This is a genomic window from Aeromonas sp. NJAU223 (assembly GCF_051125555.1).
Lineage (GTDB): Bacteria > Pseudomonadota > Gammaproteobacteria > Enterobacterales > Aeromonadaceae > Aeromonas > Aeromonas veronii_G.
Genome location: NZ_CP144204.1, coordinates 1,752,875 through 1,810,545 on the forward strand (window position 1 = coordinate 1,752,875; position 57,671 = coordinate 1,810,545).

Below are 57,671 nucleotides of genomic sequence, written 5' to 3' on the forward strand. Positions count from 1 at the left end.
TACTGGCTGGAACTGGCGGCGAGCCATGGTTCCCACGAGGCGGAATATCAGCTGAGTCTGAGACAGAGCGATCCGGCGGCGCGAGAGCACTGGTTGACCCTGGCCGCCAAAGGCGGGGTGAGCCAGGCACAACTCGAGTTGGCACAATTGCAGCAGGGGCGGGGTGAGTTGGTGGCGGCCCGCCTGAGTTTCGCCTCGGCGGCGCGGCAGGGCAATGTCGAGGCCCATTATGCCTATGGCGAGATGCTGCGGCTGGGGCTGGGCGGGGAGGCGGATTACGTCCAGGCGCTCAAGCAGTACCGGCTGGCGGCCAATGCGAATCACCGGCAGGCGCAATACCGCATGGGCACCATGCGTGAGCGTGGCTGGGGGGCGCCACGCAACCGCTTGCATGCTTATGCATGGTATCTGCTCGCCGCGACTGATGGGAACAAGGATGCGACGGATGCGGGCAATGAATTGGAAAAAGGGATGACAAAACAGGAGAAAGCCGCTGGTCAAAAATTGGCCCAACACTGGTTTGTCAAACTCGAAGAAAGTACCCCCTTGCCGATATAAAGGATAAAACCTAGAACTAAATCAGATGGTGGATATAGGTAATATTCATACTCAATGACACCATATGTACAATATTCTCAACGCGTAACAGCGTGGACAATCAAGCTTCACCTTATAAGACATCTCACATGACAATTATCGACTGACTAGTCAATGTCATGGTTCGCGCACTATGAGCCTACATCAGAGGCCGCCATTTTTTATGTCATTGTTGACAAATGGCTTATCTTAATCGTCGGTTCAAACGTGAATATTATACCGCTGCATTCAACTTGAGATATTTCCTACGCAGTGAATGGTTTCATGTAAGCTATTGATTTTGATGATTTTTATCTGTTTGTTTGAATTTTGCTGTCTATCTTTTGGATATTTTTTGTTGACTGAAAAAGAGTCATAAATATACCATCTGTCACAAATGGCTCTTAAGCCAACAAGACCTCTAACAAAGAGTAGAGGCGAATCGGGTTGTATTAAGTAACAAGATGCATATTGCGTTTTTGATTATTTCGCCTTGGCGGGATTCATATCGAAAATGCCTCGTCGGCTGGCGTTTTTCTACCGAGTTCACCCCTGAACTCGTCAACTGTCATTTTTTACAGTTGTCTGTAGAAGCGTTGGCTATAAGCTTTAGGGTCTTCATGGATCCTTAACTTGGTATTTAGAGCATGGGAAAAGGAATTGATGGCGCCACCGTTGCGCCTAAAGAGCGTATTAATATCAAATATGTGCCAGCAACCGGTGGTCAACAGGCGGAAATAGAACTTCCCCTGACCATGATGGTTATCGGCAACATGAAAGGACGTACGGAAGAGACCCCCATCGAGGAGCGCCAGACCGTCTCCATCGACAAGAATAATTTTTCCTCTGTCATGAAAGAATCTGCACTGGAACTGAAGTTCTCCGTTCCCAACCGCCTGGAAGAGAACAGCCAGGACGAGTTGCCGGTGTCGATCAAGATCCAGTCCCTGGAAGACTTCACCCCCGACAGCGTTGCCCAGCAGGTTCCCGAGCTGCGCAAGCTGCTGGAACTGCGTGAAGCTCTGGTTGCCCTGAAAGGACCGCTCGGAAATATCCCGTCCTTCCGCAATCGTTTGCAGGATCTGCTGTCCAGTGACGAGGCTCGCGAGCAACTGCTCAAGGAGCTGGATCTGATCAAGCCTGCCGAGTGATCTGCAGATTAATTGACTGATTGATAAGGAAAAAACATGTCTCAGGTCGAAGAACAGGTTCAAGCGGGGGCGAGTGCTGCCTCCTCGTCCTTGCTGGACGAAATCATGGCGCAGGCACGCATTACCCCGGTAGACGAGGGTTACAGCGTCGCCAAGCAGGGAGTTGCTGCCCTCATCGCAAACATTCTGGACAGTGGCACCACCACTGACCCGGTCAACAAGGCCCTGGTGGACAGCATGATTGTCGAGCTCGACAAGAAGCTGAGCAAGCAGATGGATGTCATCTTGCATGCCAAGGAAGTGCAGGAGCTGGAGTCCTCCTGGCGTTCCCTCAAGCTCCTGGTGGATCGCACCGATTTTCGCGAGAACATCAAGATCCAGGTGCTGCATGCGACCAAGGAGGAACTGCTGGAAGATTTCGAGTTCTCACCAGAGATCACCCAGTCAGGCCTCTACAAGCATGTCTATTCCACTGGTTATGGTCAATTTGGTGGTCAACCCATCGGTGCCGTGATCGGTGATTACGCCTTTACCCAAAGCTCTCCCGACATCAAGCTGATGCAGTATGTCAGCGCGGTGGGCGCCATGGCCCATGCTCCCTTCATCTCCTCCGTCGCACCGACGTTCTTCGGTGTGGACAGCTTCACCGATCTGCCGTCCATCAAGGATCTCAAGTCGGTATTCGAAGGCCCGGCCTACACCAAGTGGCGCTCTCTGCGCGAGTCGGAAGATGCCCGCTACCTGGGGCTGACGGCACCGCGCTTCCTGGCGCGCCTGCCCTACGATCCGACCGAAAACCCCATCAAGGGCTTCAACTACCAGGAAGACATCAGTTCGGATCACGACCACTACCTGTGGGGCAACACCGCCTATCTGATGGGGACTTCCCTGACCGACAGCTTCGCCAAGTACCGCTGGTGCCCGAACATCATTGGCCCGCAGAGCGGTGGCGCCATCCACGACCTGCCGGTACATGTGTACGAGGCCATGGGTCAGCTGCAGGCCAAGATCCCGACCGAGGTGTTGATCACCGATCGCCGCGAGTATGAGCTGTCCGAAGAGGGCTTCATCACCCTGACCATGCGCAAAGACAGCGACAATGCCGCCTTCTTCTCCGCCAACTCGGTGCAAAAGCCCAAGGTGTTCCCGAACACCAAGGAAGGCAAGGAAGCGGAGACCAACTACAAGCTGGGCACCCAGTTGCCCTACATGTTCATCATCAATCGCCTGGCACACTACATCAAGGTGCTGCAGCGCGAGCAGATCGGCTCCTGGAAGGAGCGCCAGGATCTGGAGCGTGAACTGAACGGCTGGATCAAGCAGTTCGTGGCCGATCAGGAGAACCCGCCGGCAGACGTGCGTAGCCGCCGCCCGCTGCGTGCCGCCCAGATCAAGGTGCTGGATGTGGAAGGGGAGCCGGGCTGGTATCAGGTCGCCATGGCCGTCCGTCCGCACTTCAAGTACATGGGGGCCAGCTTCGAGCTGTCTCTGGTAGGTCGTCTGGACAAGGAATAATGGCCGATGCCGTCTCTCTCTTCCTGGGATAGAGGAAATGCGGCCAGCCTGTTTGACCGGATCCGGGGGGAGGGGGTTCACCCTTCCCCCCGTTCGGAAGTGGATGATCTGGTGGATTCTGTCAAACGGCAGCTCGATCAGATCCTCAACACCCGCCCCGGCAATTGTCGCAGTGCTCCCGAGCTTGGCGTCGTCGATCTCAATGACGCCACCCAGGGTAGTGCCGATATCAAGGGGCGGATCCGTGAGGCGATCCGGCAATGCATCCGTCGGTATGAACCGCGGATAGTTCATGTGGAAGTTCGTTCACCCGACGCTCAGGCGAGCCCGCTCGAGATGTCGTTTCAGGTGACGGCCCATGTGAGGCTGGAGCACATCGAACAGGTTACCTCGTTCAACGTCCACCTGGACAGTCACCGTCACTACCGCATGGTCTGATCAATGTCGCTGGAACATTACTTCAGGGATGAACTGGCATTTTTGCGCCTGCAAGGGCGCGAATTTGCAGACGCCTATCCCGAACTCACCCGTTTCTTGTCCGAGCAAAACACGGATCCGGATGTGGAACGCCTGCTGGAAGGCTTCGCGTTTCTCACCGGCAACCTGCGCGCCAAGATAGAGGACGAGTTCCCCGAGCTGACCCACGGTCTGCTCAATATGCTCTGGCCCAACTATCTGCGTCCCGTGCCCAGCATGACCATCATGCAGTTCTCGGTCATCCCCGGGGCCATCACCCAGCCGGCACTGGTCAAGCAGGGGTGTCAGCTCGACAGCCTGCCCATTGACGAAGTGACGTGTCACTTCCAGACCAGCCACGACGCCTGGATCTACCCGGCCGATATCCGCCACATCGCGGCCCAGAGCGGCAACGATCTCTCCACCATCTCCCTGGATATCGCCCTGCATGCCCCCTTGCCCCTAGATGAATTGCAGCTCGACAAGCTGCGCTTCTTCCTCGGTGGGGACAGCTATACCGCCTATGAGCTCTACTTCTGGCTCTCCAATCAGCTCTCCCACATCGAGCTGGAGATAGACGGCAAGCGCTTTCGTCAGGAAGCCAACGCTCTCAAGCCCATCGGCTTCGAGCGCGACGACGCGCTCCTGCCCTATCCGAACAACGTCTATTCCGGCTATCGCATCCTGCAGGAGTATTTCTGCTTCCCCGAGAGTTTCCTCTTCTTCGAGCTCTCCAGAGGGGAGTGGCCCAAGCAACCGCTGCCGGTCAGCGAATTCAAGATCCATTTCTGTTTTGACAAGCCTCTGCCCGCCGAGCTCAAGATCCGGCCGGACTCCTTCATGCTCAACTGCGTGCCGGCCATCAATCTGTTCCAGCACGACAGCGAACCGGTCAACCTCAACGGACGCCAGGCGGAATATCCCCTCAAGGCGAGCTACCGCCACGCGGACAGTTTCGAGATCTTCTCGGTGGACGAGGTGGAAGGCTGGGTGGAGGGCAACCTCGGTCGCTCCCGCGGTACGCCGCGCATCTATCAGCCATTCGAGAGTTTCCAGCACCAGATAGAGCGGGCCAAGCAGCGGCTGGCACTCTACTACCGGGTGCGGGTGCGCGAATCGGTGAGCGGGGACGGGTTTGAGCACAGCCTCTCCTTCGTGCGCGGGGACGAGACCACCACGGTGGAACTGGATGAATCCATCTCCGTCACCCTGACCTGCACCAACCGCTCCCGGGCCGCCACCCTCAAGGTGGGCAACATCTGCGTGCCGACCGGCAGCTCGCCGTCATTCGCCACCTTCCGCAACTTGATCCGGCCGACCCGGCCCCTGCGACCGGCCCTGGATGGCAGTCTGCACTGGACGCTCATCTCCAACCTGTCGCTCAACTATGTCTCCCTGCTGCGCCGGGATGCCCTGGTGCAGGTGCTGCGCACCTATGACTTCCCGGCCCTGCACGACAAACAGGCGGAGCAGGCCTCGCGCAAGCGGCTGGGGGGGATAGAGCAGATCGAGACCACCCCGGTGGACAGGTTGGTGCGTGGCATGCCGGTGCGGGGGCTCAAATCCGTGCTGCATGTCCGCCAGTCCGCCTTTGGCAGCGAGGGGGAGCTCTATCTGTTCAGCACAGTGCTGGCCCACTTCTTCTCGCTATATGCCAGCGTCAATGCCTTCCACCTGCTTGAGGTGGTCAATCTCGACAACAAGGAGCGTTACCAGTGGCCAGTCCAGATCGGTCAACACTCCCTGATGTGAGTGCCGCCAAGGAGGCGCCCCGTTTCAACTTCTTCCAGCTGGTTGAGTTGCTCAACCGGCTGGATGGCGCGGATCAGGAGCGAGGACTCGACTACCTGCCAGAGGATGAGGGGATCCGCTTCAAGGCGACCGCCTCCTTAGGGTTTCCCACCAGCGACGTGCTGCAGATCGGCCGTGATGACAAGGGGCGCCACCAGCTGGAGGTGGCCTTCCTCGGCCTGCACGGCAGCCAGTCCCCCATGCCGGGTTACTACCTCGACTCCCTGGCCTGGGAGTACGCGCAAGGGGAGCAGAAGCTCGGCCTGTTTCTGGATTTCTTCCATCACCGACTGCTGACCCTGCTGCACCGTATCTGGCGCAAATACCGCTATCACGTGCGCTTTCAGGACAACGGCGAGGATGGTTTCTCCCGCCTGATGTTCGCCCTGGTGGGGCTCGGCAACGAGGCGGTCTGCCGCAGTTTGCCGGTGAACCGGGCCAAGATGCTCTCCTATGCGGGCCTGCTGGCGAGCCCCAGTCGCTCCCCCGAGGTGGTGGCGGGGCTGGTGGCCCACTGTTTCGATCTGGCGGACGTGGAGGTGAGCGCCTGGCAGTGGCGCCGGGTGCCCATCCATCAGGATCAGCAAAACCGGCTGGGCCGTGCCTGCGCCACCCTGGGAGGAGACTTTGTCATCGGCGACAAGGTCAATGACTGTGCCGGCAAGTTTCTATTGAAGATCAATAACCTGAGTTTTGGGCAGTTTCTCGGGTTTCTCCCGAACGGGGAGCACTTCCACGCCTTGGTGACCTTTGTCTCTTTCATTCTGCGTGACCAGCTGGCCTGGGATCTGCGCCTTGGTTTCGGCCAGGAGCAGGCAAGGGGGCTGAGGCTCGGGGAGGAGCAGAGTGCGCGCCTGGGGTGGAGTACCTTCCTCGGCGCACCGCCGAGTGACCCGTTTGTCACCATTTGTGTTCAGGAATAAGTGCAGGAATGAGAGCAGGAGTGAATGTGAACGACCTAAACCAGCAACTTTCCCTGGTGGTGCTCAACAGCGAACAGCTCGACGGCAACCAGCAGGTGCAATACGGCTTCGGCGAGATGGGGGGGACCCTCGGCGCCTCCGAGCAGGATGACTGGCAACTGCGGGATCGGCTGGGGGCCGTCATGCCGGCACACGCCAGGATTGAGCTGCAGGACGGCCGTTTCTGCCTGTGCGATCTGAGCGGCCAGACCTACATCAATGGCGCTACCTCCCCCATAGGAAGGGCGCGCAAGGTGCATCTGGAGCAGGGAGACGAACTCGTCGTCGGCCCGTTCCGGCTGCGGGCCTACCTCGGCGCCATCACCCCGGAGCAGAGTCTGCAGCAGGTGCTGGGCAACCGCCCAACCGAACAGCTGGACGAGTGGTTGGCGAGCGACGAACCCCACATCGGGCAGGATGATCCTCACACCCTGGCCCTCGATCCCCTGCTGGCGCTGCAGCACGAGCGTTCAGCTCTGACCCCCCTGGTGACCCCGGGTCGCCAGCGCGAATTCCCTTCACAACCGGATATGGAACATCCGTCCCTGTCCCCCTTTTCTGCCATCGAGAACACCATGAGCCAAGAATTTCTGGATATGCCCGGCATCGAGAATCACCCGGATTATCGCCCCTCCCTTAACGGGGTGGATCACGTCGCTCTGACCCCGCTGATGCGTGGCCTCGGCCAACCGCTGCAACTGCAGGATACCCAGCAGGCCCACGACATGCTCGAAGAGATGGGCAAGACGGTGCGCGCCATGGTGGAAGGCTTGTTGCAGCTGCAAAGCGATCAGGCGGCGCTGGCGGACAAACACCTGCGCCCCATCGAGGACAACCCCCTGCGTCTGGGGCTCGACTACGACGAGACCCTGGCGGTGCTGTTCGCCGAGCAGAAGAGCCCGGTACACCTGACGGCTCCGGCGGCGGTGGCCGAGAGTCTGCGCAACGTGCGCATTCACCATGTGGCAAACCAGCAGGCCATCGGCGCGGCTCTCGACAGCATCCTGCAAGCCTTCTCGCCGGATGCCCTGGTCGGGCGCTTCGAACATTACCGCCGCACCGGCACCCCGGGCGCCGCGGACGAAGGCTGGGCCTGGAACATGTACCAGCACTATTACCGCGAGCTGACCTCTGCGCGCCAGCAGGGGTTCGACAAGCTGTTCCATCAGGTCTATGCCCAGGCCTATGACCAGGCCGTGCGTCAGCAACAGGGGCTGATTGGATGAGACGTGCGCTGATGCTGGGTACCGCGCTGCTGGTCCTGGCAGGTTGTACCACCATGGGCAAGATGGCCGACGTGGCCATGAACCCGGACATCCAGGTGGGCAGCAACGATGATCAGCCCTCCACCCTGGGCCTGAGCCTGGTGGCGGAGCCGGACGTCAATCCCAACGATAGCGGGGAGGCGGCGCCCATCGAGTTCCAGGTGCTGCTGCTGGCGGAGGATTCCAAGCTACTCGCCACCGATTACGACCAGGTGACCGAGGATGTGGAGAAGGCGCTTGGCAAGAACTATCTGGACCATCAGGACTACACCCTGCTGCCGGGGCAGTTCAAGTATCTGCCGCCCGTCAAGCTCGACGAGAAGACCCGCTACATCGGCGTGATAGCCCGCTACGCCGATCCGGACAGCGCCGAGTGGCGCAAGGTCATCAAGGTCAAGAGCACGGGCCGTGCCTATCAAATCCTGGTTCATCTGCGTCTGGATGAAGTGGAACTACAACAAGAAGAAGAGTGACCATGTCGAGTCGAAATCGGGTTATCTGGCGAGAGGGGCTCTTCATCAAGCCCCAGCACTTCCAACAACAGCAGCGGCATTCTGACTACGCGCTGCACGCCCGGCTGAGCGCGCTGTCGGACTATTTCTACGGGCTCCAGTCGCTGGCCATCAACGAGGATTACCTCGGCTTTGGCCGCATCGCCCTGGTGGGGGCCACCGGCATTTTGCCGGACGGCACCGTGTTCAACATCCCGAACGACGATGTGCTGCCGACCCCGCTGGAGGTCACCGACGCCTCGGTGGCCAACCAGAAGGTCTATCTGGCGTTGCCGCTGTCGGTGAGCGGCGTCAACGAGGTCAATCAGGGGGGCCAGGTGGCTACCCGGTTGCAGGCCCATCGCCACGATGTGCGCGACCTGCACAGCGAAGGGGGAGACGTGGTCTCCCTCGAGGTGGGTCGGGTCAGCCTGCGACTGATGCTGGAGCGTGACGATCGCAGCGCCTACGCCTCCTTGGCCATCGCCCGCATCCTGGACAAGCGTCCGGACGGCGGTCTGGTGCTGGATCCCAACTTCATGCCCTGCAGCATCAGCGTCTCCGCCATTCCGGCCCTGAAACGCTTCCTCGGCGAGTCCGCCGGTCTCGTGGCCGAGCGGGCCCGCAGCCTCTCCCAGCGTATCGCGGCGCCGGGCCAGCAGGGGGTGGCGGATGTGGCGGAGTTCATGATGCTGCAACTGCTCAACCGGGCCCAGCCCCAGCTGGCGCATCTGGCGCGCCTCGGTACCTTGCACCCGGAGCGGCTGCACGAGGCCCTGGTACAGATCTGCGGCGAGTTGATGACCTTCACCGACGAGTCCCGCCTGCCGCCGGAGTTTGCCGCCTATCGCCACGACGATCAGCAGCAGAGCTTCGAACCCGTGATGCTGGCCCTGCGCCAGGCCCTCAGCACAGTGCTGTCGCCACGGGCCGTTTCCATCCAGCTGCGCAAACACCAGTACGGCGTCATGGTGGCCGTGGTGGGGGAGAGCGAGCTGATGCAAAGCGCCGACTTCGTGCTGGCGGTGCGTGCCCGCATGCCCCAGGAGCAACTGCGCAAGCAACTGCTGCAACAGACCAAGGTGGCGTCGAGCGACAAGATCCGCGAACTCATCAGCCTGCAACTGCCCGGTATCCCGCTGCTGCCGCTGCCGGTGGCCCCGCGCCAGCTGCCCTATCACGCTGGTTACAGCTACTTCCAGCTCGACCGGCAGAGTCCGGCCTGGCAGATGCTGGCGGTGGGCAACACCCTCGCCTTCCACATCGCCGGCGACTTCCCGGAGCTGGACATGCAGCTCTGGGCCATTCGCAGCCAGTGATCTCACAAGGAATAAGCACAGATGACCACGGACATTATCAAGAACGAGCAACTCAGCGACCTGTTGTTCGATCATGCCGAGCAGCTGGACATGGACTCGGACTACTGGTTCCGGCTGCGGGGCCAGAGCATCAATCCCATGATCGACGCCGTGACTCCCTTGCTCGGCCTGGTGCAGCGGGTACGCCTGCTGTCGCGCTATGACCGGGTACCCGAGCTCTACCAGCGGGTGGTGACCGAGATCCAGGCCATCGAGCAGGAGCTGATGGCCCAGGGCTACGAGAACGGCGTGGTGCTCTCGTTTCGCTACATCCTCTGCACCTTCATCGACGAGGCCGTGATGGGCCGCGACTGGGGCAGCCAGAGCGAATGGTCTGAGCACTCCCTGCTGACTCGTTTTCACAACGAGACCTGGGGCGGGGAGAAGGTGTTCGTGCTGCTCGCCCGCCTGCAGGAGGACCCGGTGCGCTATCGGGACATCCTGGAGTTCATCTATCTGTGTCTGTGTCTCGGTTTCGAGGGGCGTTACAAGGTGATGAGCAAGGGGCAGGGGGAGTTCGAACGCATCGTCAGACAGTTGCACAAACAGTTGTCCCCCGAGGCGAGCGGCGAGGCACCCAGCGTGTTTCACCTGGACCTCGGTCAGCAGGCCTCCCGCTATCGGCTGCGCAAACAGGTTTCCCTGCGCAGCCTTTACCTGGGGGGCGCCGTGGTGCTGGCCATCATCTTTGGCCTCTATCACCACCAACTCAATAACCAGACTCAGGACGTTCTGCGTCAACTGGGCGAATTATTAAAATAAAATTCTGAGGAGAGCACGCCTTGATTCGTATAGAGCTACCGGTACTGGTGGAAAGACTCAATCCCATCTGTCGTCACATGCTGGAGGAGGCTGCGGCCCTCTGCGTTAACCATCAGGGGGCCGAGATCCGCATCGAACACCTGCTGCTGAAGATGCTGGATACCCCCTTGTCCGATGTACGCCAGATCCTCAAACGGGCCGAGGTGGAGGTGGAAGAGCTGCGCACCCTGCTGCAGCCTTCGTCCGCCGACAGCGGCTATGGACAGGGCTACCCCTCCTTCTCGCCGCTCCTGGTGGAGTGGCTGCAAGACAGCTGGCTGCTGGCCTCCGCCGAGCTGCAGCACGGCCAGTTGCGCAGCGGCGTCATGCTGCTGGTGCTCCTGATGACTCCCCAGCGCTACCTGCCGGGTTCGGTGACGCGTTTGCTTGCCAACGTCAATCGGGAGCTGCTGCGCCAGCAGTTCGATGAGTGGGTGAAGGAATCGGCCGAGACGCAGGTGACCGCCGCCAGCAACGGCAACGCCGCCTCCGGTGCGACCGGGGCGGCCCTGCCCGCCGATGCCAGCCTGCTGGCCCGCTTCACCGTCAACGTGACCGAGCAGGCCCGTCAGGGCAGCCTGGATCCCGTCTTGTGCCGGGATCACGAAATTGATCTGATGATCGACATCCTCTCCCGTCGCCGCAAGAACAACCCCATCGTGGTAGGGGAGGCCGGAGTGGGCAAGAGCGCCCTCATCGAGGGGCTGGCCCTGCGCATGGTGGCGGGTCAGGTGCCCGAAAAGTTGCGTGAAGTGGCGCTGATGACCCTGGATCTCGGTGCCATGCAGGCCGGGGCCTCGGTCAAGGGGGAGTTCGAGAAGCGTTTCAAGGGGGTGATGCAGGAGGTCAAGGAGGCGGTGCGCCCCGTCATCCTCTTCATCGACGAGGCCCACACCCTGATAGGGGCGGGCAACCAGGCCGGTGGCCTGGACGTCTCCAACCTGATCAAACCCGCTCTGGCCCGGGGTGAGCTGCGTACCATAGCCGCCACCACCTGGGGCGAGTACAAGAAATACGTGGAAAAAGATGCGGCCCTGTCGCGCCGCTTCCAGCTGGTGAAGGTGGGCGAGCCCAACGCCGAGGAGGCCACCGTGATCCTGCGGGGCCTGCGCAGCATCTACGAGCAGTCCCACGGGGTGCTCATCGACGAGGAGGCGCTGCAAGCCGCCGCCCAGCTCTCCGCCCGTTACATCTCCGGTCGCCAGTTGCCGGACAAGGCCATCGACGTGCTCGACACCGCCTGTGCCCGGGTGGCCATCAACCTCACCACGCCGCCGCGCGCCGTCAGCCACCTGCAAAACGAGTTGCGCCAGCGGGAGCTGGAGATCCGCCAGCTGGAGCGTCAGCGTCTCATCGGTCTGGGTGACAACGAAGAGCGCCTCGCCGAGTTGCAGGCCGCCCAGTCTGCCTGTCGTGATGCCCTGGTGGAACAAGAGGCCCAATGGCAGCAACAGCAGGGGCTGGTGCAGCAGATCGTGACCCTGCGCGCAGCGCTGTTGGCTGACGAGCAGGATGAGCTGTTAAAGACAGAGGCGTTGGATCTGGCTGATGCCCCGCTGGACCTTCACGCTGCCGCCCAGCAGCTGGCGGCGCTCGAGGACGAGCTCGCCGTTTTGCAGCAGGAGTCCGTGCTGGTCTCCGCCCACGTGGACAAGACCCAGGTCGCGGCGGTGATCGCCGAGTGGACCGGGGTGCCGCTCAATCGCATCTCCCAGGGGGAGCTCGACGTGGTGACCCGGCTGCCGGAGTACCTCGGGGATCTCATCAAGGGGCAGGATGTGGCGGTGGCCCATCTGCACAAGCACCTGCTGACCGCCCGCGCCGACCTGCGCCGCCCGGGCCGTCCTCTCGGCGCCTTCCTGCTGGTGGGCCCGAGCGGGGTCGGCAAGACAGAAACCGTGCTGCAAATCGCCGAGCTGATGTTCGGTGGCCGCCAGTATCTGACCACCATCAACATGTCCGAGTATCAGGAGAAACACACCGTCTCGCGCCTCATCGGCTCACCCCCCGGTTATGTGGGCTTTGGCGAGGGGGGCGTACTGACTGAGGCCATCCGCCAGAAGCCCTATTCCGTAGTGCTGCTGGACGAAGTGGAGAAGGCGCATCCGGATGTGCTGAACCTCTTCTATCAGGCGTTCGACAAGGGTGAGCTGGCAGACGGGGAGGGGCGCATCATCGACTGCAAGAACGTGGTCTTCTTCCTCACCTCCAACCTGGGTTTCCAGACAATCGTCGACAACGCCGAGCAGCCGGACGTGCTGCTGGATGCGCTCTACCCCGAGCTCGCCGCCTTCTTCAAGCCGGCGCTGCTGGCGCGCATGGAGGTGATCCCCTATCTGCCGCTCGGTCACGAGACCCTGGTGCAGATCGTGGAGGGCAAGCTCAACCGCCTGGTCAAGCTGCTCAAGGAGCGCTTCGGCGCCGAGGTGGAGCTGGATGCGGAGGTGGCCGAAGAGATACTGCGCCGTGCCAATCGCAGCGAGAACGGGGCCCGCATGCTCGAATCCGTCATCGACGGTGCCCTGCTGCCGCCGGTTTCCCTGCAACTGCTGCAGCGTCTGGCCGCCGGTGAACCCATCAACCGGGTGCGCTTCTCTGTGGCGGATCAGCAGTTCCTGGCCGAGGTGGGGGCTTGAGTATGGAACAAGCCCTCGCCTTTGCCCTCGAGCTGACCGAGCAGCGCGATGAGGCGCACCTGTGCCAATGGTGGTCACAGGTGCTGCACGCCAGCTTCCAGCCCAAGGGCATGCTGCTCGCCATGCTGGACGTGAGCGGGCGCCAGATGCAGTGCAGTGGCTGGGTCAAGGGGCAGGCGGTGAGCCTCTCCCTGGCGGTGGATGATTTCTCCCACCCCCTTGCCTATGTGCTGCACAAGGCCCAGTCCCGCACCTGGGACTCCCTGCACGGGGGCGCGCGCATCGAGCACAAGGAGTTTCGCGCCCTGCTCTCCAACCTCGGCCAGCAGTGCGGCCTGCACGCCTTCCCCTTGCTGGATGGCAACGGCAAGCCGTTCGCCGTGCTGGCCATGATGGACAGCGCCGAGCAGTTGCAGGAGTGGACCGACGGCCCCGAGCTGGCCCAGCTCTCCCAGGTGTTTTGCAACCAGCTTACCCTCATCCGGGATCTGGGTCGCAGCCGCCGGGATCAGAGTGTGCTGAGAGACTCTCTTCGCCAGATAAAAGGGGAGGATCAGGTCAAGAAGCAGCACGAGAAGCTGCTGGCTGACCAGTTGGTGGGTCAATCCGCGGTGATCTGCGGGTTGCGCGAGCAGGTCCATCAGGCGGCGCAGCACAAGCTGACCGTGCTCATTCAGGGGGAGACCGGCAGCGGCAAGGAGGTGGTCGCCCGCCTGGTGCACCAATGCTCGGATCGCGCCGGCAAGCCGTTCGTGGCCATCAACTGCGCCGCCATCCCGGAAAACCTCATCGAGAGCGAGCTGTTTGGCTACCAGAAGGGGGCCTTCTCCGGGGCGCTTAGCAACAAGGCCGGGCTGGTGGCCCAGGCCAATGGCGGCACCCTGTTCCTGGACGAGGTGGGGGACATGCCTGCCGCCATGCAGGCCAAGCTGCTGCGGGTGCTGGAGACGCGCAGCTACCGGCCCCTCGGGGCCGAGCAGGAGCTCCACTCCGATTTTCGCCTCATCGCCGCCACCCATCAGCCCCTCACCCGTCAGGTGGAGGATGGCCAGTTCCGGGCCGATCTCTATCACCGCCTCTGCCAGTGCCTGTTGCTCATCGCCCCGCTGCGCGAGCACATGGACGATGTGCCCATGCTGTGCCAGCACTTCATGGCCCAGTTTGCCGAGCAGGATGGCAAGGCCCTCGGCGGCTTGCACCGTCAGTTCCAGAAGCAGCTACAGAGCTACGACTTCCCCGGCAACGTGCGAGAATTGCGCAACCTGCTGGAGGTGGCCTGCGCCCATACCCGCCACGGGGAAGAGGTGGTGCTGGAGGCGCTGCCGCCCGAGCTGCGGGAGCGGGTCTGCGTGGAGCTGCCCGGCTCGATGGACAACTACAACCACATTCGCGACCTGCGCCGGGCCATGCAGCTGTATGAGGCCTCCGTCATCGAGGCGCGGCTGCGCTACTTCCAGGGCAATCGCATGCTGGTGGCCGAGAGCCTGAACATTCCCAAGCGCACCCTGGATCACAAGTGCCAGAAGCTGGAGGTGAACTGATGAGCCTGCTCACCCTGTTGCCCCTCTTGCTGGCAAGCGCCGCCGAGCCCCAGTTCGATCTGGCGGGTTGGCAACAGTGCCGGCGTGAAGCCTCCCCCCTGGTGCGCCTCGCCTGCTATGACGCCCTCGGTCGTGGGAGTGAACCTGCCGCCACGAGCGGGGCGGCCAAGTCTCCCGCCTGGCAGGCCATCTGGGATCAGGAGCTGGGCCGCACCCCGGACAGTCCTCCCTTCCTGCTGCAAAGCAACCCGAGCCGTGGCAGCGAGATCCTGACCCGCCCGGCCCTGAGGGGAGCGACGCTCTCCATCGGTTGTGTCGACAGCATCACCCACATCCGGCTGCGGTTGGATAGCCCCTGGGCCGGTGAAAACGTGCAGGTCACGCTGGATGGTCAGCCAAGCAGCAGTGCTCAGAGCTGGTTTATCCGGGATCAGGGGCTCTTGCTGGAATATGGCCGCGGCCTGCCCGCCATCGAGGAGCTCAAGCGCTGGCTGGGCCATCGCGAGTTGCAGGTGCGGGCCGACAACGGTGCCTTGCTGAGGGTCGACTTGAGCGGTCTGAAAACCGCCCTGGTGCCCCTGCGCCAGCAGTGTCGCTGGTAGGAGGGGAGATGAGCTATCAACACCCCTGGTGTGGCCGCCTGCTCGCCAGCCTGCCGGATGAACAGACCAAGAGTGCCGTCCTCGCAGACGAGCCACGCTGGGACTATGTGGAGACCGAGCTGGTCAAGCTCGGATCTCTGGCCCACGCCCAGGTGGATCTCAATGCGGTAGCTGAGGCCTGCCTTGGCCTCCTGGAGACGCGCACCAAGGATATGCGGGTACTGGCCCAGTTGCTGCGCTGCCTGCAACACCCCGCCAAGGCGACGCCCATGGGGGCGGCGCTGAGCCTGCTGGAGTCCTGGATCCGCGCCTACTGGCTGCTGGCCTGGCCCGGCAATGCCAGCCAGAAACAGCGGCTGATGGTGCAGATCGTCAAGCGCTTCGAGGGGGCCCTGCCGCGGGTCTGCGAGAGCGCTTCGGCGGCCGAGCTGGCTCAGCTGTTGGTGCAGGCCGAGCAGCTCGGCGCCTGTTGGCTGGTGCAGTGCCCGGATAAGGGAGAGTTGCTCGACCCGCTGCTGATGGGGCTGAGACGAGCCCAGCGCCAGCAGGCCACCCAGGCCGAGGTGGATGGTGCCAGCTCCCCGGCCGCAGGCGCTGTGGGCACGACGGCCCATGCCAGCCAGGGCGCCACCATGGTACTGAGCGGGGCCAGCCAGGCCCCCGGGCTCGAGATAGACAGCTCCAACGACCGGGCCTGGCGTCAGACCCAGCTCAAGGTGGCGGATTTGCTCATCGAGCGCCAACCGGAGGCGGCCGTGGGCTATCGCCTGCGCCGTCACGCCATCTGGGCGGGGATCACCACGCCGCCCATGGCATCCAGTGGCAACAAAACCCCGCTGGCCCCCATGTCGGTGGACATGGTGGACGAGTATCGCGCCGCGCTCGCCAGCGCGGATCTGGCGCTCTGGCAGCGTATCGAGCAGAGCCTGACCCTGGCCCCTTACTGGTTCGAGGGCCATCGCCTCTCGGCCCTGGTAGCGGACAAGCTGGGTTTTGGCGCCGTCGCCCAGGCCATCAAGGAGGAGCTCGCGGCTTTCTTGCAGCGCCTGCCGGCCCTGCGGGAACTGGGTTTTAGCGATGGCACTCCCTTCTTTCCCTCCGAATGCGAGCGCTGGCTGCAACCGGTGAACCGCGGGGCGGGAGAGGCGGGCGGGAGCCTGGGGGAAGAGGTCGCCCAGCGGCACGGGGAGCAGGGCATGGCCGCGGCCCTGACCCTGCTCGATGAACGCATGCAGCAACTGCAGGAGCCTCGCGCCCGCTTCCACGCCCAACTGGTGCAGGCGGAATTGCTGGCACAAGAGGGTATGGCGGCGCTGGCGCGCCAGCACTATCAGCATCTTTGGCAAGAGGCGAGTCGCCTGGGATTGGCGCAATGGGAACCCGGATTGGTCAGTCGCCTGGAACAGCAGGCGGCTGGGTAAATGACATGCATGGCGAAATGAGTCGCTGAGTCGGAGTTGGATCACATTTTATGTTCAAGACCATTTTTACCTTTCTGCGGCAACAGCTGCCGAAATTGAAACCCTCCTGGCCCCTGCTCGGTGCCGTGCTCTGGGTTGTCGCCTTGATCCTGGTGTGGTGGCTCGGCCCCCGCCTCGAGATCCGCGATGCCAAACCCTTCGAGCCCCTGTGGGGGCGGGTGGTGTTCACCCTGCTCTGGCTCTGGCTGCTGCTGGGGGTGCTCTCCTGGCGGATGTGGCGCAAGATGCAGCAACTCAAGGCCGAGCGCCAGCAGGAGAGCGTGCTGGAACAAGATCCGGTGCAGGGACTGCTGGATCGTCAGGGACTGTTCCTCGGGCGCTGGCTACAGGCCCTCGATGAGCATCTTGGCAAGGGGGCCCGCTATGCCATGCCCTGGTATCTGGTGCTGGGACTGCCCGGCAGCGGCAAGAGCAGCCTCATTCACCGGGCCAACCCGGCCAACAAGTTGAACCCGAGACTCGATACCGAGCTTAGGGATGTCGCCCAGGATCAGCTCATTGACTGCTGGCTTGGCGAGAAGGCGGTGATGCTGGATCCCGCCGGCGAGCTCTTGTCCCAATCCGAACCTGAGCTCGATCCCCTTGCCCGCAAGCACGAGCGGCTCTGGCTGCATCTGCTGAACTGGCTGTGCGAGCATCGTCGTCGCCAGCCCCTCAACGGTCTGGTGCTGACGGTGGACCTGGCCTGGCTCTCCCACGCCAGCGTGGCCGAGCGCAAGGCCTATGCCCAGCTGATGCGCTCGCGCCTGCAGGAGGTCTCGGCCACCATGAACACCCGGCTGCCCCTCTACGTCACTTTCACCAAGCTGGATCTGCTGCGCGGGTTTGATGTGGTGTACGAGCAGCTGGACAAGGAGGCCCGCGAGGCCGTGCTGGGGGTGACCTTCAACCCGAGCGGCCATGATGGCTGGCAACAGGAGCTGATCCAGTTCTGGGATCAGTGGGTGGAGAACCTCAACCAGAATCTGCCCGAGCTGATGCTGACCAGGCTGGATGCCGGTCAGCGCAGCGCGTTGTTCTCTTTCGTGCGTCAGCTGGCGGGACTCAAGGATTATGTGGCCAGCCTGCTGGATGAAACCCTGGCCATAGAGGAGAGCAAACCGCTGCTGGTGCGTGGGGTCTATATCAGTTCCGTCTACCAGCAAGGGGTACCGTTCGATGCGTTCGCCCAGGCGGCCTCCCGTCGTTACAACCTGCCGGAGCCCATCCACTCGGCCCTGCGCGGGGAGTCCAACACCTATTTCGTGCGCCAGCTGTTCTCCGGCATCATCTTCCCCGAGGCCCATCTGGCCGGGGAGAACCGGCTGCACACCCTCTATCGCCGTCGTCGCATGGCCATCGGCCTCGGTTGCCTCTCCCTGTTCTCGGCGGCTCTCATCGGCGGTTGGCACTATTTCTATCGGGTCAACGAAGAGGCGGGGCGCAACGTGCTGACCAAGGCCCAGGCCTTCACCAGCACCCGCGAGCTGACCGATGATCACGCCTTCGGGGTGAGCCAGTTGCCGCGCCTGAACCTCATTCGCGAGGCGACCCTCTCCTTTGGCAACTATCGGGAACGTACCCCGCTGGTGGCGGATCTCGGCCTCTATCAAGGGGACGAGATCGGCCCCTATGTGGAAGGCTCCTACCTGCAACTGCTGAGTCTGCGCTTCCTGCCGGCCCAGATGCAGGGGCTGCTGGACGATCTTCAGCGGGCACCGGCGGGCAGCGAGGAGAAACTTTCCATCCTGCGGGTGATGCGGATGCTGGACGATGCCTCGGGCCGCAACAAGGAGCTGGTGGAGCAGTACATGGCGAGCCGCTGGCAGCGGGCCTTCCCGGGCCAGGGGCCGGTACAAGAGCAGTTGATGGGGCATCTGGACTATGCCCTGGATCACACCGACTGGTATGGGGCCCGGGCTGCGCGGGATCAGGCCGCCATCACCGCCTTCGTCCCCTTCAAGGAGCCGGTGTACGGCGCCCAGCGCGAACTCGGCAAGCTGCCGCTCTATCAGCGGGTTTATCAGAACCTGGTGGTGAAGGCCGGGGACGAGCTGGCGCCGGATCTCAACGTGCGCGACGAGGTGGGGCCGACCTTCGACACCGTCTTTGCACTGCGCAGTGAACCGGCGGGACAGGTGCCACGGCTGTTGACCTGGCCGGGTTTCAACAACTTCTTCATCAAGCAGGACAAGGCGCTGATCGATCTCACCGCCATGGACGCCTGGGTGCTGGGTCAGCGCAAGCTGAGTCGCTTGAGTGAGGCGGATCGCAAGGAGATCACCCGTCAGGTCAATGAACGTTACGTCACCGACTACGTCAACCAGTGGCAGAACCTGCTGACCAACCTGGATGTGCAGACGCTGGAGAGCCCGGAGCAGGCGCTGGACGTGCTGACCGCCATCACCGGCAACGATCAGCCGTTCCAGCGCGTCTTGGCGGCGCTGGATGACAACACCCGTATCCGCAAGATCTCGGATGTGGAAGGGGATCCGGCCCAGGCCATCACGGCCCGTATCGGTCGCCCCTTCCTGGCCACCAATGCCGCCCTGGCGGGACGAGGTGAGCAGGGGCCCCTCATCCAGGAGGTGAACCAGAAGCTGATGGAGCTGCAGCACTATCTGGAGCTTATCGTCAATGCCACCGAGCCGGGTCAGTCCGCCTTGAAGGCGGTGCAGCTTCGCCTGACCAACAAGTACGCCGATCCCGTGTTTGCGCTGCAGCAGTATGCCCGTGGCCTGCCGGCGCCGCTGGATCGCTGGGTGGGTCAGCTCTCCGAGCAGAGTTCGCGGCTGGTGGTGGATCTCGCCATGTCCTCCCTCAACCAGGAGTGGCAGGACAAGGTGCTGGCCCCCTTCAACAGCCAGCTGGCGGGGCGTTACCCGTTCGAGCCGGGTTCTGCCAAGGATGTGCCCCTGTCCGAGATGGAGCGCTTCTTCGCACCCAACGGGACCCTGGACAGCTTCTATCAGGTCAACCTCAAGCCCATGGTGGAGAGTGGACTGATGGAAGGAGAGCTCGGCTCGCCGGTGCAGGCCGAGCTGGTAAAACAGCTCGATCGCGCCGCCCGCATCCGCCAGATCTTCTTCAGCCAGCAGGGCAACCTGGAGGTGCAGTTTGCCCTCGAGCCCATCGAACTCACCGCCAACAAGCGGCGCAGCGTGCTGAATCTGGACGGCCAGTTGCTGGAATACGCCCACGGCCGGCGTACCAAGATCCCCTTGGTGTGGCCCAACACCATGCGTGACGGGGCCGAGAGCAAGATAACCCTGGTGCCGGCCGCCCGCGAGCGCTCCCCGCGCAGCGAAGGCTTCGTCGGCCCCTGGGCCATGTTCCGCCTGATGGACAAGGGGGAACTGACCCAGGTGAACGAGGCGACCTTCGACGTACGCTTCCCGGTGGATCAAGGCTCCATGACTTATCGCGTCTACACCGACAGTGCGCAAAATCCCTTTACCGGCGGCTTGTTCAGCCAGTTCAAGTTGCCCGAATCCCTCTATTGATGGGGTGGGGGCCTTAGCCCCCATCCAGTTGGAACACTTATGACATATAACCAGCAAGGTCAGCAGGCGCTGAACGTGGGGCGCGACCCCAGGATGCTGCCAGAATACGAGGCGCTGCGCGCCGAGATCAACAAGCTCAGCCATGCCTCGCGCCCCGAGGTGGATTGGCACAGGATCCATCAGCTTGCGAGCCAGATCTTCGAAAAACACGGGGTGGATCTGCAGACCGCCATCTACTTCACCCTGGCGCGCTCACGCCTGCAGGGCCTGAGCGGCTTTACCGAGGGCTGCGAGTTTCTGGCCAACCTCATCGTGACCCAGTGGGAGAGCTTCTGGCCGCCGGTGCAGCAGGAGCGGGCCCGCATCGAGATGCTGGACTGGTTCATCGCCCGCATCAGTGACGTCATTCGCCAGTACCAGATAAGCCACGAGGACAAGCGGCTGATCTACCGCTGCGAGCGGGCGTTGCAGCTCATCAGCGAAAAGCTCCACAACGCGGGGCTGAGCCGCATTCCCCGGGTCGAGAACCTGGTGCACTTCATCGAAGGTTACACCCACCTGTTTGATGAGGCGGAGATCGTCATCGTCTCCGACGATCCTGGGCTCAAGGATGAGCTGCAGATCCCCCCCATGGTCTATTTCAAGGGGGACATGGAGCAGAGTGTGGCCTCACCCTCTGCCCAGGCTTGCCCCCCTCTGCCCCAGGGCAGCATCCTGGTGGGACGGGAGAAGGGTCAGGTCAAGCCGACCGTGCTCAAGATAGAGCAGCATCGCAAGCAGCGCCCTGCCTGGTTCTGGTTTGGCTGCGGCCTGCTCAGTTGCGCCCTGCCGGTGATGGCCTGGTTCGGCTGGCAACATCAGCAGGAGGCGAAGCTGCTGGCGGCCCAACGCCTGTTACAACCGGCATCCGAGCAACCCAAGGTGCTCAGTTATGACGACATCCGCCAGGCGCGCATCGTGCTGGGTGAGCAAGCCCTGCAGGGGATGGAGAGCGATCTGGTGGCGCGCTACCAGTCCCAGCTGACCCGTCTCGAACAGGCGTCCCCCCTGGATGGCTATCGCCATGGGGAAGGGCTGCGCAACTCGCTGCAGATGCTCTATCCCGACTCCCTGGCGGTGAAGGCATTGGACAAGCAGTGGCAGACGGCGCTGGCCGGCCAGCAGGGGGACGCCGTCAGCGTGCCGACCTACCTGGATGCTCGCGCCGGGGTAGATGCCCTGCTGGATCAACTGCTGGAGCTGGAGCGTCAACGCAAGACGGTGACCATCTCCTACCTCAAGTCCCAGCTCTATGAGGTGCAGAAGAACCTGATGCAGAACATCCCGTTCAGCCTGCGCCTCAATGAACTGGAGGCACGCAAGGTGGCCCAGGAGCCCATCACGGCGGCGGATCTCAAGGGGCTGGAAAATGACCTCAAGGCGCTCAATGTCCGCCTTTATCAGCTGCAGCAGGGGGCTGAAGGTGGCTGATCCTGCTGATGGGAGCAAGTTATTGCTCGCATTGCGGAGTATTTGACTGCCTTTGTCATGTTTCTCGGTGCATTGATGTTGCTGGCGGCAAGTTGTTGCAGTGCCTTGTGCTGCATTCTGCGCCATAGAGTCCAACATCATGATTTAAAAGACATTAATAAAACAGTGTCATTGGCATGGAGGCTGCTGGGCCAGCCTCCCGACTGTTATGACTGTCCGCAAGCGCCGGACCATGGCGGGGGCGTGCCGCCCCCCTTGCCCACAGGGAGAATTCAGATGTGCCCCACGATTGCATTGCTCGGTGACATCGGCACCGACCACGACGGTTTCCACCCATCCCCGGTGATCGCCGCCAGCCCCAATGTCTTCCTCGACGGCAAGCCGGTGGCCCGTCAGGGGGATCCCCTGGCTCCCCACGTCAAACCCAGCAGTGCTCCCCATCCGCGCAGCATCTCGGGGGGCGTCGGCTCCGTGCTGGTGAATGGCAAACCCATCGCCGTGACTGGTACCGCCATCGGCTGTGGTGGCGTGGTGATTGGCTCTGGCAGTGGCCAGGCAGGATAAGGAGGCGACCATGGCAGACAGCACAGGATTACAATTTACCGTCAAGGTGGGGGCGCTGCCCGAGAGCACCTTCGTGGTGGCGGAATTTGCGCTGGAGGAGGCGCTGAGCGGCCCCTTCCAACTGAGGCTGGAACTCGCCAGCCCCCAGCCGGATGTCGATTTCGGCGCCGTGCTGGACCAGCCCTGCGAGCTGCTCATCTGGTACAACGGCGAGCTGCAGCGGCGGGTGTGCGGGGTGGTGAGCGATGTTGGCCAAGGGGACAGCGGCTTTCGCCGTACCCGCTATCAGCTGCTGGTGCAGCCTGCCTTGTGGCGGCTGGGCCTTCGCCAGAATTCGCGTATCTTCCAGGCCCAGAAGCCGGACGAAATCCTCTCCATCCTCTTGCAAGAGCACGGCATCACCGACTACGCCTTTGCACTGAAAAACGAGCACGCGAAGCGTGAATACTGCGTCCAGTACCGGGAAACGGACTTGGATTTCCTGAACCGCCTCGCCGCCGAAGAGGGGCTCTTCTACTTCCACGAGTTCGAAGCCGGCAAGCATCGCATCGTCTTTGCCGACGATGCAGCCGCACTGACTCAAGGCCCCGAGCTCTTCTTCAACCTCGGCAACCGCTCGCTGGAGCAGGGCCCTTATGTACGTCAATTCCACTACCGGGAAGCGGTGCGTCCAAGCGATGTGGAGCTCAAAGACTACAGCTTCAAGACCCCGGCCTATGGGCTTTCCCACAAGCAGCGCGGTACCGAGCTCGAGCATCAGCGCGATACCTATCAGCACTTCGACTCCCCGGGTCGCTACAAGCTGGACCCGAGCGGCAAGGCGTTTGCCCAGCACCGGCTCGATGCCCTGCGCAATGACGCCGTCACCGGTCAGGGTAAGTCCAACTGCGCGGCCCTGCTGCCGGGGCAGTATTTCTCCCTCACCGAACACCCGAACGGCGTGCTCAATGCCGACTGGCAGATCGTGCGCATCAGTCACGTGGGCCAGCAACCCCAGGCGCTGGAGGAGGAAGGGGGCAGCGGCCCGACCGTCTATCACAACGAATTCGGGGTAGTGAAGGCGAGTACGACCTGGAGGGCGCGCATCGGCAGCCCACAGGCGCCCTTTAAGCCCATGGTGGATGGGCCGCAGATCGCCACCGTGGTGGGGCCACAAGGGGAAGAGATTTACTGCGACGAGCACGGCCGGGTGAAGTTGCAATTCCCTTGGGACCGCTACGGTTCGAGTAACGATCAGAGTTCCTGCTGGGTGCGGGTCTCTCAGGGTTGGGCGGGCGGTCAATACGGCATGATGACCATCCCGCGCATCGGCCACGAGGTCATCGTGAGCTTCCTGGAAGGGGATCCGGACCAGCCCATCGTCACCGGTCGCACCTACCACGCCACCAACCGGCCGCCCTACGAGTTGCCGGCCAACAAGACCCGCACCGTGCTGCGCACCGAGACCCATCAGGGGGAGGGCTTCAACGAGCTGAGATTCGAGGACCAGGCGGGCAAGGAAGAGATCTACATCCACGGTCAGAAAGACCTGAATCTGCTCATCGAAAATGACGCGGCCTGGCACATCAAGCACGACGAGCACAGGGACATCGACAATGAACGAGTGACCCGCATCAAGGCCAACGACCACCTCACCGTCAACGGCGAGAAGCGGGATCACGTCAAGGCTGATTATTCGCTCACCGTGGATGCCTCGATGCACCAGAAGCTCGGGCAATCCTTGCTGGTACAGGCCGGGCAAGAGGTGCACATCAAGGTGGGGGACAAGCTGGTGCTGGAGGCGGGGGCCGAGATCACCCTCAAGGGAGGCGGCAGCTTCGTGAAAGTGGACCCGAGTGGCATCAAGCTGGTGGGCCCCGCCATCAAGCTCAACGCCGGCGGCAGTGCGGGCTCAGGCGCTGGCTGGGCGGGTAAGGCACCTGTGGCGCCCAAGGCTGTGGAAGTGGTCAAGGCCCCCGAGGCGGTGGAGTTGACCAAGGCCGTTCCCACCGAGAAGGCAATGGAGGCGCTGCTCAAGGAGCAGGAACCTGCACAAACCTTCTTTGTGCCATCCCGTTAAGAGCAATAGTGTCGTGTGATTACGAGTGAAAAGACGAAGATGAAAATTCTATATCCAATGCAAGTGGGCAGCGGCGATGCCCCCAAAGAAATTGCCTCGCTTGAAGAGTTTATCGGAAAGCTCAATAGTGAACCGGGTGGCACTTTCCTATTGGGCGGCAACCGTATCTGGCATGGCGGCATTCATTTTAGCGATAAGGGAGGTTGGCACCCAGAGGGGGCTGTGCGAGCGATCTCCGATGGGGAGATAGTGGCCTACCGCATTGCCTCCGAGCCAGCAGCTGTGCAGCTTGAGCCGGAAGAGGGGAAACCTAGTGAGGGGATCACCTTGCGTACATCCCCTTCATTTTGCCTGATCCGTCATCACTATGAAGCCACAGAAGAGGTTTCCGGACAGCAGCAGCCAAAGCGAAATACCCTTACCTTCTACAGCCTCTATATGCATATTGCTTGCAAAAATGCTTATCAGGGTGAGCCAGAGCGTCATGTGCTGACAGGGAGCGGTGTCGCTATATACAAGGCCACATCGAATCTGCAATTTCAGAAAGTGGATAGGTTGGGTACGGCTCGCAAGGGGGCCGAAGTTACCTTGATTGGGGTTCCATCAGAGCGGATGAATCTGAAGAATGAGCCTTATTCTTATCAGCTAGTCAGCTATGCAACCCCAAAGGGCGATGATCCGTCAGAGTTTTATGTGGCCTCACAATTTATCAAGGAAGTACGCAAGGTTGAGCCCGACTGGATGATGCCTAAGCAAGATATTCCTTCTCTCTACCCGGTCAGCCGCAATAGCTATCTGCGTAAGAGCAAAGAACAGGGGGAGGCTGTGGCTGCGGGATTGCCAAAAATGAGCAAAATAGCACGAACCAGCGCTCAGCCGATCGTATTTTCCAATATGAAAGAGTATCTCGAGATTGAGGTCTGGGAGGTTGCCCAAGGCAAGCTGACCGATGGTACAGGGAGAGCTGTGCAGAATGCTTCGAAAGGTGAGCGTTACTGGGTTGCCAAAGAGATGCTGGGTCAACCCAGCGATGCCGTTCGACACCTCCCCATTATTTACGACCAAGTGGTAGTGCGACATATCAATCCCATTCCAGTCAAGGCCGGTGAGGTGGTCGGGCATTGGGGAGAGCATGAGACACCGAAACCAACGGCCAATGGCTATGTTCTCAATGAAGATCGTAAAGCCATACATATGGAGATATTTGTTGCAGAGAGTAACAAAGAGGCTTTGAGTAAATGCATCAGCAATGAAGGAAAGTTGGCCAAGGGACAAGAGTATTTGCTGCTTAAAGAGGGGGAGCAGGCAGATACTTATAAGTTAACCAAGGAGAACAATCAAACCAGTTACAGCAAGGTAGGCGTATTTGGTCCACTGGATACCCCTAAACCAATAAACACTCAGGACATAGTGCTCCATGGTGCCGACAAATTTGTGAAGGTGGCCGAAGATCAGCATGTGCTTATCAGTGGTGACACCCGCTTGGTGAGCCAACATGAGTGGGCCAGACTGGGTGTGACATTGGTGGATGGTGGCTCGGATCCCGATGGATTCCTTGACAAGGCTGATACTGACGGCAAGGAAGGAGGGGACTTTTTCAGCGCTGTCTACGAAGAGCTGGTGACAGATCGGGATGGCGATGGCAGTATCAGTGCCGATGAAATCAAGGCTGCGATGGCCGAAAAAATGGTTGCAGACAAAGTGCGAAAGCTGTTTATCAAGCATGAAAGCGAATGGGTAAAGCGCGATACGTGGTCAAGACTCGAGCAAGAGCTAAAAAACATGCCCAACCTGTACAAATACGTGCTGGAAGTCACCAATAAAATGGCCTGGATAGAGCAGGCTGCTGCTGTGGTAGATGATACCAAACCTTGGTTTATTCATCCAGCAGGGATGATGGGATTAGTGGCCAATACTAAACGGAAAGAGTTCGTTACTGTTGCAATGTTAAGGCGTGTTTTTGAAGGGTTATATGGTAAAACAGAGAAACAAGAGTTGCTTGCTGGCATTGCTGAACAGATAAATGAAAACGCTATTGAATACAAGTTGGACACCTCCCTTAGACTGTCGCATTTTTTTGCACAAGTCAGACAAGAGGCTGGCGCAAAATGCAGAGTTGAAGAGGACTTTACGTACAGTTCTTCAGGTTTGATAAATCTTTTTAGCTATTTTTCTAGAAATAGATCTGAGGCAGAGCATTATGGTTATAAAAATGGGGTGAAGTATGTTTCAAAAGAAAATCAAGAGGCTATTGCAAATAGAGCATATGCAAATAGAAATGGAAATGGCAGCGTATCCTCCGGTGAGGGTTGGAAGTATCGTGGCAGAGGATTAAAACAACTAACAGGAAAATCCAACTACGAAATATTTAGGCAAAAAAACCTCGAAATTCATGGTGAAGATGTGGATTTTATAAATAATCCAGACCTTCTTAGCAGCAATCCAAAATATGCTCTACGATCTGCTGTTAGTTTTTGGTTGTCCAATCGACTATATCTCAAAGCAGATCAAGGCGATTCAGATGATAATGTTGATAGTATTACCGCAATTGTTAATTTGAATACTGGTAGCTATCAAGAAAGAAAAGATCATTTCAAGAGAATACATAAAAATGAAAAAATATTTAACTAGCATTATTTTATTAATCCCGTCATTAGTAAATGCAGGTAGTGGGCTTGTCGAGTTGCACCCTCCTATAAAAGCTATGTATCAAGGGAAAGAAGCCATAGTTTCTTTTCTCGCTAGCGAAGGTGCATCCTCCGGTAATTTATATACAATCTCATTGCCTTCACGAAAATCAGATAATATAAGCATTCCCAGCCTCGCTAAGGGTAAAATAATATCGGTATTCTTTTATGAAACAAAAGAAACTGATGCGAAAGAGAATGGGAGATCTATGTTTGTTCTCAATCAAGAAACAGTTGATAATGAATTTCAAGTTGGAAGTATTTACTCGGTAGCTAGATTTTCATTACTTCCTCAGTCCTCGGGACTAATGGTTCAGTTCTTTGAAAGTGACAATCAGGATTATCGTTTTTTAAACTGCTTTGATGGTGTATATAAGGACAGTAAAAAACATTCTTCATGTGAATATAAAGATGCCAATTCAATAAAGAAAGCTCTTGATAAAAAATAATAACTTCTGTGCTACGCGAATTGTGAAGGGGGAGTTCGTTAGAGTTGTAAGAAATAAATTTATTTTCTTATGATAAACTCTCTTCCAACCCTAATGAAAATAAATAGTGTAAAAATTGGCTGTACAGATCTAGTTATCACCTGACACCGGCCTCAAACCGGTGTCATTTTTTCATTGTTTTTTAGATTTTTAATTATTTAAAACCAATCGTCAATCACAACAAGTGGCACGGCGGTATTCATATCAGCGATCAGAGTGCCCCTTGGTGCAAGGATAAATATCCCGTCAGGGCCATCGCCGATGGCAAGGTGGTGGCATTTCGGATGATGGAGGATTACCTGACCTCCGAATTTCAGGGGGAATCCCTGCGTTATTCCAACTGCTTCTGCCTGGTGCAGCACGAATATTGTGAAATCAACGCAGAGACCAAGGCGAAAAATGAATTCACCTTCTATTCGCTCTATATGCATCTGCTGCCCTGGAATCAGTATCAGACTGCCGAGAAGCTGGTATTGAAGAAAGGTTGGAATGCGCGCAACTCCGTTCCTCATGCCAATCCCGATGCCGAGCAGCAAGGTGCCGATGCGGCTTTGCCCCGCTTCGCTTTGCCCAAGGATACCGAACTGGAGATGGACAGCAGTGCGCCATCCCAGAAGGGAAATGTGGGGGGCAAGGAATATGATTTCATCAAGGTAACTATCAAGAGCAAGCTTGCCAGCTCTCAGGTAAAAGAGGCGGAGAAGGCGGGCGTCTTGGTCGGTGAAGGGAGCTCGGTCTGGATCGCCAATAGCCCGGATGCGGTCGGTGTTATCAAGCCTAATTTGCCGAGCTGGCTATTCGATCAAATAGAGGCGGAACTGCTGACCAATATGGTTGGCCGGTCGGATCCTGGCGTTGATGGACCAACAGGTCGTCCGGTGGCGGGAAAGCACAGTGTTTCTCTGCCTGCCGGTACCAAGTTGCAGTATGATGCGCACCAATTGGAATTCCATTGGATGGGTGACAAGGCGCACAAGATGGCCAGATGCAAATATGTGACGCCGAGTGTGGACGCAATGCCAGGCAGTTGTGGTGTTGCCTGGGTGTGCGTCGAAGACAAATATATCAAGGCAAATACGCGCGCTCCCTCCCATCTCGGTGAACTCTATGTGTTGCCATCCCCCGTCGCCATCGCCGCGGGCGAGACAATAGGGTACCTCGGCCTGGTGGAAACGCCAGGCTCCCTCATGGGCGGGAAAGAGAGCAAGCATCAGGTCCATCTCGAAGTTTTCACCCAGGACCCTCGTCTTGACGACGTGCTGGCCAACAAGGCGGGCACCAAGGGGGGAACCGTCTATGCCAAGGTGCCGGCAGAACTTCTCTTGTATGAGAAGAAAAAGCAGGACGGTAAAGAGCAATGGCTGGCAACCGGTGGCAAGAGTCTGGAGGAATTGGTTGAATCCCCCAAGATAAAGAAAGATGCGGCCAAGCAGGAGTGGGTTGGTATCTCATCAGGAAAATATGTCAAAAAAGAGCAGGTTGAACTGCTGAGTCAGCATGACTGGCTGAAGATCGGTTTTAAAAAGGTCGATGGTTCAGGCTCTGATGGCTATCTGGATCCCGAGGCGCCACCGGCCTTCTTCACCGATCTGGTCAACAGCTTTGATACCGACAAGAGCGGTGAGCTTGACAGCAAAGTGATCCAGGCCGCCTTGCAAAACAGCGGCAATAGAGAGCAACTCAACAAATTTATCGTCAAGCACCCCAGCGAATGGTATGAGAAATCTTCCGCCAGCAGTTATTTGTGGTTGGACAAGCTGATGGCTAAAATTGGCCTACCCGATTTTGACAAGCTGGTGGATCACGAAAAGCAACGCATCGATAAGCTGGAGTGGATGCAGAGCACTGCCAAATTAAGACTTGATAAGGAAGTTTGGCATATTTATCCGTTATCAATTTTACAAAAAAACGTTCACTCTCTATCTATTACTTATGAACAACTGCGTTCTATATTCCCTGGGGCTAGTAAGACGAAATTAGATATCGTTTTGGATGAAGTAAATAGTAACCTCGAGCGGTTTAAGTTAAATACCAGAACTAGACAGAGACATTTCTTTTCTCAGATTAGAGGTGAAGTCGGTGTGACAATGGAGGGGAGAACAGAAAGTTGGGAATACTCTCCTGCTGTTTTGAGGTCATTTAGTAGTTACTATAGAGCTAACCCACAAGAATCAGAAGTTGATGGATATAAAAAAGACTCAAAAGGTAAGATCATTCGTAGGGCTGATCAGCAGGCCATAGGAAGAAAACACTTCCAGAAACTGAATGGAAATCGATCATCCAATCCTAATGATGGATTCAATTTTAGAGGTAGAGGATTAATACAAATTACTGGTTACGAAAAATATAATGGCTTTAAGTCTGAATATTCATCTTATTGGTCAGGAGACGTCCCTGATGCAGTAGAGCAGCCTAATGTTATAAATGTAATGCCGACAGCAATTAGAAGCGCACTGTGGTTTTGGTTTAAATACAAGGTTTATTTAAGTGATAATAACAACGGATTTAGTGATGTACCAAGTGTTACAAGACGGGTAAATGGAGGTAGTGTAGGCCTTGATGAGCGGAAAGAAGCGTATAAAATCATAGAGACTATTTTAAAATGAACTATCTGTCGATATTAATCGTTACAATTGCCACTTCATATGTCATCAGTGCAAATGGTAGCGAACTTAACTTATGCACATCTGGTGAGATAGAGATTGCTGCATGTAAGATAGATGAGCCAAAACAGAGATTGATCTCATTCTGTTTAGACAAAAAAATAGATGTGATTAATTACAGATTTGGTAGAAAAAATGCTACTGAATTAGCAGTTAAATTTACTAATAAAAATCAACTTCAGAGGTGGACTGATGCAGGAACCTACACTGTCTATCTTGGGTTTAAACGTGGTGAATATTCATACTCATTTGGTATTCCACAAGAAACAATAAATGCTAAAGCATTTTTGTCTGTTAAGCGAAAGGGGGAGCGCCTTGGGCATGACAAATTATGCGTAAATAATTCTTTTGGGGATAAAAATATATATAGTAATGCTATAGTTGAAATTGACGATAAGGATGTTAGAAACAGTGAATTCGATTTTCCTAAGTAAATGATCTTTGCCACATGACTCTAACTTTAATTTAGGGTCATGTGATTAAAAAAGTTATCTTGCTATTTAAAAGTAGCTGTTAACTACCCAGTGTTTTTTAAATTTATGGTTATCTGCTCATGATTCCATCATCGATGGAAGTTATTTTTAAATTGTATTAAACTTCATTTCTATGATAGTGAACTTCTTTAGGTTAAATTGTTTCTGTTATTAACTGCCATTGGTTTTTTCACTAAATTTTAATGCTTCTTAAATATAATTAATATGATAAGTTAGTATAAGCTGGGGAGGTATAATGAGATATGGTTTTTATATGTTTACATTGTTTTTATTAACTTCTACATCGTCATATGCAAACGAAGTAGTATACTTTTCTTGTGAGACTGATAAAGGTGACGTTAAATTATTTGTTAATGAAAATAGATTGGGTTATGAATTCTCTAAAGGTGATAAAATTGAGTTTTCTTATCACTCATTGAGGGATAGCTTTAATGGGTTCAGTCATAATTATTACTATAGATACCAGACTGAATATGGAAAGGTTTCTTTCAGTAAAGGGAAATACAAGTATTCGGTTTTTAGTAACTACGAAGGAGATGAAGAAATGTCAGGTATAATAGTAAATGTATCTGAAAAGGAATATAATATCCCTTGCAGAAAAATAATTGCAAACAAACTTGTAGACCTGATCCCCTTGCTACAATGTGATAAAGAAGATGCATTGGGATGTTATCCTGATAAACAATATCTTTAATGTTGTTTTTGGTGCAGATTAATGAATCTTTTCTTAAGAGGGTTGTACATCGCTTTTTATAGTATCATTCCTATGTACACATATGCCTATAGCACCTGCGATGATGATGTATCGTATTATATCACCACTAAGACTTCAGATGATGAACCAAGTAGCACCTTATCTATAATGCATAGCGGGGAAGGGCGGACGTTCACAGTTCCATTTTCTTCTGGAAATATTTCATGTAAAAAAATTAATACTAATGGACTTATAAAGATAACTGTTCCTGCTGATAGACCAAGACTGAGTGCTATATATTACTTTGATGTTTCTGGGAAGTTTAATTATATAGGTGGTGCATCTATCTCAATAAGCTCAGGTGAGGAGCGAGTAAGTGGTATTGGTGAAATAAATAAAGGTAATGAAATTTCTGCCGTTGATTTGGATGGAGTAGCAAGTGAGGATGCAGCCATCATAAGTAAAATCATCAGCACTTCTTATAGTCTTGCGAGTAATGATAAAGTTTCAGATTTATATCATGACATGAGATACATTGAGATAAATGCATTGTCAGAGTATACCGGAAACAAAATTTGTGGCAGTGATGAGAGTGTGTTCTATTACTGTAAGACAAAATCGGGGAAAAATCTTAACTTATGCTACTCTCCTTTCTCAGGAGATATAACATATAATTATGGCAAGCAGAGAAAGGAACTATCCCTTAATGATTTTTCATTGATGGGTGAAACATTTAGCTTTAAGAATAAAAACACGATGTACAATGTATCACCTGCTAAGGGCGAGATATCAGTAATTCAGAATGGTAAACAGTTATCTGTTATTTCATGTACATGAATAATTCCTTGTCTATAGATATTATCTTCCGACACCGGCTTAAGGCCGGTGTTTTTATATCCGGGAGCACGTAGTTACGGCTCCCAGGTTCCTTCTCTTGGGTCTGAGAATCGAGCTCGGTTGTTTTCGCAGCGAGAAATCCAAAAAATGAGTTTTGTTTGAGGCTCACTTAAGGCGTGACATCACCAAACAGGGCGTAGGCTGCAGTGGCAGGTCCTGATGATAGGAAATGCTGATTTGATTAATTAATTGGCCTTGTACGGTTTTTTATAGGCTTCCTTTGCGTGCTCCATTTAGCAAAATCTCGACCCCAGTCTCTATAACGTCCAATATCAGCAGTAGGGTAATGATTCTGTGACAGCGCTTTTGTTTTGATAAATACGCCCAGGAGATGAGCCGAAATTTAAATGTTTTTAATTCAAGTTGAACAGATAATAACCCATAATGGGTATTCTTTAGTTGAGAATGATTTTCTATAAGCTATTGCTGTATATGGTTTTTTTATTTTTCATGATGAGTTTTATCGGCGGCTAATGTCCCGCGACTTGATTGAGATCAACATCGGGGCGGGGGAGGAGGCATAGCATTTCCGCAATTAAGCATTTGTCAAATAATGCACACTGACGGGAATAAGACGAATGGTCGCGGATAATTTTTTATCGGCTCATGGAATTAATCGCCGTGATTTTATGAAGTTGTGCGCCGGGATGGCCGCAACCCTGGGGTTAAGCCAGAATGCAGTGGCCAAGATGGCCACTGCGCTCACCAGCCCAGTGCGGCCTCCGGTGATCTGGATAGGGGCGCAGGAGTGTACCGGTTGTACCGAGTCGCTGCTACGCGCCACGCACCCCACCATCGAGAACCTGATCCTCAATACCATATCGCTGGAGTACCACGAAGTGCTCTCGGCGGCCTTTGGTCATCAGGCGGAAGAGAACAAGCACAACGCCATCGAACGCTATAAAGGCAAGTATGTGCTGGTGGTGGATGGCTCCATCCCGCTCAAGGATGGGGGCGTCTACTGCATGGTGGCCGGCGAGCCCATCGTCGATCATATTCGCCGCGCGGCGGCGGACGCCGCCGCCGTCATCGCCATCGGCTCCTGCTCCGCCTGGGGCGGGGTGCCTGCCAGCGGTGGCAACCCCACCGGTGCAGTCAGCCTGGAAGAGGCCCTCGGCAATATCGGTACGCCCATCATCAATATTCCGGGTTGCCCACCCAATCCCCATAACTTCCTGACCACGGTCGCCTACTACATCACCTACGGCAAGTTGCCGACGCTCGATGCCAAGAAGCGGCCGCTGTTCGCCTATGAACGACTCATCCATGAGAACTGCGAGCGCCGCCCGCACTTCGATGCCGGGCGTTTTGCCAAGGAGTTTGGCGATGAAGGCCACCGCCAGGGCTGGTGCCTCTATCACCTCGGTTGCAAGGGTCCCGAGACCTATGGCAACTGCTCCACCCTGGAGTTCTGCGATGTGGGTGGCGGTATCTGGCCGGTGGGCATCGGCCACCCTTGCTATGGCTGCAACGAGCAGGGGGTGGGTTTCAGCAAGGGGATCTTCCAGCTCGCCAAGGTGGAGAATCCCACCCCGCGGGTGGAGAAACCCGATGTGGCCATTCAGGAAGGGGGCTATATGTCGCCGACGGCCACCGGCCTGATTGGCGGCGCCCTCGGGGTGCTGGTCGGGGTGAGCCTGATGACGGTGCGTGAACTCGGTCGCCAGCAGAAACGCCACGAAGCCGGACAGCAAGCGCCACGGGGGGAATGACCGTGAACAGACGCAACTTCCTCAAATTTGCCTCCGTGGGTGCCATGGCGGCAGGGGCGGCCATTCCCGGCACGGCCATGGCGGAAGCCAGAAACAAACCTCCCATCCCCGGGTCGCTCAGCATGCTCTATGACTCCACCCTCTGCGTCGGCTGCCAGGCCTGCGTGGCGGAGTGCCAGCGCCTCAACGGGAATCCGGGCAACCCGGCAAGGGAGCAGACCTGGTCCAACAACGACAAGCTGACCCCTTACACCAACAACATCATCCAGGTGTGGCGAAGCGGCAGCGGTGAACACAAGGATCAGCTGGTGGATGGCTACGCCTACATCAAGAAGCAGTGCATGCACTGCGTGGATCCCAACTGTGTCTCCGTCTGCCCGGTACAGGCCCTGCGCAAGGATCCCAAAACCGGCATCGTTCACTACAACCCGGACGTCTGCACCGGTTGCCGCTACTGCATGGTGGGCTGCCCGTTTGACGTGCCGAAATACGAGTACGACAACCCCTTGGGCGCGATCCACAAGTGCGAACTGTGCAACCAGAAGGGGCTTGAGCGGATCGATCAGGGCAAGTTGCCCGGTTGTGTCGAGGTCTGCCCCACCGGCGCCGTCATCTTCGGCACCCGGGAGGAGCTGATGGCCGAGGCCAAGCGTCGTCTGCTGGCGACCCCGGGCAGCGAATACGCCTATCCCCGTCAGACCCTCACTGCCAACGACCCTTATCTGCACGCCGTGCCGAGCTATCAGCCCTATGTGTACGGGGAGAAGGAGGGGGGCGGTACCCAGGTGCTGGTGCTGGCCGGGGTGCCTTACACCAAGCTCGACATGCCTGATTTACCCGAGCTCTCCTCCGGTGCCCGCTCCGAGCATATCCAGCACACCCTCTACAAGGGGATGGTGTTGCCCATGGTGGTGTTGACCGGTCTCTCCGTGCTGATCCGGCGCAATGCCAAACAGCATGACAAGGATCATGATGCGCAGCACCAGGATCAGGGAAAATCATCGGGAGGCAAGGATCATGAGTAACCACAAGGCCCATCCACTGGGGGGCAAGCTGGTCAGCTGGCCCGTGCTGGTGCTGGCCCCCTTCGCCATTTTGTGCGGCATGCTGATCTTGAAGCGGCTCATCTTTGGGCTGGGCTCGGTCACCGACTTGAACGGCGGCTATCCTTGGGGGCTCTGGATCTCCTTTGACCTCTTGATTGGTACCGGTTTCGCCTGTGGCGGCTGGGCTCTTGCCTGGGCCGTCTACGTGTTCAACCGGGGGGAGTATCACCCCCTGGTGCGACCGGCGCTGCTGGCCAGCCTGTTCGGCTACTCCCTTGGCGGCCTCTCCATCACTATCGATGTGGGGCGCTACTGGAACCTGCCGTACTTCTATTTGCCGGGTCACTTCAACACCTCGTCGGTGCTGTTCGAGACGGCGGTCTGCATGACCATCTACATCGGGGTCATGGCGCTGGAGTTTGCCCCCGTGCTGCTGGAGAAATTCGGCTGGAAGGCCTCGCTTATCCGGCTCAACAAGATCATGTTCTTCGTGCTGGCGCTCGGCGCCCTGTTGCCCACCATGCACCAGTCCTCCATGGGCTCCCTGATGATAGTGGCGGGGGAGAAGATCCATCCGCTCTGGCAGAGCTACGAGCTGCTGCCGGTCTTCTCCTTGTTGACCGCCTTCATCATGGGCTTCTCCATCGTAGTGTTTGAAGGCTCCCTGGTGCAGGCGGGCCTGGCAGGACGCGGCCCCAACGAGAAACCGCTGTTCTACAAGCTGACCCAGGTGATCGATATCTTCCTGATCCTGTTCGTGGCTCTGCGCTTTGCCGAAATCGTCATCAACGACAAGTCGGAATACCTCTCGGACTTCAACCGCTACTCCATCATGTTCTGGAGCGAGATCGCGCTGATGATCTTCCCGCTGCTGGTGTTCCACTGGGACAAGAGCCGCCGGGATTCCCGCATGTTGTTCCTGGGGGCCCTCAGCATGCTGCTGGGCGCCGCCCTCTGGCGACTGGACTACTCCCTGCTCGCCTTCAATCCGGGCAATGGCTATCACTATTTCCCCAGTACCGAAGAGGTGCTCATCTCCCTTGGCTTCGTGGCCATCGAGGTCTGTGCCTATCTGCTGCTGATCCGGCTGCTGCCGGTGTTGCCATCGCTTGAACGTGTTCACCAAGATTATCAGGCCCGAGGGAAAGCCAACGTATGAGCCAACGTATCACCATAGACCCCATCACCCGCATCGAGGGGCACCTGCGTATCGACTGTGAGATCGAAGGCGGCGTCGTCACCAAGGCCTGGTCGTCCGGCACCATGTGGCGCGGGATGGAAGAGATCGTCAAAGGCAACGACCCGCGTGACGCCTGGATGATAGTGCAGCGCATCTGCGGGGTCTGCACTTCCATCCATGCCATCGCCTCGGTGCGGGCGGTGGAAAACGCCATCGGCGCCAAGGTGCCGGTCAACGCCCAGTACATCCGCAACCTCATCGTCGCGGCCCACAACATCCACGATCACATCGTCCACTTCTACCAGCTCTCGGCACTGGACTGGGTGGACATCACGGCGGCCCTTGAGGCGAGCCCGCAAAAGGCGGCGGACATCCTCAAGGGGGTATCGACCTGGTCCCTCAACAGCGCCACCGAGCTGACCAAGGTGCAGGAGAAGATCCGCGCCCTGGTGGCGAGCGGCCAGCTCGGCATCTTCGCCAACGGTTACTGGGGTCACAAGGCCATGAAGCTGAGCCCGGAGGTGAACCTCATCGCCGTGGCCCACTATCTGCAAGCGCTGGAATGCCAGCGCGATGCCAACCGCATCGTCGCCATCCTGGGGGGCAAGAGCCCGCACATCCAGAACCTGGCGGTGGGCGGGGTGGCCAACCCCATCAACCTGGACGCCCCGAGTGTGCTGAACCTGGAGCGGCTGCTCTATGTGAAGAGCTTCATCGACCGCCTCGGCGAGTTCATCGAGCAGGTCTACAAGGTGGATGCCGCCATCATCGCCGCCCACTACCCCGAGTGGCTGAACCTGGGGCAGGGGGCCAAGCACTACCTCTGCGCTCCCGAACTGCCCACCGACGGCGACGGCGGCAGCTTCCTGCTGCCGGGGGGCTATATCGAGAACGGGGATCTGGCGAATTATCGCCCCATCGACAGCCATCAGGATGCCTGGCTGATGGACGGCATCGCCGAGAGCAACAAGCACGCCTGGTACAAGGACGATGAGCCCCTCAAGCCCTGGGAGGGCAAGACAGAGCCGAACTACACCGGCTGGCAGGATGACGGCAAGTATTCCTGGGTCAAATCCCCTACCTTCTACGGCAAGGTGGTGGAGGTGGGGCCGCTCGCGGATCTGCTGGTGAAGCTCGCGGCCAAGCATCCGGGCACGGTGGCGCATTTCGATCAGCTGGGTGGCCTCTATCAGACCCTGACCGGCTCGGCCATCAAGACCGGACAGCTGCACTCCACCCTGGGGCGCATCATCGGCCGGGCAGTGCGCTGCTGTGTGCTCAAAGACACCCTCTCCCATCAGTGGCAGGCGCTCATCGACAACATCGGCAAGGGGGATACCACCGCCTACATCAAGGCTGACATTCCGGCGGACAAGGAGTTTCGCGGTGTGGGCTTCGAGGAGGCGCCCCGGGGCATGCTCTCCCACTGGGTGGTCATCAAGGGGGGCAAGATCGAAAACTATCAGGCGGTGGTGCCGTCAACCTGGAACTCGGGCCCGCGCAACTTCAACGACGAGCCCGGCCCCTACGAGCAGTCTCTGGTAGGTACCCCGGTGGCGGATCCCGCCAAGCCCCTGGAGGTGGTGCGCACTATCCACTCGTTCGACCCCTGCATGTCCTGCGCGGTGCACGTGGTGGATACCCAAAGCGGCGATGTGACCCGGGTGAAGGTGCTGTGATGAACACCCTGATCCTGGGGGTCGGCAACCTGCTGCTGAGCGACGAGGCGGTCGGCGTGCGCATCGTCGAGGCGCTGGGGCGGGAGTACCGCTTCGGCCCGGGCGTCGAGCTGCTGGACGGCGGTACCGCCGGCATGGAGCTGCTCGAAGCCATGGCGTGCCGCGACCACATCATAGTGGCGGATGCGGTACTGAGTGCAAATCCGCCCGGTACTGTCATCACTCTGCGTGACGAGGAGATCCCGGCGCTGTTCGGCCGCAAGATCTCCCCTCATCAACTGGGATTGGCGGACGTGCTCTCGGCCCTGCAGCTGACCGGGGAGTCCCCCAAGCGACTGACCCTGATCGGCATAGAGCCAGAGTCGCTGGAGCCCCGTATCGGCCTCACCCCGGTGGTGGCCGCGGCGATGAGGGAGGCCAAGGAGCGGATCCTGACCTTGCTGGCCGAGCTTGGCTGCCCGGTCACTCCTCTCACCGACATGGAACGGGAGGCCGCATGGCGCAACCCCATTTGAGCGATAAGCAGCAATATGTGCTGTCAGATGGCAATCAGGCAGAGCAAGGGGTCTGCGGAATTGCAGAAAACCCCGCATCCATGCTGGTGGCGCAGTATAAGCGCATCGCTCGGGAAGAGATGCAGGGCTTGCCCTTCTATCACCAGACGATGCCGGTGTTGGCGCGCTGTGCGCTGCATGAGGAGCAGTGGCTCGGGGTGGTGCTCACCCCCTGGATGCTGAGCGTGGTGGTGCTGCCGGGGCCGGATCAGTGCTGGCCGGTGCGCCCGCTGAGCTCGCGCCTCGCCCTGCAACTGCCCTGCGGCAACCTCACCTTCATGGTGGGGGCGTTGCCCGAGACGGGGCAACTGCTCGCCTGCTCCCTGATGTCGCCGCTGGACTCGCACCTCGGTGCCCACGAAGGGGCGGCCCTGGTGGAGAGCGTGCAGAAGATGCTGCTCTCCCTGCCGGTGCAGCAGGGCAGGGCAGGGGCCGTGGATCTGGGCCGCAGGCGACTGCTGGGCGCCCGGCAAGGCTAGTCCGCCAACATCGTCATAGTCGCAATGGGGCCCCGCAGGCCCCTTGTTTGGTTTAATCAGGTGGCGTTTCTTGCCCGGGGCAAGAGGCATAAAGAAATAAAATACATAGCAGGATCAACATGATGACTATTCGCCCCCTGGGCACAGCACTGTGGCTGGCTCTCTTGCTGGGGAGCGGGGTGCAGAGCGCCGCCGCCCAGACCGTGCCTACTGAGCTCAAGCTCGCCATCGGGGCCGAGCCCACCGAGGGCTTCGATCCCCTGCTCGGCTGGAGCCACGGCAGTTATCTGCTGCTGCACAGCCCCTTGCTCAAACAGAAGGCGGATCTTGGCTGGGACAATGTGCTGACCCAGTCGGTGGAGCCGAGCAAGGATGGCAAGGGCTGGCGCATCCGCTTGAAGCCGGATCTCAAATTTTCAAACGGTGCGCCGCTGACCGCGGAAGATGTGGCCTTCACCTACAACAGCGCGGCTCAGGGCGGCGGCAAGATAGACATGGGCAACTTCGTTAAGGCCGAGGTCGTCTCTCCCACCGAGGTGACCATCCGCCTTAGCGCCCCCCAGAGCACCTTCGTCAACGTGCTGGGATCCCTCAGCATCGTTTCGAAGCGGGATTACGATCCCAAGGCGTATGCCCGCCACCCCGTCGGTGCGGGCCCTTACCGGCTGGTGAGCTATTTGCCGGGACAGCAGCTGGTGGTGGAGGCCAACCCCCATTACGCCGATGGCCACAACGACTTCAAGCGGCTGGTGTTCGTCTTCATCGATGAGGAGAGCGCCTACGCGGCGGCCCAGAGCCGTCAGCTCGATCTGGTGCGCATTCCCCCGGCCCTGGCGCCCACCGTGCCCGCGGCTCTCAAGCTCTGGGTACGCCCGAGCGTGGAAAACCGGGGCATCGTTTTCCCCGTGCAGGCGGCGGGCGGCAAGGACGCCCAGGGTAATCCCGTCGGCAACGACGTCACCTCGGATGTGGCCCTGCGCCGGGCCATCAACTATGCCATCGACCGCAAGCTGCTGGCTGATCAACTGCTCGAAGGCCATGCCATCCCCGCCTACAGCGCGGTGCAGGGGCTGCCTTGGTACAACCCCGCGGTCGCCTTCAAGGATGGGGACCCGGCCCATGCCAATGCCTTGCTGGATGCGGCAGGCTGGAAGATGGGCAGCGACGGGGTGCGCCACAAGGGGGATCTGCGCGCCGCCTTCACCCTCTGGTATCCCGGTGGTGACAGCACCCGGCGGGACTTGTCCGAGGCGGTGCGCGCCATGCTCACCCCCATCGGCATCGACGTTAGCCTCAAATCCGGCAGCTGGGAGCAGGTAGAGCGGGCCATGCACGCCAACCCGGTGATGATGGGCTGGGGGAGCCTGGATCCCATGGAGCTCTATCACCACTACCAGAGCGGCGCAGCCGGGGTGGAGTTCTACAACCCGGGTTATTACCGGAACAGTGCCGTGGATGCGCACCTCAAGCAGGCCCTGGATGCCCCCACCTGGCAGGCGGCGGTGCCGTTCTGGCAGCAGGTGGAGTGGGATGGCAACACCGGGGCCGGGGTGCAGGGGGATGCCGCCTGGGCCTGGCTTATCAACGTGCAGCACACCTATCTGGCCAACGGCTGCATCGATCTGGGCAAGAGCGCGCCGGAGATCCACGGTAGCTGGTCCCTGCTCAACAATCTGCAGGATTGGCGATGGACCTGCTCCTAAGCCCCCCCCGGCGGATGATGATCCTGAGCCTGGGCAAGACCCTGCTGCGACTGGCAGGCTTGCTCACGCTGGTGTCGCTGGCCTGTTTCGTGCTGCTGAGCCACTCACCCATCGACCCCATCAAGGCCTACATCGGCAACGATCTGCTGCATGTGCCTCCCGAGCAGTACGCCCGCATCGCCGCCCGCTGGGGGCTGGATCAGCCCCTGTGGCTGCGTTACTGGCACTGGTTCGGCCAGGTGATCCGGGGGGATCTGGGCTACTCCATGCTCTACAACTCCCCCGTTACCGAGGTGATCGGGGCCCGTTTCGCCGCCTCCTTCGCCCTGCTGACGGGGGCCTGGCTGCTCTCCGGCACCCTGGGGGTCCTGCTCGGCCTGTGTGCCGGGCGCTATCTCAATCGCTGGCCGGACAGGCTCATCTGCCGCCTGGCCTATCTGCTCGCCTCCCTGCCGACCTTCTGGGTCGGCCTCTTGCTGCTGGCCCTCTTCGCGGTGCACTGGCCCTTGCTGCCGGTCTGCTGCGCCTGGACCCCGGGGCTGCCCGCCAATGACGCCGACTGGCTGCTGCGGGCACGCCATCTGGTGCTGCCCCTGACCACGCTCGCCCTGCTCGGGATGGGCAATATCGCCCTGCATACCCGGGAGCGGGTGGCCGAGGTGCTGGAGAGTGATTTCATCCGCTACGCCCGTGCCCAGGGGGACGGCGGCTGGCCCATGTTGCGTTTCCACGTGCTGCGCCACGCCCTGACCCCGGCGCTGTGCCTGCAATTTGCCTCCCTCGGGGAGCTGATCGGCGGGTCGCTCCTGGCGGAGAAGGTGTTCGCCTATCCGGGGCTCGGTCAGGCGACCGTGGATGCGGGGCTCAAGGGGGACATCCCCCTGCTGATGGGCATAGTGCTGTTCTGCACCCTGCTGGTGTTCATGGGCAACACCCTGGCCCGCTGGCTGCTGGCCCGGATGAACCGGGGCTGGGAGGGGCGTCATGCTGTTTAATCCGTTCCCCTCCTTGTTGCGTCTGCTGTTTGCGCTGCTGATCCTGGGTCTGCTCGCCGGCTATGGCTGGCACCTGGCGGGGCAGGAGGTGCCCATGAACTTGCTGGCCCGCCAGCAGGCGCCCTCTGCCGCGCACTGGTTTGGTACCGATCAGATGGGGCGGGATCTCTGGCTGCGCGCCTTCCAGGGCACCCTCACCAGTCTGGAGCTCGGGATCAGCACGGCCCTGTGCAGCGGCCTGCTGGCCATGCTGGCCGCCAGCCTCAGTCTGCTGCACCCGAGGCTCGATGCGGCCGTGCGACTGGTGATCGATGCCATGCTGGCGCTGCCCCACATGCTGCTGCTGATCCTCATCTGTTTCACCCTGGGCGGCGGGCTGCGAGGGGTGATCTTGGCGGTGGCCCTGACCCATTGGCCCAAGCTCGCCCTGATCCTGCGGGCCGAGGCCAGACGCATCGCCTGCAGTGACTACGTGGTGCTGGCCCGTTGCCAGGGGATGGGGCCGCTTCGGCGCTGGTGCACCCACCTGCTGCCCGGGCTCCTGCCCCAGTGGTTCATCGGGACGCTGTTGATGTTCCCCCACGCGGTGCTGCACAGCGCCGCCTTGAGTTTCCTGGGATTTGGCCTCGCGGCCCACGAGGCGTCTCTCGGCCTCCTGCTGGCGGATGCCCTGCGCTACCTGACCAGCGGTGGCTGGTGGTTGGCGCTCTTCCCGGGGCTGATGCTCTTGGTGCTGGTATTGCTGTTCGATCAGGCCACTCGCGCCCTGCAGGCACTGTGGTTCGGGGGCGAGGGAGCCGGAGTGAGCCGACGATGCTGAGTTTCGAGCACGTGACCATAGAGGCGGCCCACTACAACTGGCTGGGCCGCCGTCAGTGGCGGCCTTTGCTGCGGGAGATAGACCTCACCCTGGCCCCCGGCGAAATCCTCGCCCTGGTGGGGGGGAGCGGCGAGGGCAAGAGCCTGCTGTTGCAAAGCGCCCTCGGCCTGCTGCCGGACAACCTGCGAAGGAGCGGGCGCATCGCCCTGGATGGTGAGCCCCTGTGCGAGGCCGGGCTAGCCCGCCTGCGCGGCCACACCCTCTGCCATGTGCCCCAGGGAGTGAGTGCCCTCAACCCCTTGCTGACGGTGGAGCGCCAGCTCGGCCGCGCCGCTCGGCTCGCGGGCCAGAGCGGCGCCCGCGAGCGGCTCGGCCAGCAGCTTTCACGCTACCGGCTGCCCGCCGTCGTGCTGGACAACTACCCCCGCGAGCTCTCGGGTGGCATGGCCAAGCGCATCCTGGCCTGCACCGCGGCCCTCGGCGGCGCTCGCTTCATTCTGGCGGACGAGATCACCGCCTGGCTGGACGAGGGGCTGGCCTGTGCGCTGCTTGGCCAGCTCCGTGAGCTCGCCGAGCAGGGCACCGGTATCCTCTGGGTCACCCATGATCTGGCGATGGCGGCGCGCTTTGCCGATCGCATCGTCCTGCTCCATCAAGGGCGGGTGAGCGACACCCTGAGTTGCCAGCAGCTCAGGGCCGGGCAGGGCAGCGCGACCTTGCGGGCTCACTGGCAGGCGCTGCCGGAGTTCCATTCCTTGTTCCCGACCCGGCCGGAGGCGTGCTGATGTTCGAGGTAGAGGATCTGGCCATTGAGCAAGGGGGGCGCACCCTCTGGCAGGGGTTGACGTTGAGGATCAAGGCCGGTGAGCGGCTCGGCCTCTCCGCACCGAGCGGCTTTGGCAAGACAACTCTGGGGCGGGTGCTGGCGGGCTGGCAACCCCTGGCAGACCCTGGCCGGGTTCGGCTGGACGGGGAGCCGCTCCCTGCACGGGGGTACAACCCGGTGCAACTGGTGCCCCAGCACCCGGAGCTCTGCTTCAACCCGCGCCGCAGCACGGGGCAGTCGCTCTGGGATGTGTGGCAGCCGGACGAGACCATGCTGGCGCGTTTTCTGGTGAACCCTGAGTGGCTATCCAGAAAGCCGGGTCAGCTCTCCGGCGGCGAACTGGCGCGCATCGCCCTGTTGCGGGCGCTGGATCCCCGCACCCGCGTGCTGATCGCCGACGAGGTGACCGCCCAGCTCGATCCCCGCATCCAGCGCCAGCTCTGGCAGGAGCTGATCCGGGAGTGCGAGACTCGCGGGCTCGGCATCCTGGTATTCAGCCACCAGCAGGCGCTGCTAAGGCAGGTGTGTCATCGCGTGATCTTCCACGGTGAGGGGCGAGATGAGGCGTTTAACATGCTGTCAGATGATGCTGCCTGAGCAGCTTGTACTGTTACGGATAAAAAGAGGGAGGCATCAGCCTCCCTCTTTTTTTATCGGTTATCCGTCTTCTTATCGGTTATCTGCGAGGGGCATGCCGTCATCGCAGGTCCTCCCGGCGGGGACTCAGGCGCTGGCCAGCCAGCCTAGCCAGGCGTCCATCCCTTCCCCCGTGGTGGCGCTCAGCTGGATCACCTGGATATAGGGGTTGACCCGTTTGGCGTTCTCGATGCAGCGCGCGAGATCGAAACTGACATAGGGCAGCAGGTCGGTCTTGTTGATGATCATCAGCTGGGCGGCGGCGAACATGTCCGGGTATTTCAGGGGCTTCTCTTCCCCCTCGGTAACCGAGAGGATGGCGACCTTGTACTTCTCGCCGAGATCGAAGCTGGCGGGGCAGACCAGGTTGCCCACGTTCTCGATAAAGAGGATGCCCCCTTCGCTCACGGGCAGCTGGTGGCAGGCGTCGTGCACCATCCTGGCGTCCAGGTGGCAGCCCTTGCCGGTGTTGATCTGCACGGCGGGTACCCCGGTGGCACGGATGCGATCCGCATCGCTGCTTGTCTGCTGATCCCCCTCGATGACGGCGCAGTGACGTTTGCCAGAAAGCAGGCTCAGGGTCTCGCACAGCAGGGTGGTCTTGCCCGAGCCCGGGCTCGACACCAGGTTCAGTACCAACTGGTTGGCGGCTTCGAAATGTTCCCGGTTGTGGGCGGCAAGGGCATTGTTCTTGGCCAGCACATCCATCTCGATGGCGATCAGCTGGCGCTGACCCATGCCCGGCACCGACAGCCCCGCTTCCCCGCGGCCGTAGTGCAGATCACCCTGCTCATGCTCATGGGAGTGAGCGTGCTCATCTGCGTGGTGGTGGTTGTGATCATGATGCCCGTGGTGATGGTCATGAGCCGACCCGCTGCCGGATGGCCGGGGGGCGGCGAACTCGGCACGGACGCCGTGGTAGTGGTGGTGCACGTCCCCCTGATGGCGATAGTGGTGATGGATGATCAGGGTGCGGGCTTCCTGCTGACCATGTCCCTCGTCATGCGCGTGCCCCGGGTGTTCGTGGGGGTGTTCATGATGATGGTCGTGCCCATGGTGATGGGGGTGGTCATGATGATGGACGTGGGGGTGAGCATGATGATGCTCGTTACCCTGTTCATGCTCGTGATGATGACTGTCTGGCTCCTGGCCGGCAATGCGCGCCTGGCCGCATCCGCATACGCTGCACATATCAACTTACCTCGATGTCGGTGATGCGCAGGTTGTCTCCCTGCGCGACTCGTAATTTGTAGCCGCCGCAATGGGGGCAGGGTTGGCCACGCTCGGTGAGCACGACCGTCTGACTGCAGTCATAGCACCAGCCCTCGGCGGCCTGGTGTTGAAAATGGAGGCGGGCCCCTTCGACGGGGGTGCCCTTGGCGGCCGCTTCGAAACAGAAGGCGATGGTGTCCGGGTCGACGCAGGAGAAGCTGCCGACCTCGAGCCAGAGGGCGGTGACCTTGCTAAAGCCCCGCTGGGTGGCCTGCTCGGCCGCCAGATCGATGGCCGCCATGGCCAGAGACATCTCGTGCATGTTCAGCACTCCTTATGGTGATGGGCCATGGCTCAGCAGATCCGGGGGAGCAGTTCCCCCTGTGGCAGCTCCAGATAGCGGCGACTGCCCCAGGGGTTGTTCAGGATCACCTTGTGCTGGGCGCTCTCCCTGACCTGGCCTATCTGGCTGGCGGAAGGGTTGAATGTTCGCAGCAGCGCCAGGGCCGCATCGGCCTGCGCCGCGGGCAGGGCCAGCACCATGGTGCCCTCGTTGGCGAGATCATGGGGCTCGAAGCCGTACAGTTCGCACAGGCCACGCACCGGGTCGCACACCGGGATGGCGGACTCCTCCAGCTCGATGGCAACGCCGGATGCGCTGCTCCATTCGTTGAGCACGGCGGCGAGGCCCCCTCGGGTGGCATCGCGCAGGGCGTGGGGGCGAATGTCTGCCGCAAGCAGGGCCTCAACCTGGGGCCAGAGGGTGGTGCAGTCGCTCTGAAGTGAGGAGCCAAGCTGCAGGGCATCGCGGGCCATCAGGATGCAGGCGCCGTGGCTGCCGATATCCCGCGACACCAGGATGGCATCCCCGGCCTGGATATTTCGTACCGAGATGCCCCGGCTCTGCTCGGGGCGGGGGAAGCTGCCGACCCCGCTGGTGTTGATGAAGATCTTGTCGGCTGCGCCTTTTGGCACCACCTTGGTGTCGCCGCAGACGATGCGGGCGCCACTCTTGGTGAGCTCCAACGCCATGGACTCGACGATGCGGGCGAGATCGGCGTAAGGGAAGCCCTCCTCGATGATGAAGCTGGCGCTCAGGTATTCAGGTTTGGCCCCCATCATGGCGAGATCGTTCACCGTGCCGGCGATGGCCAGCTTGCCGATGTCGCCACCGGCGAAAAAGAGCGGGGAGACGGTGAAGCTGTCGGTGGTGAAGGCGACGGGGCCGCTGACCGGCAGCAGGGCGGCGTCTTCGCCGCGCAGCAGGATCTCGTTGCCGAAATGGCGGAAGAACAGCTGGTTGATCAGCTGGTTCATCTCCACGCCGCCGCCGCCGTGGCTAAGTTGAATTTCTCTCATGCTGACTGGCTCCCCATATAGCGGTAGTAGGCGTTGCAGGCCCCCTCCGAGCTCACCATGCAGCTGCCCATGGGCTGGGTCGGGGTGCAGCCCCGGCCAAAGACCTTGCACTGGTGCGGCTTGGCGAGCCCGCGCAGGATGTCGGCGCACTGGCACGCCTTGTGATCGTCGATGGGAGTCTGGTTGAGGGAGAAATGACGCTCCGCATCCCGCGCGGCGAAGGCGTCCCGCAGGCGCAGGGCGGAGGCGTTGATGTCCCCGAGCCCACGCCAGCGAAAGTGCTTCCGGGTCTCGAAATAGTGTTCGACCAGGTGCTGGGCGGCGCGGTTGCCGTGGGCGGTGACGGCGCGGCTGTATTGCACCTCGAGGGCGCAGCGCCCCTCCACCTTCTGGCGCACCATCATCAAGATCGCCTCCATCACGTCCACCGGCTCGAAGCCGCTCACCACCACGGGCACCTGGTAGCGCTCGACGATCGGCAGATAGATATCGGCGCCGGTGATGACGCTGACGTGGGAGGGGCCGATGAAGGCGTTGACCTTGGCGACCCCGTCGGCCATGACGGCGTGGATGGCGGGGGGCACCAGCACATGGTTGATATGAAACAGCAGGTTGTTTACCCCGGCTGTCTCGGCGGCGGCCAAGAGCGCCGCCGTCATGGGGGTGGAGGTCTCGAAGCCGATGGCGAAGAAGACCACGGTATTGTCCGGGTTCTCCTTTGCGATACGCAGGGCATCGAGGGGGTCATAGACGGGGCGGATATCGCTGCCTTTGGCCCGCTGCTGGGCCAAGGAGCCCTTGGAGCCCGGTACCCGGATCATGTCACCGAGCGTCACCAGGATGACGCCCGGCTGGGCGGCCAGCTCCATGGCCTGATCGATGCGTTCTTTCGGCATCACGCAGACCGGGCAGCCGGGGCCGTGGACGAATTCGATGCACTCGGGCAGCAGCTGGGGCAGGCCGTACTTCATGATGGTGTGGGTGTGGCCGCCGCAGACCTCCATCACCCTCAGGGGTTCGGGCAAATCCTTTGCAAGCTCGGTGATCTGGGCCGCGAGGGCGCGGATCACCTGGGGCTCACGAAAACCCTGGAACAGATCGTTCAGGCTCAGCATGGCAGTATGTCCTGCTTTGGCATCAGGGCCACCATCTGGCGGAAGCTCTCGAGGCTCGCCTGGGCTTCGTCTTCGTCAATCTTGCTCATCACGAAACCGATGTGGAGCAGCACATAGTCCCCGAGCGCCAGCGGCTCCTCGAGCAGCATGCAGCTGACCCGCCGCTGCACCCCCAGGGTGTCGACGGTGACGCAGTTATCTTCGGGGTGCAGTTGCACCACCTGGGAGGGAATGGAAAGGCACATATCAGGACTCCGACACGGCAGCACCGTTTTGCGCTGCAAGATGAGAGGGGGCAAGCCAAGGCAGGCGTTTGTCGCCGGGGACAGGAAAGGGCATGGATTCAGGACTCCGACACGGCAGCACCCTTCTGTGCTGCAAGATGAGAGGGGGCAAGCCAAGGCTGGCGTTTGTCGCCGGGGGCAGGAAAGGGCATGGATTCAAGACTCCGGCACGGCGGGCAGGGCGCTGGGCCCTTGCGCAAGGTGATGGATGGCAAACCAGAGCTGGCCGGCGGCGATGCCGCCGTCGTTGAGGGGCAGGGTCTGGCTGGTCAGTGCCTTGCGTCCGGCCGCGTCGAGGCGGGGGATGAGCCAGTCCATCAGCACGCGATTCTGGAAGACGCCGCCCCCCAGCGCCACCGGATAGCCGGGGAAGCGTGCGGCCAGGGCGGTGACAAGCTCAGCGATGGCGTGGATAAAGCCGGCGGCGAGGCGAGCGGGATCTACCTGGCCGCGCTGCCCGAGCAACCCGGCAATGAGCGGCGTCCAGTCGATCAGCAAGGGGCCGCCGGCCTGTTCGGTGATTGCAAAATGCAGGGGCCAGGGCTCGGCATCCGGCGCGAGGCGCAGGGCCGCCGCCTCCAGCAAGAGCCCGGCTTCCCCTTCGTAATCCGGGGTGTCGATGAGCCCCAAGAGGGCGGCCACGGCATCGAACAGCCGGCCCATGGAGCTGGTATGGGGGGCATTGCGGCCCAGGCGCCAGAGCTGGTGCAGATTGCCTATCTGTTTTGCGGGCAGTTGATTGATCGCCGGAATGTCGAGGGCGACTATCTCATCGGGCGATAGGGATTCGAACAGCAGGCCGAGCAGCTGGCGCACCGGCTCGCGGATGGCGGCCTCGCCGCCGATCAGCCGAAATGGCTTGAGGTGGGCGAGGCGCTCAAACCCTCGCACGTCGGCGAGCAGCAGCTCGCCCCCCCAGAGGGTGCCATCGTCACCCAGGCCGGTGCCGTCGAAGGCAAAGCCCAGCACAGGGCCTGTCATATCGTGCTCCGCCATCACCCCTAGCAAATGGGCGTGGTGGTGTTGCACCTCGAGGTGAGTCGCCCCCTCTGCCGCGCAATAGTCTTTGGCCCACCGATGGCTGAGATAACCGGGGTGGCGGTCCGATACCAGGGTACTGGGCTTGAGATCGTAGAGGCCACGGAAAGTCTCCAGGGTCTGCTCGAAGTGCTGCTGCATCGGCAGGCTGTGCAGATCCCCGATATAGGGGCTGTAGATCCGCTGGCGACCGAAGGCGAGCGCCAGCTGATTCTTCTGCTGGGCCCCCACCGCCAGCACGGATTGCTGTACCGCCTCCTTCAGGCTGGGGGTGCTGGGGGCGTAACCGCGGGCCAGCCGCAGGGTCTGCTGCCGTCCCCCCGCCCACTGCACCAGGCTGTCGTCGCAGGGGTGCAGGATGGGGCGATCGTGATCCAGGATGCCGTCTATCTGGGGGCCTAGCTCGGCAACCACCGCCTCGCCCGCGATGAGAATGGGGCTGCCGCGACCGTTGGCGCTGGTGGCCACCAGCGGGATGGCGCAGGCCTCCAGCAGCAACTGGTGCAGGGGGGTGTAGGGCAGCATGACGCCGAGATAGGGGATGCCGGGGGCGATGCCCTCGGCCAGTGGCACCGCCCTGGCTGGCTGCTCACCCGCTGGTTTCTTGCAAAGCAAGGTGATGGGACGGGGCTGGGAGCTGAGCAGTGCCCACTCTTCTGCGCCGCCATCCACGTGCAACCTGGCCTCGTCGAGGGTACCCATCATCACCGCCAGCGGCTTGCGCTCGCGGCGTTTGAGTCGGCGCAGCCGTGCCACAGCCTGCTCGTTTCGGGCATCGCACATCAGGTGATAGCCTCCCATCCCCTTGACCGCGACAAGCTGACCGGCCTGCAGGGCCCGGGCGGCCGCTTGCAGGGCATCCTCTCGCTCGGCCAGAACATCCCCGCTGCCTGCACGCCAGGTGAGGTGCGGGCCACAGGCGGGGCAGCTCACCGGCTGGGCGTGATAGCGCCTGTCCAGCGGATCCTCATAGGCGCGAGCGCAGTGCGGGCACATGGCGAAATTCGCCATGGCGGTGTGGGGCCTGTCGTAGGGGAGGCGTCGGATGATGGTGTAGCGCGGGCCGCAGTGGGTGCAATTGGTGAAGGGGTAACGATGGTGGCGATCCGCCGGGTTGGCGATGTCCCGGGCGCAGGCCTCGCACATTCCCTGATCCGGCGAGATGGCGACGGTGGCGGCGCTTTGCTGCTCGCTGGCCCGGATATGAAAGGCACCATCGAAGTCGGGGGCGTCATCCAGCGGGAGAGGCTGTTCGCTGAAACGGTCGATGCGGCTGAGGGTGGGCGCCTGGGTCTTGAGTGCGTGGGCAAAGGCGGCCAGCGCTTGGGGGGCACCCTCGGCCCCGATGGTGACGCCGTTGGCGTCGTTGAGCACATAGCCGGTGAGGCCGTGGCGCAGGGCCAAACCATAGACGAAGGGGCGAAACCCCACCCCCTGCACGATGCCGTCGAGGTGAAACTCGCGGCGCAGGCGGGACGTGTCTGGCTGCTGACTCATGGCTGCGCCTCGCCAGATTGCGGCGCGTTCGCGGGCAGGCGCAGCACCCGCCGGTCGTTCTCTTCCCGCCTGAGCCAGCCATCCATCTCCATGCGAAGGCAGAACGGGATGGCGTATTTGCGCGACAGCCCGACTCTCTCTTTCAGTGATCCCATGTCGATCAGATCCCCCACCTGCTGGCCTGCCAGCACGGCCTGAACCATCTGTTGATAGAGCGCGGCATCGTAGTAGATGGGGCCTTCCAGCTGTACCAGGTACTTGAGTCTCGCCAGATTGCGCAACTGCTTTGGCAGTGCGCCCTTTTGTTGCAAACCCTGTGGCAGGCGAAGCTTGAGCACGGGGTCTATGGCCACGCCGCCGGGGCCCAGTTTACCGGGCTCATAGCCCTCCTTGCCTTGATCTCGCACCAGTTTGAGCACCAGCAGCGCCTCTTCCCCGAGATCATCCTCCGATTCGCCGTCGCCCCGTTGCCACTTGTCGTGGTGCAGGCGAATACGCTGCGCTCCCTTGAGCCGCTGCAGCAGCAAGCCGATCAGGGCCAGGGCTACCTGCAACCGGTTGGCCAGCTCGGCGGCGCTCATGGGCTCGGTATCGAGGGCGTTTTCCACGGCGGTGAGGGTGTCTGCAAGCCAGCCCGGGTTGACGACCCACTCCCTCAGGGGCTCGGCATCCGGGGGCAGGGCATCGAACGCGCTGGCGAGGGCATGCCCGCTGAGCGCCAGTTGCAAGCGGGCGGGGCTGTGGCCCGCGAGATCCCAGGGCAGGGCTCGCAGCAGATGGTGCAGCGCCTTGCGCCTGGCCGGGTGAACGTCGCCGCACCAGAGTATGCGGGCGCCATGCAGCAGTTCGCTGCTGCCGTGGCGGATGATGGCAAGGGGCTGGCCGAAGAAGCAGGGAAGGGGGCTGGCAAAACGAAGGCGCGCCAGCTCGGGCTGGTCATCGGCCTCGGCGGCGCGAAGATAGACCAGCTGGGCGCGGCCATGCCAGCTGCCGAGGGCCACTTCCACCTCCCGGTTGCGCCGCTCCCTCACCGACCGTGCATCCTCCTCGAGTCGCACGATGAGCTGGGTCGCGGCGGCGGGGCCATCCTCGCCACCCAGGCAGTGCCCGCTGGCGCTGGTGAGGCAGTGGCCGCGAGCCACCTCCTTGTGGGGGACTTTTTTAAGCCCCACCGCCACCCGGCAGACGGCGCCAATCTCGTCGACCTGTCGGTGATAGGCCTGCAGGGAGCGCACCTGTACCTCACGGCCAGCCGGGTAGAGACGCAGCTTGTCCCCCACTCGCAGGCACCCCTGCTGCAGGGTGCCGGTGAGCACGGTGCCGGTGCCGCTGGCGGTGAAGACCCTGTCCACATAGAGGCGGGGGGGCTGCTGTTCGCGGGCGGTTTGCACTGCTGCCACATCCGCCAGTTGGCGGACGATGGCGGCGTGCAGCGCGCCTATGTTCTCGCCCGTTTTAGCGCTGACGCAGACGATGTCCGGCACCATGCCGCTCTCGTCCATCACCCGCTCCAGCAACTGCTCTTCCAGTTGGGCCAATTCAGCCGGACTCACCAGATCGCACTTGTTGATGCACACCAGCAGGCGCGGCACCCCCATGGCCTTGAGCAGGCGCAGGTGATCGCCGGTCATGGGCATCCAGCCTTCGTCGGCGGCAATCACCAAGAGCACCAGATCCAGGCTCCAGAGTCCCGCCACCATGTTGCGCACATAACGCTCGTGGCCGGGCACGTCGATGACCCCTATGGTATTGCCCAACCCGTCGTCGAAGTGGGCGAAGCCGAGATCCTGGGTCATGCCGATGGCCTGCTCGTGGGCGCGGGCGGTGATGATGCCGGTGAGGGCCTGGATCAGCAGGGTCTTGCCATGATCCACGTGGCCGGCGAGGCCGATGACGGCGCGATAGGAGCTCATGGGATCAGCGTGCCTCGTTCGAGATGCTCAGGGGATGGCCTGCCTGGGACGATTCTGTGGTGTTTTCATTGCATTGAACGGCATTTATCAGCGTTTTCAACTGCGAAATAAGCACCTCCATATCCTCTTCCAGCAAGGAGGCCATGTTGAGCAGCACTTGCTGCTGGCGCACGGTGGCGATCACCGGCACCGGCAATGCCCGCAGGGCGTCGAGCAACTGCTGGGCGGGGCGAGGGTCGAGGCAGGCCAGCGCCGGGGCGGGGTAGAACTCGTCCGGCAAGGTGCCGCCCCCCACCACCAGTTGGGCCTGTACCTGCACGAAGCAACCGGGCAGGGCGCGCATCAGTCGCTCGGCCCGCTCCTGCATGGCGGCCGGGGCCGAGAGGGTGCGCTGGGCGATCCCTTCGCCAGTCGGAGACTTGTTGAGTTTGTGGATGAGCAAGCGCTCGAGCAGGGAGTAGACGATGCGGCTCGGGCGGAAGGTGCGCATCATGGGGTGTTTTTCCAGCCGCTTGATGAGATCGGCTCGGCCGCCGATGATGCCGCACTGGGGGCCTCCCAGCAGCTTGTCGCCGGAGTAGCAGACCAGATCCGCCCCCGCCTTGAGGTACTGGCGCACCGAGGTCTCGTCCGGTGCGAAGGTTTCGGTGGTGAGGCCGGAGCCCTGATCCACCGCCAGCACGATGTGATCCGGCAGGGCGCGGGCCACCTCGCCGATGTCGGGGGATTCGGTGAAACCGCGAATGGCGAAGTTCGATCTGTGCACCATCAGCACCAGGGCCGTCTGATCCGTGATGGCATCGAGGTAATCTTTCGCCGTGGTGATATTGGTGGTACCCACCTCGACCAAGGTAGCGCCGGAGAGGGCGAGTATGTCCGGGATGCGAAAGCCACCGCCGATCTGGATCTGCTCGCCCCGCGACACGATCACCTCGCGCCCCTTGGCCATCTCTTGCAGCAGCAGGAAGAGGGAGGCGGCGTTGTTGTTCACCACCAGGGAATCTTCGGCCTGGGTCAGGCTGGCGAGCAGGGGGGGGATCAGCCCCTTGCGCCCACCGCGCTTGCCGGTGGCAAGATCCAGTTCCAGGTTGTTGTAACCGGTGTTGAGTTCACGCACCTCGTCCCACAGCTGGGCATTGAGCGGCGAGCGCCCCAGATTGGTGTGCACCAGGGTGCCGGTGGCGTTGATGATCCGGGTCTGGCGCTGGCGCACCAGGCGCTGGCAGCGGGCGACTATCTGCGCCTCCAGGCTGGCCGGGTCCATGCCCGTCGTGCGAAAGCCCTCGCTCTGGCGCAGGTCGCTTAAGGTATCGCGCACCGCCTGGGTCACCAGGGGACGACTCAAGGAGGCGATATAGGGGGCGAGAAAGGCTTGTTGCAGCAACTGCTCCACCTGGGGCAGGCGACAGTTAGCCTGCGGCTGGGAGGGCGTGCATTGATGGTCGGTGGCTGGCGCCTGAGGCTGGTTCGGCATGGAGTTACCCGGATTGTGCTGACGAAGGCACACCGGTTGACCGATAACTTGACCGAAGGAGTCGGTTATTTCCGCGATGACGCTTCTTACCCAAAATCAATAAACATCCAGTCTGGATAATTGAATCAGGTTAAGAGGAGTATTCGTCGGATTATATTGGCAAGCGGTGTGTCGTCTATTCATCCAATATATAAAAAGTGGCGGAAGAGGCAGGAATCGAACCTGCCAAAGCCTTCTCGGCTCACGTCGGTTTTGAAGACCGGGAGGGCCACCAGACCCCATCAACTTCCACTGAGGTCGCCATTTTGTGGCACTTTTTTGTGACTGGCAACGCTTTTTTGGTCATGAAATCCCGTTATTCGGCCATTTTTACATGTATCTCCACAAGCGTTGTTTTATATCAAACATGGCGCAGTTAGCCCGAAGTTTTTATTGTCGCAACGGGCTGGGGTGAAATGAAGTGAGAATTGTTTTTGATAGTGCGCCGGGCTTTATTTCTCGCTATTTTGAATATTCCATTGGGCAAAGCGTTTTATTAATTGCGCCGTATCCTGGGCCGTGTCCAGATGCTGGTGAAGATAATCCATGGCGCCGCTCACCATCTCGGTCATGGGGAAGGAGAACGCGACGATGGCCGGCTGCACCCCGACGAAGATCACCTCGGGGACGAAGGTCTTCAGCTCATCGATGAGGAAATTGAGCGGCATGTTGTGGGTCGAAAAGATGAACATGTCGGCAATGGTGTCGGGGGGGATCACCTTGAGGGTACCCGCCTTCTCGCCTATCTCGGCGGCGTCCACCAGTACGATGCGATCCGGTTGCAGCGCCCGCACCCGATGCACCATGTTCTCCGGCGCGATGCCGCCGTCGATGATTTCCCAACCGGCCAGGGGGCTTGCCTGCAACTTTTCCGCCAGATAAGGGCCGGCACCGTCGTCCCCCATCATGGCATTGCCCACGGTCAACACGAGATTGCAGCCCATCAGCGGCTCCTTACCATCAGGTACATATGGGGATCGTTATAGAGGGCGGTGAGCTGATCCATGAAGGTGTCGGTCCAGCCCAGCTCCTGCTCGTCGAGCAGCCCTTCGGCCTTGCGCAACCGGTCGAAGGCGCAGGCCAGCATGTGGCAGTGATCGCGATAGACGGTGATCTCGCCAAAGGTGAGAAACCCCTCCATCTTGCGCCTTGCCTCGCTGCCCGCCGGCAGTTTCCCTACCCAGTCCCGATAGCCCGCCAGAGGGCAGACGAGATCGGCGTGCAGGCAGTCGACGACCCCGAGGTGGTGGCCGATGGCGAGGCTGTAGTACATCACCTCTTTCGCCTCCTCGGGCACGTCGAACTGTTCGTCCACGAACTTGCGGGAGAGGCGATAGAAGAAGACCTGGTCAGCCATGGGCGGCCTCTCTCTTGCCCGTACCCCGGTTGAGGCAGGCACTCGCCAGGTTGTTGACGATCTCGGAGAGGCGCGGGTCGTCGTGCTGTTGCAGATAGCCCTGGATGCGCAGGTCCACGTCTTGCTGGGTCGCGCCTTCGAGCAGCGCCATGAACTCATCGGCGATGATCTGCCCCTGACGGTAGCCCGCCATGCGGCGCGCCTCCCGCTCTATCATCACCCGGATCTCGCTCGGGATGCCGGTGTGGCGCAGCTCCACCCGTTCGCCCGGTTTGACCTCGTGGCTGGTGGCTTTCAGTTTCTGCTCGAGCAGACCCAGCGCCACCGCGAAGCCGTAGATGGTCGCCGCCGGGGTGGGGGGGCAGCCGGGGATATAGACATCCACCGGCACTATCTTGTCGGTACCGCCCCAGACGCAGTAGAGATCGTGGAAGATGCCGCCGTCGCAGCCGCAGGCGCCGTAGGCGATGCAGATCTTGGGATCCGGGGCGGCTTCATAGGCGCGCAGGGCGGGTACCCGCATGGCCCGGGTCACGGCGCCGGTGAACAGCAAAATATCGGCGTGACGGGGGGAGGCGACCACCTTGATGCCGAAACGCTCGGCATCGAACACAGGGGTGATGGTGGCGAAGATCTCGATTTCACAGGCGTTGCAGCCGCCGCAGTCCACCCGGTAGACATAGGCCGAGCGGCGAATGTCGTTGAGCAGTGTTTTCTTGAGACGCGCGAGCTCGGGATCCTGCGCGAGCGGCACGGCCCGGCTATGGGCATCGCCGACGACCGGTTCTATGCCTTTGATTTGGCTCATTTCATCCACTCCTGTTGGGCATCCGGCCGGATCGGTTGATGCAGCATGCTCTGTTTGCGTTTGCACTCGGGGCAGTGGTGCAACCGCTGTGGGTAGGCCAGCGGCTTGGCCGCTTGTGCGAGGGTATCTTCCACCAGGGCGACGAGTCTGGCGGGGGCGAAGAAGGTGCCGCACAGCTCGCAGGGGGCCAGGGGGAAGCGGGCCTCCTCATAGAGATCGGCCTTGTTGGTCACCGCCAGCTCGAAATTCGGGGAGAGGGTGATGGCGTGGGTCGGGCACACCTCTTCGCAACGGCCGCAGAAGATGCAGCGCGCCATGGAGAGCTCCCAGCGTCGCTCGCCACTCTCCATGTCCACTTCCATGATGAGGGCGTTGGCCGGGCAGGCCTTGGTGCAGGCGGCGCAGGCGATGCACTGATCCGCTTGGTATTCGGGCTTGCCGCGAAAGTCCCGGTTCACCTCGAAGGGGGCGAAGGGGTATTTCGCCACCGGGGTGCCCGCCTTGAGGATGGTCTTGAACAGCTTGATCATGGTGACCTCTTATTTGAGCGGAGAGTGCTTGCGGTCGATACCGTAGCGTTCGATCTCCTTGTAGGAGACCACGGTGGACTTGCCCTTCTTGGGGTCGACCAGGGTGACCCGGTCGGTGCAGGAGTAGCAGGGATCCAGGCTGCCGATGATGAGGGGGGCATCCGCCACCGTGTTGCCCCGCAGCATGTAGCGCAGGGCCGGCCAGTTGGCGTAGGTGGCGGCCCGGCAGCGCCAGCGGAACAGCTTCTGGTTGTCGCCGGTCATGCTCCAGTGCACGTTCTCCCCCCGGGGGGCCTCGGTGAAGCCGAGGGCAAACTTGCCCGGCTGGTAGGTGAAGCCTTCGGTGAGCAGCGGGCCTTCCGGCAGGTGGTTGAGGCCGAACTCAATCATGTCCAGGGAGTCGTAGAGCTCGTGGATGCGTACCAGCACCCGGGATTGCACGTCGCAACCGGCGAGGCTCTGGATCTCCATGGGGAGTTCCCGGTAGGTGGCGAAGTCGTGGACCCGGCGCACGTCGCGCTTGAAGCCGCTCGCCCGCACCATGGGGCCGACGCAGCTGAAATCTCGCGCCACTTGCGGGTCCAGCTTGCCCACCCCCACCAGACGGGAGGAGATGTTGGCGGTGTCGAGCAGCATGGCCACCAGGGGTTTGAGCTCATCACGGAGTTCGCGCACCAGCTGGGCGCCCTTGATGCGATCTTCCTTGAAGATGTCCCGGCGCACCCCACCGATGAGGTTGAGACCATAGGTCTTGCGGGCGCCGGTGAGCAGCTCGGCCAGGGTCATGGATTTTTCCCGCACCCGGAAGAACTGCATGAAGCCGGTATCGAAACCGGTGAAGTGGCTGGAGAGCCCGATATTGAGGATATGGCTGTGCAGGCGCTCGACCTCCAGCAGCATGGCGCGGATCATCTTGGCCCGCTCCGGCACCGGGATGCCCATGGCGTTCTCCACCGAGGTGGTGTAGGCGACGCTGTGGGTGAAGCCGCAGATGCCGCACACCCGATCCGTCAGAAACGCCACCTCGTTGTAGCCCATGCGGGTCTCCGCCAGCTTCTCCATGCCGCGGTGGACATAGAAGAGGCGGTAGTCGGCGTCGATGATGTCCTCACCATCGACGAACAGCCGAAAGTGGCCCGGCTCGTCCGAGGTGATGTGCAGCGGCCCCACCGGCACGATGCGATTGGCATCGCTGCCGAGCTCGTTGACGAAGGGGTAGGTCTCGGTCTCCGTGCTGGGCATGGGGCGCTGGCGGTAGTCCATGGCGTCCTTGCGCAGGGGGTGAATGTCG

General features: G+C 60.4%; 49 protein-coding genes and 1 tRNA gene (2 of these 50 running past the window's edge). 36 read left to right on the forward strand and 14 right to left on the reverse strand.

What is annotated here, in order from left to right:
- The 35 genes from VZC39_RS08125 to VZC39_RS08295 form a co-directional block, all read left to right on the forward strand.
- Positions 1 to 558, forward strand: the final stretch of a protein-coding gene (locus VZC39_RS08125; RefSeq protein WP_349921889.1) for a tetratricopeptide repeat protein. It extends 813 nt beyond the left edge of the window; only the last 558 of its 1,371 coding nucleotides appear in the window; its start codon lies beyond the left edge, outside the window; its stop codon occupies positions 556 to 558.
- Positions 559 to 1,223: 665 nt separating this feature from the next.
- On the forward strand, positions 1,224 to 1,727 hold the full coding sequence (tssB, locus tag VZC39_RS08130) for a type VI secretion system contractile sheath small subunit (protein ID WP_349921890.1): 504 nt from the start codon (positions 1,224 to 1,226) through the stop codon (positions 1,725 to 1,727).
- Positions 1,728 to 1,763: 36 nt separating this feature from the next.
- A complete protein-coding gene (gene tssC, locus VZC39_RS08135) occupies positions 1,764 to 3,242 on the forward strand; it encodes a type VI secretion system contractile sheath large subunit (RefSeq protein WP_349921892.1) in 1,479 nt (492 codons plus the stop codon).
- A 6-nt stretch (positions 3,243 to 3,248) separates the two neighbouring features.
- Positions 3,249 to 3,680 carry a type VI secretion system baseplate subunit TssE gene (gene tssE, locus VZC39_RS08140; RefSeq protein ID WP_349921893.1) on the forward strand — a complete coding sequence of 144 codons (432 nt, stop codon included), beginning with the start codon at positions 3,249 to 3,251 and terminating at the stop codon, positions 3,678 to 3,680.
- Between the two features lie 3 nt (positions 3,681 to 3,683).
- The gene (gene tssF, locus VZC39_RS08145) at positions 3,684 to 5,450 is read left to right on the forward strand and encodes a type VI secretion system baseplate subunit TssF (protein WP_434667388.1); all 1,767 of its coding nucleotides are present in this window, start codon (positions 3,684 to 3,686) and stop codon (positions 5,448 to 5,450) included.
- Entirely contained in the window at positions 5,414 to 6,412 is a 999-nt protein-coding gene (gene tssG / locus VZC39_RS08150; protein ID WP_349921895.1) for a type VI secretion system baseplate subunit TssG, read from the forward strand. Before tssF ends, tssG begins: the two co-directional genes overlap by 37 nt.
- 26 nt (positions 6,413 to 6,438) lie before the next feature.
- Positions 6,439 to 7,677: a type VI secretion system-associated FHA domain protein TagH gene (gene tagH / locus VZC39_RS08155; protein WP_349921896.1), complete on the forward strand. Its 1,239-nt coding sequence runs from the start codon at positions 6,439 to 6,441 to the stop codon at positions 7,675 to 7,677.
- Positions 7,674 to 8,189, forward strand: a complete 516-nt coding sequence (tssJ, locus tag VZC39_RS08160) for a type VI secretion system lipoprotein TssJ (RefSeq protein ID WP_349921897.1) — start codon at positions 7,674 to 7,676, stop codon at positions 8,187 to 8,189. The genes tagH and tssJ overlap by 4 nt, the downstream gene beginning before the upstream one ends.
- 2 nt (positions 8,190 to 8,191) lie before the next feature.
- The gene (gene tssK / locus VZC39_RS08165) at positions 8,192 to 9,526 is read left to right on the forward strand and encodes a type VI secretion system baseplate subunit TssK (RefSeq protein WP_349921898.1); all 1,335 of its coding nucleotides are present in this window, start codon (positions 8,192 to 8,194) and stop codon (positions 9,524 to 9,526) included.
- Between the two features lie 21 nt (positions 9,527 to 9,547).
- The gene (gene icmH / locus VZC39_RS08170; protein WP_349921899.1) at positions 9,548 to 10,327 is read left to right on the forward strand and encodes a type IVB secretion system protein IcmH/DotU; all 780 of its coding nucleotides are present in this window, start codon (positions 9,548 to 9,550) and stop codon (positions 10,325 to 10,327) included.
- 20 nt (positions 10,328 to 10,347) lie between these two features.
- Complete coding sequence (gene tssH / locus VZC39_RS08175; protein ID WP_349921900.1) at positions 10,348 to 13,002, forward strand: type VI secretion system ATPase TssH; 2,655 nt, start codon at positions 10,348 to 10,350, stop codon at positions 13,000 to 13,002.
- A gap of 2 nt (positions 13,003 to 13,004) precedes the next feature.
- A complete protein-coding gene (locus tag VZC39_RS08180) occupies positions 13,005 to 14,543 on the forward strand; it encodes a sigma-54 interaction domain-containing protein (RefSeq protein ID WP_434668421.1) in 1,539 nt (512 codons plus the stop codon).
- Positions 14,543 to 15,145, forward strand: coding sequence for a type VI secretion system-associated protein VasI (gene vasI, locus VZC39_RS08185; protein ID WP_349921901.1), 603 nt, complete (start codon positions 14,543 to 14,545; stop codon positions 15,143 to 15,145). Before VZC39_RS08180 ends, vasI begins: the two co-directional genes overlap by 1 nt.
- Positions 15,146 to 15,153: 8 nt before the next feature.
- Positions 15,154 to 16,566 carry a type VI secretion system protein TssA gene (gene tssA, locus VZC39_RS08190; RefSeq protein ID WP_349921902.1) on the forward strand — a complete coding sequence of 471 codons (1,413 nt, stop codon included), beginning with the start codon at positions 15,154 to 15,156 and terminating at the stop codon, positions 16,564 to 16,566.
- Positions 16,567 to 16,616: 50 nt separating this feature from the next.
- Positions 16,617 to 20,108: a type VI secretion system membrane subunit TssM gene (gene tssM / locus VZC39_RS08195; protein ID WP_349921903.1), complete on the forward strand. Its 3,492-nt coding sequence runs from the start codon at positions 16,617 to 16,619 to the stop codon at positions 20,106 to 20,108.
- 39 nt (positions 20,109 to 20,147) lie between these two features.
- Positions 20,148 to 21,578, forward strand: a complete 1,431-nt coding sequence (locus VZC39_RS08200) for a VasL domain-containing protein (protein ID WP_434667397.1) — start codon at positions 20,148 to 20,150, stop codon at positions 21,576 to 21,578.
- Between the two features lie 276 nt (positions 21,579 to 21,854).
- A complete protein-coding gene (locus tag VZC39_RS08205; RefSeq protein WP_349921905.1) occupies positions 21,855 to 22,142 on the forward strand; it encodes a type VI secretion system PAAR protein in 288 nt (95 codons plus the stop codon).
- 10 nt (positions 22,143 to 22,152) lie between these two features.
- Complete coding sequence (gene tssI / locus VZC39_RS08210) at positions 22,153 to 24,201, forward strand: type VI secretion system tip protein TssI/VgrG (protein WP_434667401.1); 2,049 nt, start codon at positions 22,153 to 22,155, stop codon at positions 24,199 to 24,201.
- Positions 24,202 to 24,240: 39 nt separating this feature from the next.
- Positions 24,241 to 26,832, forward strand: coding sequence for a glycoside hydrolase family 19 protein (locus VZC39_RS08215; protein WP_349921907.1), 2,592 nt, complete (start codon positions 24,241 to 24,243; stop codon positions 26,830 to 26,832).
- The gene (locus tag VZC39_RS08220; protein ID WP_349921908.1) at positions 26,813 to 27,337 is read left to right on the forward strand and encodes a hypothetical protein; all 525 of its coding nucleotides are present in this window, start codon (positions 26,813 to 26,815) and stop codon (positions 27,335 to 27,337) included. Before VZC39_RS08215 ends, VZC39_RS08220 begins: the two co-directional genes overlap by 20 nt.
- A 323-nt stretch (positions 27,338 to 27,660) precedes the next feature.
- Positions 27,661 to 29,982 (forward strand): glycoside hydrolase family 19 protein, encoded by a 2,322-nt coding sequence (locus VZC39_RS08225; protein WP_434667405.1) that lies wholly within the window; start codon positions 27,661 to 27,663, stop codon positions 29,980 to 29,982.
- Positions 29,979 to 30,473 (forward strand): hypothetical protein, encoded by a 495-nt coding sequence (locus VZC39_RS08230; protein WP_434667408.1) that lies wholly within the window; start codon positions 29,979 to 29,981, stop codon positions 30,471 to 30,473. Before VZC39_RS08225 ends, VZC39_RS08230 begins: the two co-directional genes overlap by 4 nt.
- A gap of 313 nt (positions 30,474 to 30,786) precedes the next feature.
- Entirely contained in the window at positions 30,787 to 31,227 is a 441-nt protein-coding gene (locus VZC39_RS08235) for a hypothetical protein (RefSeq protein WP_349921911.1), read from the forward strand.
- Between the two features lie 21 nt (positions 31,228 to 31,248).
- Positions 31,249 to 32,064, forward strand: coding sequence for a hypothetical protein (locus VZC39_RS08240; RefSeq protein WP_349921912.1), 816 nt, complete (start codon positions 31,249 to 31,251; stop codon positions 32,062 to 32,064).
- A 638-nt stretch (positions 32,065 to 32,702) separates the two neighbouring features.
- On the forward strand, positions 32,703 to 33,836 hold the full coding sequence (gene hybO / locus VZC39_RS08245; protein ID WP_434667411.1) for a hydrogenase 2 small subunit: 1,134 nt from the start codon (positions 32,703 to 32,705) through the stop codon (positions 33,834 to 33,836).
- Positions 33,833 to 34,861 carry a hydrogenase 2 operon protein HybA gene (gene hybA, locus VZC39_RS08250; RefSeq protein ID WP_434667414.1) on the forward strand — a complete coding sequence of 343 codons (1,029 nt, stop codon included), beginning with the start codon at positions 33,833 to 33,835 and terminating at the stop codon, positions 34,859 to 34,861. The genes hybO and hybA overlap by 4 nt, the downstream gene beginning before the upstream one ends.
- Positions 34,854 to 36,041, forward strand: coding sequence for a Ni/Fe-hydrogenase cytochrome b subunit (gene hybB, locus VZC39_RS08255; RefSeq protein ID WP_349921915.1), 1,188 nt, complete (start codon positions 34,854 to 34,856; stop codon positions 36,039 to 36,041). The genes hybA and hybB overlap by 8 nt, the downstream gene beginning before the upstream one ends.
- Positions 36,038 to 37,741, forward strand: coding sequence for a hydrogenase 2 large subunit (gene hybC, locus VZC39_RS08260; protein ID WP_434667418.1), 1,704 nt, complete (start codon positions 36,038 to 36,040; stop codon positions 37,739 to 37,741). The genes hybB and hybC overlap by 4 nt, the downstream gene beginning before the upstream one ends.
- Entirely contained in the window at positions 37,741 to 38,256 is a 516-nt protein-coding gene (locus tag VZC39_RS08265; protein ID WP_349921918.1) for a HyaD/HybD family hydrogenase maturation endopeptidase, read from the forward strand. Before hybC ends, VZC39_RS08265 begins: the two co-directional genes overlap by 1 nt.
- A complete protein-coding gene (gene hybE, locus VZC39_RS08270) occupies positions 38,238 to 38,774 on the forward strand; it encodes a hydrogenase-2 assembly chaperone (protein ID WP_434667421.1) in 537 nt (178 codons plus the stop codon). Before VZC39_RS08265 ends, hybE begins: the two co-directional genes overlap by 19 nt.
- A 119-nt stretch (positions 38,775 to 38,893) precedes the next feature.
- The gene (locus VZC39_RS08275; RefSeq protein WP_434667424.1) at positions 38,894 to 40,477 is read left to right on the forward strand and encodes an ABC transporter substrate-binding protein; all 1,584 of its coding nucleotides are present in this window, start codon (positions 38,894 to 38,896) and stop codon (positions 40,475 to 40,477) included.
- The gene (locus tag VZC39_RS08280; protein WP_434476182.1) at positions 40,462 to 41,472 is read left to right on the forward strand and encodes an ABC transporter permease; all 1,011 of its coding nucleotides are present in this window, start codon (positions 40,462 to 40,464) and stop codon (positions 41,470 to 41,472) included. The genes VZC39_RS08275 and VZC39_RS08280 overlap by 16 nt, the downstream gene beginning before the upstream one ends.
- A complete protein-coding gene (locus tag VZC39_RS08285; RefSeq protein ID WP_434667427.1) occupies positions 41,462 to 42,292 on the forward strand; it encodes an ABC transporter permease in 831 nt (276 codons plus the stop codon). Before VZC39_RS08280 ends, VZC39_RS08285 begins: the two co-directional genes overlap by 11 nt.
- Positions 42,286 to 43,077 carry an ATP-binding cassette domain-containing protein gene (locus tag VZC39_RS08290; protein ID WP_434667430.1) on the forward strand — a complete coding sequence of 264 codons (792 nt, stop codon included), beginning with the start codon at positions 42,286 to 42,288 and terminating at the stop codon, positions 43,075 to 43,077. Before VZC39_RS08285 ends, VZC39_RS08290 begins: the two co-directional genes overlap by 7 nt.
- Complete coding sequence (locus tag VZC39_RS08295) at positions 43,077 to 43,715, forward strand: ATP-binding cassette domain-containing protein (protein ID WP_434667433.1); 639 nt, start codon at positions 43,077 to 43,079, stop codon at positions 43,713 to 43,715. Before VZC39_RS08290 ends, VZC39_RS08295 begins: the two co-directional genes overlap by 1 nt.
- Before the next feature lie 126 nt (positions 43,716 to 43,841).
- Here VZC39_RS08295 and hypB read toward each other — a convergent pair whose 3' ends face one another.
- Positions 43,842 to 44,534, reverse strand: coding sequence for a hydrogenase nickel incorporation protein HypB (gene hypB, locus VZC39_RS08300; protein ID WP_434668424.1), 693 nt, complete (start codon positions 44,532 to 44,534; stop codon positions 43,842 to 43,844).
- Here hypB and VZC39_RS08305 point away from each other — a divergent pair.
- A complete protein-coding gene (locus tag VZC39_RS08305; RefSeq protein WP_434667436.1) occupies positions 44,529 to 44,969 on the forward strand; it encodes a hypothetical protein in 441 nt (146 codons plus the stop codon). The two genes, hypB and VZC39_RS08305, sit on opposite strands and share 6 nt — an antisense overlap.
- Here VZC39_RS08305 and hypA read toward each other — a convergent pair.
- The 13 genes from hypA to VZC39_RS08370 all read right to left on the reverse strand — a co-directional run.
- Positions 44,947 to 45,288 (reverse strand): hydrogenase maturation nickel metallochaperone HypA, encoded by a 342-nt coding sequence (hypA, locus tag VZC39_RS08310; RefSeq protein ID WP_434667439.1) that lies wholly within the window; start codon positions 45,286 to 45,288, stop codon positions 44,947 to 44,949. The genes VZC39_RS08305 and hypA overlap by 23 nt on opposite strands.
- A gap of 32 nt (positions 45,289 to 45,320) precedes the next feature.
- Positions 45,321 to 46,325: a hydrogenase expression/formation protein HypE gene (gene hypE, locus VZC39_RS08315; protein WP_434667442.1), complete on the reverse strand. Its 1,005-nt coding sequence runs from the start codon at positions 46,323 to 46,325 to the stop codon at positions 45,321 to 45,323.
- A complete protein-coding gene (gene hypD / locus VZC39_RS08320) occupies positions 46,322 to 47,440 on the reverse strand; it encodes a hydrogenase formation protein HypD (RefSeq protein WP_434667445.1) in 1,119 nt (372 codons plus the stop codon). Before hypD ends, hypE begins: the two co-directional genes overlap by 4 nt.
- Positions 47,434 to 47,685, reverse strand: a complete 252-nt coding sequence (locus tag VZC39_RS08325) for a HypC/HybG/HupF family hydrogenase formation chaperone (protein WP_434667448.1) — start codon at positions 47,683 to 47,685, stop codon at positions 47,434 to 47,436. Before VZC39_RS08325 ends, hypD begins: the two co-directional genes overlap by 7 nt.
- 195 nt (positions 47,686 to 47,880) lie before the next feature.
- Positions 47,881 to 50,259 (reverse strand): carbamoyltransferase HypF, encoded by a 2,379-nt coding sequence (hypF, locus tag VZC39_RS08330; RefSeq protein WP_349921929.1) that lies wholly within the window; start codon positions 50,257 to 50,259, stop codon positions 47,881 to 47,883.
- Positions 50,256 to 52,172, reverse strand: a complete 1,917-nt coding sequence (locus tag VZC39_RS08335; protein ID WP_434667452.1) for a SelB domain-containing protein — start codon at positions 52,170 to 52,172, stop codon at positions 50,256 to 50,258. Before VZC39_RS08335 ends, hypF begins: the two co-directional genes overlap by 4 nt.
- 4 nt (positions 52,173 to 52,176) lie before the next feature.
- Positions 52,177 to 53,646 carry an L-seryl-tRNA(Sec) selenium transferase gene (selA, locus tag VZC39_RS08340; RefSeq protein WP_434667455.1) on the reverse strand — a complete coding sequence of 490 codons (1,470 nt, stop codon included), beginning with the start codon at positions 53,644 to 53,646 and terminating at the stop codon, positions 52,177 to 52,179.
- Between the two features lie 198 nt (positions 53,647 to 53,844).
- A tRNA-Sec gene (locus VZC39_RS08345) sits at positions 53,845 to 53,936 on the reverse strand.
- Between the two features lie 201 nt (positions 53,937 to 54,137).
- On the reverse strand, positions 54,138 to 54,629 hold the full coding sequence (hycI, locus tag VZC39_RS08350; protein ID WP_434667458.1) for a hydrogenase maturation peptidase HycI: 492 nt from the start codon (positions 54,627 to 54,629) through the stop codon (positions 54,138 to 54,140).
- Positions 54,629 to 55,042 (reverse strand): formate hydrogenlyase maturation HycH family protein, encoded by a 414-nt coding sequence (locus VZC39_RS08355; protein ID WP_434667461.1) that lies wholly within the window; start codon positions 55,040 to 55,042, stop codon positions 54,629 to 54,631. Before VZC39_RS08355 ends, hycI begins: the two co-directional genes overlap by 1 nt.
- Entirely contained in the window at positions 55,035 to 55,850 is an 816-nt protein-coding gene (locus tag VZC39_RS08360) for an NADH-quinone oxidoreductase subunit B family protein (RefSeq protein WP_434667464.1), read from the reverse strand. Before VZC39_RS08360 ends, VZC39_RS08355 begins: the two co-directional genes overlap by 8 nt.
- A complete protein-coding gene (locus tag VZC39_RS08365; protein WP_434667467.1) occupies positions 55,847 to 56,380 on the reverse strand; it encodes a formate hydrogenlyase complex iron-sulfur subunit in 534 nt (177 codons plus the stop codon). Before VZC39_RS08365 ends, VZC39_RS08360 begins: the two co-directional genes overlap by 4 nt.
- Before the next feature lie 9 nt (positions 56,381 to 56,389).
- On the reverse strand, positions 56,390 to 57,671 hold the 3' portion of the coding sequence (locus VZC39_RS08370; protein ID WP_434667470.1) for an NADH-quinone oxidoreductase subunit C. Its footprint extends 437 nt past the window's final position; 1,282 of the gene's 1,719 nt are visible here — the last part of the coding sequence; the start codon falls outside the window, past its right edge; the stop codon is at positions 56,390 to 56,392.

What these genes read in the sequence shown, in the direction of transcription:
- tssF (WP_434667388.1), top strand. Translation starts at nt 3,684, where the DNA reads ATGTCGCTGGAACATTACTTCAGGGATGAACTGGCATTTTTGCGCCTG.
- hypD (WP_434667445.1), bottom strand. Translation starts at nt 47,440, where the DNA reads ATGCTGAGCCTGAACGATCTGTTCCAGGGTTTTCGTGAGCCCCAGGTG.
- tssB (WP_349921890.1), top strand. Translation starts at nt 1,224, where the DNA reads ATGGGAAAAGGAATTGATGGCGCCACCGTTGCGCCTAAAGAGCGTATT.
- tssI (WP_434667401.1), top strand. Translation starts at nt 22,153, where the DNA reads ATGGCAGACAGCACAGGATTACAATTTACCGTCAAGGTGGGGGCGCTG.
- VZC39_RS08325 (WP_434667448.1), bottom strand. Translation starts at nt 47,685, where the DNA reads ATGTGCCTTTCCATTCCCTCCCAGGTGGTGCAACTGCACCCCGAAGAT.
- hycI (WP_434667458.1), bottom strand. Translation starts at nt 54,629, where the DNA reads ATGGGCTGCAATCTCGTGTTGACCGTGGGCAATGCCATGATGGGGGAC.
- VZC39_RS08230 (WP_434667408.1), top strand. Translation starts at nt 29,979, where the DNA reads ATGAACTATCTGTCGATATTAATCGTTACAATTGCCACTTCATATGTC.
- selA (WP_434667455.1), bottom strand. Translation starts at nt 53,646, where the DNA reads ATGCCGAACCAGCCTCAGGCGCCAGCCACCGACCATCAATGCACGCCC.
- tssE (WP_349921893.1), top strand. Translation starts at nt 3,249, where the DNA reads ATGCCGTCTCTCTCTTCCTGGGATAGAGGAAATGCGGCCAGCCTGTTT.
- VZC39_RS08280 (WP_434476182.1), top strand. Translation starts at nt 40,462, where the DNA reads ATGGACCTGCTCCTAAGCCCCCCCCGGCGGATGATGATCCTGAGCCTG.
- VZC39_RS08180 (WP_434668421.1), top strand. Translation starts at nt 13,005, where the DNA reads ATGGAACAAGCCCTCGCCTTTGCCCTCGAGCTGACCGAGCAGCGCGAT.
- VZC39_RS08240 (WP_349921912.1), top strand. Translation starts at nt 31,249, where the DNA reads ATGAATCTTTTCTTAAGAGGGTTGTACATCGCTTTTTATAGTATCATT.
- VZC39_RS08220 (WP_349921908.1), top strand. Translation starts at nt 26,813, where the DNA reads ATGAAAAAATATTTAACTAGCATTATTTTATTAATCCCGTCATTAGTA.
- tssK (WP_349921898.1), top strand. Translation starts at nt 8,192, where the DNA reads ATGTCGAGTCGAAATCGGGTTATCTGGCGAGAGGGGCTCTTCATCAAG.
- icmH (WP_349921899.1), top strand. Translation starts at nt 9,548, where the DNA reads ATGACCACGGACATTATCAAGAACGAGCAACTCAGCGACCTGTTGTTC.
- hybB (WP_349921915.1), top strand. Translation starts at nt 34,854, where the DNA reads ATGAGTAACCACAAGGCCCATCCACTGGGGGGCAAGCTGGTCAGCTGG.
- VZC39_RS08205 (WP_349921905.1), top strand. Translation starts at nt 21,855, where the DNA reads ATGTGCCCCACGATTGCATTGCTCGGTGACATCGGCACCGACCACGAC.
- hypA (WP_434667439.1), bottom strand. Translation starts at nt 45,288, where the DNA reads ATGCACGAGATGTCTCTGGCCATGGCGGCCATCGATCTGGCGGCCGAG.
- tssA (WP_349921902.1), top strand. Translation starts at nt 15,154, where the DNA reads ATGAGCTATCAACACCCCTGGTGTGGCCGCCTGCTCGCCAGCCTGCCG.
- VZC39_RS08355 (WP_434667461.1), bottom strand. Translation starts at nt 55,042, where the DNA reads ATGGCTGACCAGGTCTTCTTCTATCGCCTCTCCCGCAAGTTCGTGGAC.
- VZC39_RS08285 (WP_434667427.1), top strand. Translation starts at nt 41,462, where the DNA reads ATGCTGTTTAATCCGTTCCCCTCCTTGTTGCGTCTGCTGTTTGCGCTG.
- VZC39_RS08335 (WP_434667452.1), bottom strand. Translation starts at nt 52,172, where the DNA reads ATGAGCTCCTATCGCGCCGTCATCGGCCTCGCCGGCCACGTGGATCAT.
- VZC39_RS08365 (WP_434667467.1), bottom strand. Translation starts at nt 56,380, where the DNA reads ATGATCAAGCTGTTCAAGACCATCCTCAAGGCGGGCACCCCGGTGGCG.
- tssM (WP_349921903.1), top strand. Translation starts at nt 16,617, where the DNA reads ATGTTCAAGACCATTTTTACCTTTCTGCGGCAACAGCTGCCGAAATTG.
- VZC39_RS08200 (WP_434667397.1), top strand. Translation starts at nt 20,148, where the DNA reads ATGACATATAACCAGCAAGGTCAGCAGGCGCTGAACGTGGGGCGCGAC.
- VZC39_RS08225 (WP_434667405.1), top strand. Translation starts at nt 27,661, where the DNA reads ATGATGGAGGATTACCTGACCTCCGAATTTCAGGGGGAATCCCTGCGT.
- hypE (WP_434667442.1), bottom strand. Translation starts at nt 46,325, where the DNA reads ATGAGAGAAATTCAACTTAGCCACGGCGGCGGCGGCGTGGAGATGAAC.
- VZC39_RS08235 (WP_349921911.1), top strand. Translation starts at nt 30,787, where the DNA reads ATGTTTACATTGTTTTTATTAACTTCTACATCGTCATATGCAAACGAA.
- hybC (WP_434667418.1), top strand. Translation starts at nt 36,038, where the DNA reads ATGAGCCAACGTATCACCATAGACCCCATCACCCGCATCGAGGGGCAC.
- hybE (WP_434667421.1), top strand. Translation starts at nt 38,238, where the DNA reads ATGGCGCAACCCCATTTGAGCGATAAGCAGCAATATGTGCTGTCAGAT.
- VZC39_RS08215 (WP_349921907.1), top strand. Translation starts at nt 24,241, where the DNA reads ATGAAAATTCTATATCCAATGCAAGTGGGCAGCGGCGATGCCCCCAAA.
- tssJ (WP_349921897.1), top strand. Translation starts at nt 7,674, where the DNA reads ATGAGACGTGCGCTGATGCTGGGTACCGCGCTGCTGGTCCTGGCAGGT.
- hybA (WP_434667414.1), top strand. Translation starts at nt 33,833, where the DNA reads ATGACCGTGAACAGACGCAACTTCCTCAAATTTGCCTCCGTGGGTGCC.
- vasI (WP_349921901.1), top strand. Translation starts at nt 14,543, where the DNA reads ATGAGCCTGCTCACCCTGTTGCCCCTCTTGCTGGCAAGCGCCGCCGAG.
- VZC39_RS08290 (WP_434667430.1), top strand. Translation starts at nt 42,286, where the DNA reads ATGCTGAGTTTCGAGCACGTGACCATAGAGGCGGCCCACTACAACTGG.
- VZC39_RS08275 (WP_434667424.1), top strand. Translation starts at nt 38,894, where the DNA reads ATGATGACTATTCGCCCCCTGGGCACAGCACTGTGGCTGGCTCTCTTG.
- tssC (WP_349921892.1), top strand. Translation starts at nt 1,764, where the DNA reads ATGTCTCAGGTCGAAGAACAGGTTCAAGCGGGGGCGAGTGCTGCCTCC.
- VZC39_RS08265 (WP_349921918.1), top strand. Translation starts at nt 37,741, where the DNA reads ATGAACACCCTGATCCTGGGGGTCGGCAACCTGCTGCTGAGCGACGAG.
- hybO (WP_434667411.1), top strand. Translation starts at nt 32,703, where the DNA reads ATGGTCGCGGATAATTTTTTATCGGCTCATGGAATTAATCGCCGTGAT.
- VZC39_RS08360 (WP_434667464.1), bottom strand. Translation starts at nt 55,850, where the DNA reads ATGAGCCAAATCAAAGGCATAGAACCGGTCGTCGGCGATGCCCATAGC.
- hypF (WP_349921929.1), bottom strand. Translation starts at nt 50,259, where the DNA reads ATGAGTCAGCAGCCAGACACGTCCCGCCTGCGCCGCGAGTTTCACCTC.
- VZC39_RS08295 (WP_434667433.1), top strand. Translation starts at nt 43,077, where the DNA reads ATGTTCGAGGTAGAGGATCTGGCCATTGAGCAAGGGGGGCGCACCCTC.